The 57,542-nt window shown below is 66.4% G+C and carries 52 protein-coding genes and 1 pseudogene (2 of these 53 running past the window's edge); 25 read left to right on the top strand and 28 right to left on the bottom strand.

Annotation, left to right across the window (positions count from 1 at the left end):
* The 6 genes from IPG14_RS04655 to IPG14_RS04630 form a co-directional block, all read left to right on the top strand.
* Positions 1-325 carry the end of a hypothetical protein gene (locus IPG14_RS04655; protein WP_343385407.1) on the top strand. It extends 485 nt beyond the left edge of the window, so 325 of the gene's 810 nt are visible here — the last part of the coding sequence; its start codon lies beyond the left edge, outside the window; its stop codon occupies positions 323-325.
* A gap of 114 nt (positions 326-439) precedes the next feature.
* Entirely contained in the window at positions 440-958 is a 519-nt protein-coding gene (locus tag IPG14_RS04650) for a hypothetical protein (protein WP_343391029.1), read from the top strand.
* A gap of 712 nt (positions 959-1,670) precedes the next feature.
* Positions 1,671-2,099, top strand: a complete 429-nt coding sequence (locus tag IPG14_RS04645) for an OB-fold domain-containing protein (RefSeq protein ID WP_343385405.1) — start codon at positions 1,671-1,673, stop codon at positions 2,097-2,099.
* Positions 2,100-2,126: 27 nt separating this feature from the next.
* On the top strand, positions 2,127-3,323 hold the full coding sequence (locus IPG14_RS04640; protein ID WP_343385404.1) for a thiolase family protein: 1,197 nt from the start codon (positions 2,127-2,129) through the stop codon (positions 3,321-3,323).
* Positions 3,324-3,437: 114 nt separating this feature from the next.
* Positions 3,438-4,433, top strand: a complete 996-nt coding sequence (locus IPG14_RS04635; protein WP_343391028.1) for a phosphotransferase — start codon at positions 3,438-3,440, stop codon at positions 4,431-4,433.
* Positions 4,434-4,923: 490 nt separating this feature from the next.
* Positions 4,924-5,307, top strand: a complete 384-nt coding sequence (locus IPG14_RS04630) for a cupredoxin domain-containing protein (RefSeq protein WP_343385402.1) — start codon at positions 4,924-4,926, stop codon at positions 5,305-5,307.
* Between the two features lie 6 nt (positions 5,308-5,313).
* Here the strand turns inward: IPG14_RS04630 and IPG14_RS04625 are convergent, their stop codons facing one another.
* Entirely contained in the window at positions 5,314-6,699 is a 1,386-nt protein-coding gene (locus IPG14_RS04625; RefSeq protein ID WP_343391027.1) for an LCP family protein, read from the bottom strand.
* Positions 6,700-6,716: 17 nt separating this feature from the next.
* On the opposite strand from IPG14_RS04625, the gene nagA reads away from it, so the two are divergent.
* Complete coding sequence (nagA, locus tag IPG14_RS04620; protein ID WP_343391026.1) at positions 6,717-7,883, top strand: N-acetylglucosamine-6-phosphate deacetylase; 1,167 nt, start codon at positions 6,717-6,719, stop codon at positions 7,881-7,883.
* Between the two features lie 20 nt (positions 7,884-7,903).
* On the opposite strand, the gene IPG14_RS04615 is transcribed toward nagA, so the two are convergent.
* The 3 genes from IPG14_RS04615 to IPG14_RS04605 all read right to left on the bottom strand — a co-directional run bounded on the left by IPG14_RS04615 (position 7,904) and on the right by IPG14_RS04605 (position 10,390).
* A complete protein-coding gene (locus tag IPG14_RS04615) occupies positions 7,904-8,611 on the bottom strand; it encodes a 6-phosphogluconolactonase (RefSeq protein ID WP_343391025.1) in 708 nt (235 codons plus the stop codon).
* A gap of 1 nt (position 8,612) precedes the next feature.
* On the bottom strand, positions 8,613-9,353 hold the full coding sequence (locus IPG14_RS04610) for a helical backbone metal receptor (protein ID WP_343391024.1): 741 nt from the start codon (positions 9,351-9,353) through the stop codon (positions 8,613-8,615).
* An 86-nt stretch (positions 9,354-9,439) separates the two neighbouring features.
* Positions 9,440-10,390, bottom strand: a complete 951-nt coding sequence (locus IPG14_RS04605) for a trypsin-like peptidase domain-containing protein (RefSeq protein WP_343385397.1) — start codon at positions 10,388-10,390, stop codon at positions 9,440-9,442.
* A gap of 299 nt (positions 10,391-10,689) precedes the next feature.
* On the opposite strand from IPG14_RS04605, the gene IPG14_RS04600 reads away from it, so the two are divergent.
* Both IPG14_RS04600 and IPG14_RS04595 read left to right on the top strand, forming a co-directional pair.
* Complete coding sequence (locus IPG14_RS04600; RefSeq protein WP_343391023.1) at positions 10,690-11,355, top strand: sigma-70 family RNA polymerase sigma factor; 666 nt, start codon at positions 10,690-10,692, stop codon at positions 11,353-11,355.
* 10 nt (positions 11,356-11,365) lie between these two features.
* Complete coding sequence (locus tag IPG14_RS04595; RefSeq protein ID WP_343385395.1) at positions 11,366-12,223, top strand: anti-sigma factor; 858 nt, start codon at positions 11,366-11,368, stop codon at positions 12,221-12,223.
* A gap of 30 nt (positions 12,224-12,253) precedes the next feature.
* On the opposite strand, the gene IPG14_RS04590 is transcribed toward IPG14_RS04595, so the two are convergent.
* The gene (locus IPG14_RS04590) at positions 12,254-13,123 is read right to left on the bottom strand and encodes an FAD:protein FMN transferase (RefSeq protein ID WP_343391022.1); all 870 of its coding nucleotides are present in this window, start codon (positions 13,121-13,123) and stop codon (positions 12,254-12,256) included.
* A gap of 44 nt (positions 13,124-13,167) precedes the next feature.
* On the opposite strand from IPG14_RS04590, the gene IPG14_RS04585 reads away from it, so the two are divergent.
* Entirely contained in the window at positions 13,168-14,115 is a 948-nt protein-coding gene (locus IPG14_RS04585; RefSeq protein ID WP_343391021.1) for a YegS/Rv2252/BmrU family lipid kinase, read from the top strand.
* Here IPG14_RS04585 and IPG14_RS04580 read toward each other — a convergent pair.
* Complete coding sequence (locus IPG14_RS04580) at positions 14,112-14,657, bottom strand: MOSC domain-containing protein (RefSeq protein ID WP_343391020.1); 546 nt, start codon at positions 14,655-14,657, stop codon at positions 14,112-14,114. The two genes, IPG14_RS04585 and IPG14_RS04580, sit on opposite strands and share 4 nt — an antisense overlap.
* Before the next feature lie 151 nt (positions 14,658-14,808).
* Between IPG14_RS04580 and IPG14_RS04575 the strand changes: the two genes are divergently transcribed.
* Entirely contained in the window at positions 14,809-15,990 is a 1,182-nt protein-coding gene (locus IPG14_RS04575; protein WP_343385391.1) for a thiolase family protein, read from the top strand.
* 69 nt (positions 15,991-16,059) lie between these two features.
* Entirely contained in the window at positions 16,060-16,815 is a 756-nt protein-coding gene (locus IPG14_RS04570) for an SGNH/GDSL hydrolase family protein (RefSeq protein WP_343391019.1), read from the top strand.
* Positions 16,816-16,862: 47 nt separating this feature from the next.
* On the opposite strand, the gene IPG14_RS04565 is transcribed toward IPG14_RS04570, so the two are convergent.
* The 7 genes from IPG14_RS04565 to IPG14_RS04535 form a co-directional block, all read right to left on the bottom strand.
* Positions 16,863-17,294, bottom strand: a complete 432-nt coding sequence (locus IPG14_RS04565; protein ID WP_343391018.1) for a hypothetical protein — start codon at positions 17,292-17,294, stop codon at positions 16,863-16,865.
* A gap of 177 nt (positions 17,295-17,471) precedes the next feature.
* Positions 17,472-18,737 carry an MFS transporter gene (locus IPG14_RS04560; protein ID WP_343385388.1) on the bottom strand — a complete coding sequence of 422 codons (1,266 nt, stop codon included), beginning with the start codon at positions 18,735-18,737 and terminating at the stop codon, positions 17,472-17,474.
* A 129-nt stretch (positions 18,738-18,866) separates the two neighbouring features.
* Complete coding sequence (locus IPG14_RS04555; RefSeq protein WP_343391017.1) at positions 18,867-20,243, bottom strand: DUF6351 family protein; 1,377 nt, start codon at positions 20,241-20,243, stop codon at positions 18,867-18,869.
* Between the two features lie 25 nt (positions 20,244-20,268).
* Positions 20,269-20,838, bottom strand: coding sequence for a dTDP-4-dehydrorhamnose 3,5-epimerase (gene rfbC, locus IPG14_RS04550; RefSeq protein ID WP_343391016.1), 570 nt, complete (start codon positions 20,836-20,838; stop codon positions 20,269-20,271).
* Between the two features lie 2 nt (positions 20,839-20,840).
* Positions 20,841-21,878 (bottom strand): NAD(P)-dependent oxidoreductase, encoded by a 1,038-nt coding sequence (locus tag IPG14_RS04545; protein ID WP_343388265.1) that lies wholly within the window; start codon positions 21,876-21,878, stop codon positions 20,841-20,843.
* Between the two features lie 52 nt (positions 21,879-21,930).
* On the bottom strand, positions 21,931-22,785 hold the full coding sequence (gene rfbD, locus IPG14_RS04540) for a dTDP-4-dehydrorhamnose reductase (RefSeq protein WP_343391015.1): 855 nt from the start codon (positions 22,783-22,785) through the stop codon (positions 21,931-21,933).
* Positions 22,786-22,827: 42 nt separating this feature from the next.
* A complete protein-coding gene (locus IPG14_RS04535; RefSeq protein ID WP_343385383.1) occupies positions 22,828-23,223 on the bottom strand; it encodes a PPOX class F420-dependent oxidoreductase in 396 nt (131 codons plus the stop codon).
* A gap of 101 nt (positions 23,224-23,324) precedes the next feature.
* Here IPG14_RS04535 and IPG14_RS04530 point away from each other — a divergent pair, with 101 nt between their 5' ends.
* The 4 genes from IPG14_RS04530 to IPG14_RS04515 all read left to right on the top strand — a co-directional run bounded on the left by IPG14_RS04530 (position 23,325) and on the right by IPG14_RS04515 (position 26,234).
* Entirely contained in the window at positions 23,325-23,957 is a 633-nt protein-coding gene (locus IPG14_RS04530; RefSeq protein ID WP_343385382.1) for a thiamine diphosphokinase, read from the top strand.
* A gap of 99 nt (positions 23,958-24,056) precedes the next feature.
* Positions 24,057-24,818 (top strand): hypothetical protein, encoded by a 762-nt coding sequence (locus tag IPG14_RS04525; protein WP_343391014.1) that lies wholly within the window; start codon positions 24,057-24,059, stop codon positions 24,816-24,818.
* Between the two features lie 143 nt (positions 24,819-24,961).
* A complete protein-coding gene (dapA, locus tag IPG14_RS04520) occupies positions 24,962-25,855 on the top strand; it encodes a 4-hydroxy-tetrahydrodipicolinate synthase (protein WP_343385380.1) in 894 nt (297 codons plus the stop codon).
* Positions 25,856-25,859: 4 nt separating this feature from the next.
* Positions 25,860-26,234 (top strand): hypothetical protein, encoded by a 375-nt coding sequence (locus IPG14_RS04515; protein ID WP_343385379.1) that lies wholly within the window; start codon positions 25,860-25,862, stop codon positions 26,232-26,234.
* 7 nt (positions 26,235-26,241) lie between these two features.
* Here IPG14_RS04515 and IPG14_RS04510 read toward each other — a convergent pair whose 3' ends face one another.
* Complete coding sequence (locus IPG14_RS04510; RefSeq protein ID WP_343385378.1) at positions 26,242-26,790, bottom strand: gamma carbonic anhydrase family protein; 549 nt, start codon at positions 26,788-26,790, stop codon at positions 26,242-26,244.
* 154 nt (positions 26,791-26,944) lie between these two features.
* On the opposite strand from IPG14_RS04510, the gene IPG14_RS04505 reads away from it, so the two are divergent.
* Positions 26,945-27,700 (top strand): SDR family NAD(P)-dependent oxidoreductase, encoded by a 756-nt coding sequence (locus IPG14_RS04505; RefSeq protein WP_343391013.1) that lies wholly within the window; start codon positions 26,945-26,947, stop codon positions 27,698-27,700.
* On the opposite strand, the gene IPG14_RS04500 is transcribed toward IPG14_RS04505, so the two are convergent.
* Both IPG14_RS04500 and IPG14_RS04495 read right to left on the bottom strand, forming a co-directional pair.
* The gene (locus IPG14_RS04500) at positions 27,697-30,495 is read right to left on the bottom strand and encodes an AAA family ATPase (protein WP_343391012.1); all 2,799 of its coding nucleotides are present in this window, start codon (positions 30,493-30,495) and stop codon (positions 27,697-27,699) included. The genes IPG14_RS04505 and IPG14_RS04500 overlap by 4 nt on opposite strands.
* A complete protein-coding gene (locus tag IPG14_RS04495) occupies positions 30,492-31,619 on the bottom strand; it encodes a metallophosphoesterase (protein WP_343391011.1) in 1,128 nt (375 codons plus the stop codon). The genes IPG14_RS04500 and IPG14_RS04495 overlap by 4 nt, the downstream gene beginning before the upstream one ends.
* Before the next feature lie 99 nt (positions 31,620-31,718).
* On the opposite strand from IPG14_RS04495, the gene IPG14_RS04490 reads away from it, so the two are divergent.
* Positions 31,719-34,910: a PD-(D/E)XK nuclease family protein gene (locus IPG14_RS04490; RefSeq protein WP_343391010.1), complete on the top strand. Its 3,192-nt coding sequence runs from the start codon at positions 31,719-31,721 to the stop codon at positions 34,908-34,910.
* Positions 34,903-38,283: a UvrD-helicase domain-containing protein gene (locus tag IPG14_RS04485; RefSeq protein ID WP_343391009.1), complete on the top strand. Its 3,381-nt coding sequence runs from the start codon at positions 34,903-34,905 to the stop codon at positions 38,281-38,283. Before IPG14_RS04490 ends, IPG14_RS04485 begins: the two co-directional genes overlap by 8 nt.
* Here the strand turns inward: IPG14_RS04485 and IPG14_RS04480 are convergent.
* The 4 genes from IPG14_RS04480 to IPG14_RS04465 all read right to left on the bottom strand — a co-directional run bounded on the left by IPG14_RS04480 (position 38,264) and on the right by IPG14_RS04465 (position 41,963).
* Positions 38,264-39,628 (bottom strand): FAD-binding oxidoreductase, encoded by a 1,365-nt coding sequence (locus IPG14_RS04480; protein WP_343391008.1) that lies wholly within the window; start codon positions 39,626-39,628, stop codon positions 38,264-38,266. The genes IPG14_RS04485 and IPG14_RS04480 overlap by 20 nt on opposite strands.
* Positions 39,629-39,654: 26 nt before the next feature.
* Positions 39,655-40,701, bottom strand: coding sequence for a phosphate acyltransferase PlsX (gene plsX, locus IPG14_RS04475; protein WP_343385369.1), 1,047 nt, complete (start codon positions 40,699-40,701; stop codon positions 39,655-39,657).
* Positions 40,698-41,465, bottom strand: coding sequence for a class I SAM-dependent methyltransferase (locus IPG14_RS04470; protein ID WP_343391007.1), 768 nt, complete (start codon positions 41,463-41,465; stop codon positions 40,698-40,700). Before IPG14_RS04470 ends, plsX begins: the two co-directional genes overlap by 4 nt.
* Before the next feature lie 138 nt (positions 41,466-41,603).
* Positions 41,604-41,963 (bottom strand): DUF192 domain-containing protein, encoded by a 360-nt coding sequence (locus IPG14_RS04465; protein ID WP_343391006.1) that lies wholly within the window; start codon positions 41,961-41,963, stop codon positions 41,604-41,606.
* Positions 41,964-42,065: 102 nt separating this feature from the next.
* Between IPG14_RS04465 and IPG14_RS04460 the strand changes: the two genes are divergently transcribed.
* Positions 42,066-43,250 (top strand): acyl-CoA dehydrogenase family protein, encoded by a 1,185-nt coding sequence (locus IPG14_RS04460; protein WP_343391005.1) that lies wholly within the window; start codon positions 42,066-42,068, stop codon positions 43,248-43,250.
* Positions 43,251-43,306: 56 nt separating this feature from the next.
* On the opposite strand, the gene IPG14_RS04455 is transcribed toward IPG14_RS04460, so the two are convergent.
* Together IPG14_RS04455 and dinB are read right to left on the bottom strand one after the other, a co-directional pair.
* Positions 43,307-43,945 carry a helix-turn-helix domain-containing protein gene (locus IPG14_RS04455; RefSeq protein WP_343388254.1) on the bottom strand — a complete coding sequence of 213 codons (639 nt, stop codon included), beginning with the start codon at positions 43,943-43,945 and terminating at the stop codon, positions 43,307-43,309.
* Between the two features lie 87 nt (positions 43,946-44,032).
* Positions 44,033-45,316 (bottom strand): DNA polymerase IV, encoded by a 1,284-nt coding sequence (gene dinB, locus IPG14_RS04450; protein ID WP_343391004.1) that lies wholly within the window; start codon positions 45,314-45,316, stop codon positions 44,033-44,035.
* A gap of 92 nt (positions 45,317-45,408) precedes the next feature.
* Here dinB and IPG14_RS04445 point away from each other — a divergent pair, with 92 nt between their 5' ends.
* Positions 45,409-46,278 (top strand): PAC2 family protein, encoded by an 870-nt coding sequence (locus IPG14_RS04445; protein WP_343385363.1) that lies wholly within the window; start codon positions 45,409-45,411, stop codon positions 46,276-46,278.
* 28 nt (positions 46,279-46,306) lie between these two features.
* Here IPG14_RS04445 and IPG14_RS04440 read toward each other — a convergent pair.
* Positions 46,307-47,736, bottom strand: a pseudogene (locus tag IPG14_RS04440) (ADP-ribosylglycohydrolase family protein).
* Between the two features lie 224 nt (positions 47,737-47,960).
* On the opposite strand from IPG14_RS04440, the gene IPG14_RS04435 reads away from it, so the two are divergent.
* Together IPG14_RS04435 and IPG14_RS04430 are read left to right on the top strand one after the other, a co-directional pair.
* Positions 47,961-48,995, top strand: coding sequence for a phosphotransferase family protein (locus IPG14_RS04435; protein WP_343388251.1), 1,035 nt, complete (start codon positions 47,961-47,963; stop codon positions 48,993-48,995).
* Between the two features lie 4 nt (positions 48,996-48,999).
* Positions 49,000-50,004, top strand: coding sequence for an LLM class F420-dependent oxidoreductase (locus IPG14_RS04430; RefSeq protein ID WP_343391003.1), 1,005 nt, complete (start codon positions 49,000-49,002; stop codon positions 50,002-50,004).
* A 49-nt stretch (positions 50,005-50,053) separates the two neighbouring features.
* Here IPG14_RS04430 and IPG14_RS04425 read toward each other — a convergent pair whose 3' ends face one another.
* The 4 genes from IPG14_RS04425 to IPG14_RS04410 form a co-directional block, all read right to left on the bottom strand.
* Complete coding sequence (locus tag IPG14_RS04425; protein ID WP_343391002.1) at positions 50,054-51,829, bottom strand: hypothetical protein; 1,776 nt, start codon at positions 51,827-51,829, stop codon at positions 50,054-50,056.
* Between the two features lie 150 nt (positions 51,830-51,979).
* Entirely contained in the window at positions 51,980-53,239 is a 1,260-nt protein-coding gene (locus IPG14_RS04420; protein WP_343391001.1) for an MFS transporter, read from the bottom strand.
* Between the two features lie 49 nt (positions 53,240-53,288).
* Positions 53,289-53,864 (bottom strand): nitroreductase family protein, encoded by a 576-nt coding sequence (locus tag IPG14_RS04415; protein ID WP_343391000.1) that lies wholly within the window; start codon positions 53,862-53,864, stop codon positions 53,289-53,291.
* A 42-nt stretch (positions 53,865-53,906) separates the two neighbouring features.
* Complete coding sequence (locus tag IPG14_RS04410) at positions 53,907-54,782, bottom strand: alpha/beta hydrolase (protein WP_343385357.1); 876 nt, start codon at positions 54,780-54,782, stop codon at positions 53,907-53,909.
* Positions 54,783-54,913: 131 nt separating this feature from the next.
* Here IPG14_RS04410 and IPG14_RS04405 point away from each other — a divergent pair, with 131 nt between their 5' ends.
* Complete coding sequence (locus tag IPG14_RS04405) at positions 54,914-55,690, top strand: enoyl-CoA hydratase-related protein (RefSeq protein ID WP_343390999.1); 777 nt, start codon at positions 54,914-54,916, stop codon at positions 55,688-55,690.
* A 6-nt stretch (positions 55,691-55,696) separates the two neighbouring features.
* Entirely contained in the window at positions 55,697-56,467 is a 771-nt protein-coding gene (locus IPG14_RS04400; protein WP_343390998.1) for a VOC family protein, read from the top strand.
* A gap of 20 nt (positions 56,468-56,487) precedes the next feature.
* Here the strand turns inward: IPG14_RS04400 and IPG14_RS04395 are convergent, their stop codons facing one another.
* A protein-coding gene (locus IPG14_RS04395; protein ID WP_343390997.1) for a CoA transferase crosses the window boundary here: on the bottom strand, positions 56,488-57,542 show its end. The gene runs 1,468 nt beyond the window's last position; 1,055 of the gene's 2,523 nt are visible here — the last part of the coding sequence; its start codon lies beyond the right edge, outside the window — the gene reads right to left on this strand; the stop codon is at positions 56,488-56,490.

Genomic DNA, 57,542 nt, shown 5'->3' with positions numbered 1-57,542 from the left:
CCCAAACTACAGGGTTGGAGCTTCCGGCAGCTCGGCCCTATGGTATCATTGGAATAACGCCTATAACTCGGTGAAACTGTGGCCTACGTGGGCCGAGAATTTCAAACTCAATAACCTCTCGTTGGGAGGAATGGACGTGGCGACCGTGGCCAGCTTTCCGGCCGGTTCGCCGCCAGCGACCTGCGCCGGAGCCTCGCATCTCCATATGGAGAATTCTGTGGGTGAATACAATCCTAGTGATTATCTTGGTAAGAGCGTCACCCAGCGGTATAACGACGCTCAGTATATGCATCTGCCCGGCATTACAGGGACAGCGCCATACTGAGCCCGAGCACTAAGAAAGGCGACCATTTCCCGAAGAGGCACTTCTATGAAACTATTCATTCTCCGAACTCCACGGCACCGAGTGCTGGCATTGGCTGCGGCTGGTCTCGCTACAATGGTCATTGGTGCGGCGGCGGTTGTCAGCGCAACGGCTGACGATGACCCGAGCGTACCAAAGCTTCCGGTCTCGGACGAAGCCGAGGTCGATCCGCGCCCAATCGGAGCGTTTCAGTTCTGGAATCCCCAGGTCGGCTTCTATGTTCACCAGTGGGACGATCGTCAGATGAGTGAGGAGGATAAGGCGAAAGATCCGGTCTCCAATCCGGCCTGGCCGCCTTTCGAGGCTTGCATGGTCGCCGAAGGTGCGCCCGTTCGGGTCCGCAGCATCGGCCCCCTAACGCAAGCGGCCATCTCGGCGTTCCTCGGCGAACTCAACCAGGCCAACCCCGATCAAGAGGCGAACCTGCGGTTGCTTCAAACACCACCGGCCCAGCGCGGCGCGCTCGCTTCGTCGGGTTTCAGTGCGGTGCAGGCCGTGGCGTTCCTGAAGTGCGCGGATGAATGGCTTACGAAGTCTCCAAAGGAGGTCTACGAAACGACCGGGGTCGCGAATGAGCACTACCCCGGCGACTGAGGTTCGTGCCTTGGCTTCACTGTATGGCCGTTCCCTCTCCTCGCTCTTCCGTCTTCGGTCCTGAGGGACGACTGAGGAGCGGGCCGATCCTGGCGTTCAGCGCCCGGGTGTCATTTCGGGCAACCGGCAACCCCGCGGACGCATCTAAGAGCAGGCTGTCTCGACCGGACGGCCACGCCGGCCTCAATGGAGGCGGTACTTATCTCGGGTCGGTAGTTTACGGCCTGCACGCGTCTTCCCCCCCCCCCCCCCCCCCCCCCCCCCCCCCCGCCCCCGGCGGCCCGCCCCCCCCCCCCCCCCCCGCGCCCCCCCGCCCCCCCCCCGCGATGGCTGTTCCAGCGCCTTGTTCCACCGCGGGCGGATACGCTCCCCCCGCCCCCCCCCCCCGCCCCCGCCTCCCGCCCCCGCGGCCCCCGGGGCCCCCCCCCGGGCCCCCCCCCGCCCCCCCGCCCCCCCCCCGCCCCCCCCCCCCGCCCGCCCCCCCCCCCCCCCCCCCCCCCCCCCCGCCCCCCCCCCCCCCCCGCCCGCCCGGGGGCCCCCCCCCCCCCCCCCCGCGCCGCGCGGGCCCGCGCCCCCCCGCCCCCCCCGGCCCCCCCCCCCCCCCGTTGACATCCTCCCCCCACCATCTACCATACCCATCGCACCGCCCCGGCCCGGGGACAAGCAAGCGTGCGCGGGCCAACGGGGCTGCCATCTGAAAGGGGGAATCCGCTTGGCCGAAGCCACAGCCGCGGCGCCCGAAGTGCGCCCACTCGTCCCACATCTCACCCTTGGTGAAACCCGCGACAAGGACTACCTGAACGGGTCCGTCTGCAAGAACTGCGGTACCCGCTACGTCGGTCCGCGCCTCTTTTGCGGCAAGTGCAGCAGCGATGGACCGTTCGAAAAAGTGCAGCTCGCCTCCACCGGCGAACTGTACGTGTTCACGATCATCCACCAGGCCACCCCCTACGTTCAGGCGCCATACATCGCCGCGATCATCGACCTCGATGGCGGCGGCAGCGTGAACACGAACATCGTTGGCGTCGAACCGAAGCCCGAGAACTTGAAGTTCGGCATGAAGGTGAAGATGTTCACCGAGAAGGTTTCGGAAGACCGCGAAGGCAACAGCTACGTCGCCTACCGCTTCACCCCCGCCTGATAAAGCGACCAGGAAGGAAACAGCCACATGCGTGAAGTAGCAATCGTCGGCGTCTCGATGATCAAGTTCGGGCGCTATGCGGACCGGGATTTCTCCCAACTCGCCGCCCAGGCCGGCCTCGAAGCCCTCAAGGATGCCGGCATGAACATGAAGAGCGTCGAGGCGCTCTACAGTGGGAACCTGTACGCGACCTCCGGGTCCGGCCAGCGAATCCTCCAGCAAATGGGCCAGACCGGCATCCCGGTCGTCAACGTGGCCAATGCCTGCGCCACCGGCTCCACCGCCTTCCGCGAGGCGTACTTCGCCATCGCCAGCGGCGCCTACGATGTCGCCATGGCCGTCGGCTCCGAACAAATGGGCAAGCAGGGCCTGCTCGGCTCCCGCGGCGACCCCGCCACCAGCCTCGAAGGCCGCGTCGGCTCCTACATGATGCCCGCCGTCTTTGGCATGGCCGGCATGGAACACGCCCGCGCCCATGGCACCCAGATGGAACACTTCGCGATGGCGAGCGTGAAGAACCACTTCCACAGCACTGGCAACCCCCTCGCCCAGTACCAGAAGGAATCGCCGCTCGATGAAGTGATGAACGCGCGGATGATCGCCTACCCCAACACGCTCCTGATGTGCTGCCCCACCGGCGACGGCGCCGCCGCGGCCATCCTCTGCTCGATGGACAAGGCCCGCCAGTTCACCACCCAGCCGATCAAGATCGCAGCCAGCGTCCTCACCAGCGACCCGTGGTCCGTCCGCGATGAAACGCTCGCAGATATCAACACCCTCACCCGCAACGCCGCCAAGATCGCCTACGAGCAGGCCGGCATCGGCCCGGAGGACCTCGACCAGGTCGAGCTCCACGACTGCTTCGCCACCGCCGAACTCCTCCATTACGAGAACCTCGGCCTTTGCGACGAAGGTATGGCCGGCAAGCACATCGCAAGCGGTGCCACCTGGATCGGTAACAAGATCCCGACGAAGTACGAAGAGGACATCGCCCCCTTCGTCGACAAGACCTACAAGCCCAAGACCAAGACCGTGGTGAACGCCAGCGGCGGCCTCCTTTCCAAGGGCCACCCGCTCGGAGCCACCGGTGTCGCCAACATCGCGGAAATCGTCTTCCACCTGCGCGGCCAGGCCGGCGCGCGCCAGGTCGAAGGCTCCAAGATCGGGATGGCCCATGTCATCGGCCTCTGCTCCGCCTGCACCCTGAACATCATTCAGAAGTAACCACGGCAGCACACGAACACGCCAAAGGCGGCCCCCTGGGGCCGCCTTTCCGTTTGCGCCGGGGAGCAACCCCCTGTCTTCCACATTCGTCGCCGAAGCCCGAAGGTGGAAGTGATGGATCCCGCCGCCGCCGCCGAACCGGTCTCTCCCGAAGTGCTCGAAGCATTCGGTTTCCCCGGCGCCGGTTGTTCACGGCTCGAAGGCGGCCTCATGAACCAGCACTGGCTCGTTAGCTCCGGCGAACGCCGCTGCGTCATCCGCCGCTACCACCTTCTCCGGACCGCCGCGGCGATCGGCTGGGAACAGGACCTCGTCGAGCATGCGGGTTCACGAGGCTGGCCGGTAGCGCCGGCCCTTCCCGCCATCGATGGCACGAAGCTCGTCGCCCACGCGGGCCGGCTCTGGGCGGCAGCCGCCTACCTCGAGGGCGAAACCGGCGCCATGGAAACGCCCGCGAGCTTCCACATCGCCGGCCGGCTCCTCGGCCGGCTTCACCGGGACCTTGCGAGCTTCGAGCTCGATGGCCAACGGCCGGACTTCGGCAAGACGTGGGAACTCGACGCCGCCGTCGCCCCCGCCGGTGAAGGCTCGTTCAACGACTTGCTAGCCGCCTTCGCTCGCGAGCATCCGGACCTTGCCTCGCTCATCCGCCGCCAGCGCTACCGCAACCTTCGTGAACTCGCTCGCCTGAAGTATCCCGACCTGCCCGATCGCCCCATCCACGGTGACTTCCAGCGGTCGAACCTGCTCTGGACAGACGGCCGCTTCTCCGGCCTGCTCGATTTCGACCAGTCCCGGCGCGACGCGCTCGTTTGCGACATCGCCCCGCTCTTGGTGCCGTTCCAGCCGCTCGACCAGAAGCTCGCCGCGGCTCTGCTCTCGGGCTACCAGACAGTTCGCCCCCTGTCCGATGCGGAGTGGGAGCTGCTACCAGCCCTTGTCCGCTCGGCACTGCTGTGGTGGGTCGCATTCCTGCTCGTTCAGTGGCGGACCCGCGGAGGATCGGTGGAAGGCATCGCCCGCACCATGACCGTCCGCTTCCCTGCCTTCGAGGCTGCGGAGCCCGCCTACCGCGGGCTCCGCGCGGGGACGTCTCCCAGCGCCGGCTGAGCCACGTCATGCCACCACCCGAATCGCACCCGGGTGTTTGCCGGATGCTCCGCCACGGCCCTTAGCAGCAGTCGTCCTTGTAGCCGCAGGTCCGGCAGACGGCCAGCCGCGAGCCTTTGATGTCCGCGAGCAGGTCGCCGCAGCGGAGACACACCTGGAGCGGTATCGAGTTACCCATCTTCCGCCAATTCACCCACCTGGCCGCGCTGTTGTCAACGAAGAAAGGATAAACCGCTTGACAAGGTTAGCATTTGCGCCCTAGATTCCGTTGGGAAGTCACCGTCCACGAAGCTCCCATCTCGCCGTTAAAGAGTCGCGCACCCCGCCTCTCTTCCTTGGAAGGCCCCCGTTTCGGGGGCCTTCTACCCCTCCCGGAAAAGGCCCGGTATATGCTGTCTATCGGAGATCGTGACATTCGTCACGACTTCCCTATGCACTCGTCCGGCTACCGGAGAAACTGGGGGCATCGCCACGAACGGGGGACCTTCCCATGAACGCCCGCATTGCCTTCTCCGCTGCCGCAGCGGCCGCTCTGCTCATCAGTGCGCTCTTCCTTTCCTCATGCGGTAGCTCGGACGGCGACTCCGCCAACTCTGGCATCGCCAACAACGTGGCTGGGGTCCCGGATGGTGTGCCGTTCGTCGATCAGGACAGCCTCAAGTTCATCCCTACCAGCCTCAAAGTGAAGGTCGGAGACATCGTTTACTTCAAGAACAGCGAGACCGCGCTCCACACGGTGACGATCGAAGGGAAGAACGAGTCCGGGAACATGAAGAAGGACGCAGTCTTCACGTGGACCCCGAAGACTGCAGGCGAATACAAGATCACCTGCGACTTCCATCCCCAGATGAAAGCCACGATTACCGTCGAATAGCCATGCTCAGGGGCTCTTGAACGCTGTCCCGGCCCCGAGTCTGACGACGACATCCGCGCCCTCGGGTATGTCGTCCGCCTTTTCGATGAGTCTGAGATCGAACAGCCCCCGCAGCTTCTCCGCGGTGTACCGCTTCCCCGTCACGTCGAATATCCCCGGCTCGTCCACCCCAGTGACCTCTTCCATGCTCAGGAAGGCGGGTGGGATCCCGAACACCCCGCCGTGGACCAGCGCCGCCTTGGCCAGCGCCTCCTCGCCGGCCGCGTACTGAAACACGATTCGAGGGGCTTCGCCTCGCAGTTCAGGGTCCGCCATGAAGCGGTCGATGATGTCGTAAACCCGGTCCTGGTCCTGGAGGAGTACCAGTTGTCCGTCCTCGGCAATGCTCCCGTACATCGCGGCGCCGAGGGAGAACGTCTCGATCCGAGAGAGGTCCATCTGTTTCGCGAGCAGCGCAAATCCGGGGATCTGCGCCGTGTCGATGTCCGTCCGGATTGCGTGCCGGTAGGCGTCCCACGTCTCCGGCAGCTTCGACACAAGGCCAAGGCCCACCGACCGGTCGGCGACGGCCTGGATGACGAGTTGCTGACGTTCGATGCGCTTCAGGTCGCCGTCGACGCGCACCCGCGAGTAACCAAGCGCCTGGGCGCCACTCATGTGCTGTTGGCCGGCTTTCGCCGTCTGGTCGGGAAAGGAATCCAGCGAGTCCGTGCCGTAGTCGGAGATGTCCGCCGGGACCGTGATCTCGATCCCTCCAATCGCATCGATCAGCTCGACGAACCCCACCCAGTCGATCACCACGAACTGGTGAACGTCGATGCTGAAGTTCTTCTCGACCGCCGCGACACAGGCCGCTGCGCCGCCGCCGGGGTACTTATAGAACTGCCCGTAGCTGTACGCCGCGTTGATCTTGTTCTGGGCCCACACCCCGGTCGTGTTGCCGAAAGGGATGTCGGCCCACGTGTCGCGCGGGATGGCCAGCAACTGGAGGTTGCCCGCGTGCTTGTCGATGCTCGCCACGAACATCGTGTCGGCCCGGTAGGAGGCGCTCTCCGGCTCGCCCGGCCTTCGGTCCAGCCCAAGCACGAGGATGTTCAGGCGGTCATCGGGACTCCATGGCGCCCGCGTAGTCGTCGAAACTCCCGGCAGCGAAACATCGACGCCGATGTCGGTAGCGGGGATCGAGAGAGTCACCGCCGGCACGGCTAGTTCGTTCCCTGGAAACAGGTAGCCGTCGATTCGCTGGTAGGCGAAAACTGAGGAGTAGACGGCCCCGAGGGCGACGCCAATAATGGCGCCGACGCACCCGGTCCGCCGGGAGATGCTCAGGTTCACGTGGGGCCCGACCGTCGGATTTGCGCCACCGTAGGTTCCGCCCCACCCCTCAGTCAAGGAATGCGTAAAGCCGTATGTCCCGCCCGCTCATCATCCGAAACGGGGTCGTGGCCCTGCCCTCCGGCCCGTCACGTTCCGATATCCTCTGCCGTGATGGCCGTATCGTCGCCATCGGGAACGGCTTGAACGCCCCCGAAGCCGAGGTCGTCAATGCGGCCGCGCTCACCATCGGCCCTGGTTTCGTCGATGTCCACGTCCATGGTGGCGGAGGGCATTCATTTCTCACCCACGATCAGTTCCGCATCCGTGACTACGCAGCATGGGCGCCCCGCAACGGGGTCACCTCGTTCCTTGTGAGTACCGTCGGTCGCGATGCCGCCGATACCGTGGAGATCTTCGCAGCACTCCGCCCGGCCATCCATTCGACGTCCGGCGCCGAGGCTCTCGGCTTCCACCTGGAGGGCCCCTTCATCAACCCGCTCCGCCACGGCGCCTTCCCCCCGGCGATGCTCCGGCCACCGGTGCGCGAGGAGTTTCTTCGCTTCCAGGAAGCTGCCGGCGGCCATATCCGCCAGGTAACCCTCGCTCCCGAACTCCCCCTTGCCCTCGATCTCGCGGGGGCGATCACCGCCAGCGGCGCCATTCCGGCCATGGGCCATACCGATGCCAACAGCGAACAGTGCCGAGCCGGCTTCGAATCCGGGATCCGCCACGTCACCCACCTCTTCAATGCGATGCGGCCCATCCACCAGCGAGAAGGCGGCCCGATCATCGCCGCCCTCCTCGAAGACGCCGTCACCTGTGAGCTAATCTGCGATGGTGCGCATGTGGACCCCGCCCCGCTCCTCATGGCCTACCGCATCCTCGGGCCACACCGCACCGTCGTCGTCACCGACAACCTGCACCTCGCCGGCATGCACGCCGATTCTGGCCGTTTCGCTGGCGAGGATGTCACCGTCTCCGGCGGGAAGGCGGCAAAAGCCGATGGCACCATCGTCGGCAGTGTCGAGACCATGGACCAGCACTTCCGCAACACGATGCGTTTCCTGGGCATCAGCATTTCCACCGCATTCCGCCTGTGCTCCACAAACCCTGCCCGTGTTGCCGGTGCATCCAATCGCAAGGGCCAGGTCGAACGCGGTATGGACGCCGACCTCGTCCTGCTCGACGGCGACCTCCAGGTCCAGATGACGGTCTGCAGGGGTGAGATCGCCTTCGACCGGCGGAACCAGACGACCTGACCTTTCGTTCTGCCTTCGGTTTACCCTCGGAGGCCGGACGCCGCAGCCTCATCAAGGATCCAGGCCGTGCCATGGCGCCGTACGCTCAGGCTCGCCGGGAGGTCGACGCTCGCCGGCCCTTCGACCGCGGCCGCCACAATAGCCGCCTTGTTGGTGCCGTTCGCCATCACGATGACCCGCTCCGCGCCGAGCAGTTCCCTCAATCCGAGGGTCAGGCCCCAATGCGGGGCATCCTCGCCCCAACACGCGGCAGCGCTTCGCCGGGTCTCTTCGCGGAGTTCCATGCGCCGCACCGTGCTGTCCGCCGCACTCCCGGGTTCGTTGAACGCGAGGTGGCCGTTCATCCCGATCCCGAGGAGCGAGACGGTCAGTCCGCCGGCCCGTTCGAGCGCCGCCCCCATCCGTCGGCACTCCCCTTCGACATCCTGCGCTCCGGGGTCGAACTGCTCGACGGCGGCAGCGCCCGGGATTGTAGCCCAGTGCTTCGAGAAGAAGACGCGGTTGGAACAGCGGTGGTCCCTGGGGCCGCCGTACTCGTCGATGGCGAAGGGCCGCCACGACGAGATGTCCACCTCTCCGGCATGCGCCGCCGCTGCGAGTCGCTCGTAGAGAGCCACCGGGGTGTTGCCCGTCGGCAACCCTATCACCGGGTGATCGCGGTCGCGCACTGCGTCCAGGAGCGCCTTGAGGCACGCCTCGCCGAAACCCTCCGCCGTGGCAACGCGCACATCAACCATTCTGAGCTTCTCGAAAGATCGCTCGCAGGGCGCCGATCGCCGCCGGCATGCGCGGCCCGTACCACCAGAGCAACTTGCCATCGATCACACGCGCTGGCGCGAACTGCCCGTAGTACCTTGCGTGGCCGTCATCGAACGGGAATGGCTCGTCGGGCAAGAGGATGAAGTCCGGCGAGAGCGCCGCCAGTTCACCGTGTGCCAGCTCCGGGTAACGCTCGCGGTGGCCCAGCACGTTCACGCCGCCGCATTCGTCGATAAGCGACTGCCCGTACGTCGCGGCCCCCAGCCCGAGCATGGGGTTGTGCCAGACGCCGACGTAGACGCGGGTCGCTGCCTGCGCCAACTGTGCGGTCAGGAGCGCTGCTTCGATCTCCTCCTCCAGCTGCGCCGCAGGCTCGCGCCGCTCCAGGAGCTCCCCCATCTGCCGGATCCCGTCAATCGCCTCGCGCACACTGTCGATCTCCGTCACCAGGACCTCGATGCCCCGCGCGCGCAAGGCCTCGACGTCTTCCCGCCGGTTCTCTTCCTTGTTCGCGATGACGAGGTCCGGCTTGAGCGCTGCTATAGCTGCGATGTCCGGGTCCTTCGTCCCGCCGGCCGCCGGGACCCGCTGCGCGATAGACGCCGGCTCCGTGCAGTAGCGCGTCCGGCCCACCAGCGAGTCGCCGGCCCCGAGGTATGCGATGAGTTCCGTGAGGCTTGGCACGAGCGACACGATGCGTGTTGGTGGCACCGCCCCAGCGTACCGCCCGCAAACGAATGAGGCCTCCCGGAACACCCGGGAGGCCTCATTCGTGGAGAGGTCATGTTCAGTCCGGGTCAGGGCGTCCCCAGAGTCACCTGGATGCTCGCCTTCTTGCCGTCGCGGTAGTACTCCAGCGTCACGGTTTGCCCCGCGCTGTTCTTGATGAGCGCGACCATCAGGTCGTTCTCGCTCGCGATCTCGGTGTTCCCCAGCCGGATGATCACGTCGCCGGCCTTCAGGCCGGCAGTGCCGACTGGGCCCGAGGCGGTCACGTTGCCGACAAGCAGTCCGCCCTGCGACTCTGGGATGTTGAGTTCCCTCGCCTTGGCGGGGCGCAGCGTCTCGAAGGTGCCGATCCCGAGGAAGCCACGGTTCACTCGGGAGCTCGTCAGGATCTGCTCGTAGACGGCCCGCGCGACGTCTGAGCCGACCGCAAAGCCGATGCCGGAGGCGGTGCCACCCGTCCCGTCCGGCGCCAGCGCGGTGTTGATCCCGACCACCTCGCCATACATGTTCAGGAGCGGACCGCCGCTATTCCCGTGGTTGATCGCCGCGTCCGTCTGCACAGCCCCGTAAATTTGCGCCTGAGCTCCCTCGTTGATTACGCGGTTCTTCTGGCTGACGATCCCCCGCGTGACGCTGTAGCTCGGCCCCTCTCCTTGCTGCAGGTCGAGTGCGTAACCGATGGCGACGACGTCCTGTCCGATGAGGACGTTGTCGAGGTCAGCGAACTTCAATGCCTTCAGGCCCGTCCGTTCGATCTTGAGCACCGCGAGGTCTGTCCGGGAGTCGGTCCCGGCGACAGTCGCGGCCACAACGGAACCATCGCTCAGGGTCACCCGGATGTTGCTCGCCGTTCGGCCGGCGGTTGTGCCCTCCACCACGTGGAAGTTGGTCAGGATGTAGCCGTCCGCGCCCACCACGAATCCGGTGCCAACGCCGCTGTTCGTCTCAATGCGGACGACCGATGGCTCCGCCAGCTTCACCAGGTCCGCAGTCGAGAGCTCGTCGCTCGTTTGGCTCACCGAAGTCTGTCGTGTTCCATCGGCGGCGGGGCTTGCCGCTGCTGGAGCCTGGGTCTCAGGACTTGCCGTCGAGGCAGGTGAATCAGAGCAGGCAGCCCCTGCAAGCAGGGTAAGGCCCAGCATTCCGGCTGCCAGGGGACGCGTGAATCGGCGCATCGGCGGTCACTCCCGTCTTAGTCCCTCCAGTGTCGGACACCTGCCAGTAGCGTCGCGTAAATGGATAAGCCGCCTTTCGACAAGAACGGTAAAGTCGCTGGTTCGGGCGCGGGCCGCATGTATGATCTCGATTTGAGATACCTATGGGGACTCAGGGGAATCCGGAAACGGCTGGTATACGTAACGTTGGTAGGACGGTCGTCTTCGCCCGTCCCGCGGAGGCGGAACTCGCCTCCCGCGCCGATTGGCCGGATGAAGCCCTTATGCTCGCTATCGCCAGCCGCGATGAACTAGCCTTCGCCGTTCTCTACGACCGGTATGTCGACCTCGTCTACTCGGCTTCGTTTCGCATACTCGCCGATGCCGGGCTGGCCGAGGATACGTCGCAGGATGTCTTCGTCCGCCTTTGGCGCCGGCCCGAGGCATTCATCGCCGATCGTGGCCGGTTCCTCAGCTGGCTCATGAGCGTCACTCGCAACCGCGCCGTCGATGAGCTCAGGGCGCGCGGCCGGAGACGGCGCCGCGAAGGCGGCCCCCTCGGCGAGCCCGATGAGGCTGCCGAGCCGCTCTTCGCCACTCATCCACCCGACCCCCTATCAACGGCCGAACTGCACGAAGAGCAGCTCGCCGTCAGGACTGCCTTGCGGGACCTGCCAGGAGAACAGAAGACTGCCCTCGAGCTCGCCTATTTCGGCGGGTTCACGCAGCAGGAAATAGCCGCCCGCCTCCACGAACCGCTGGGCACCGTGAAGACTCGGATTCGCCTCGGCATGCAGAAGCTCCGCAAGTCGTTGGAAGCCAGGGGTTAGGGCGCGAGCGATGACAGGCGAACACATCACTCAGGAGCAGGCGGACGAATTCGCCATCGGTTCGCTCGAACCGGCGTCCGAACATGCCGTCACGGTTCACCTTGCCGAGTGCCCGGCCTGCCGCGAAATCGTCCGCGATTCAGAACGCCTGGCCGCCAGGTTCGCGATGAGTTCCCCGCTTAAGCGGCCACCGTCGCACCTGAAGGACCGCGTCCTTGCCGCGGCCGGTATCCGCCGCCCAGGGCCGTTGCGCCGTGTCGCCGGCTATGCCAGGACAGCGGCCGGAATCGCCGCCGTCTTCGTCGCTGTGGCCGCGTTCACCGGCATGGTCTGGATGCGGGGAGAAATGAGCGGCCTTCGCGACGACGACGAACGGCTCCAGCGGAAGATCGATGAGGCCCTCTCCCAGGAAGTCGAAATCGCCGCCCTCACGCGGAAGCTCGATGACCAGGAGAAGGAAGCTGCTCGCCTCGCCGATGCAGCGACCGGAGACCAGGACCTCATCGTCGCTCTCCTCTCAAACAACACGAGGATCGCCGATGTCGTCCCGGCCGCCGAAGATTCGACATCCATCGGCCGCCTCGTTTGGGACGGCGACCAGAAGCGAGTCTGGTTCGTCGCCAGTGACCTGCCCCAGCGTCCGGCCGGCGAAACCTACCAGCTCTGGGTCAATTCGGGCGGCAAGTATTACAGCCTCGGTACCTTTGCCGCCGATCCGGACGGCTTTGCCCGCCACCAGACAATCGTCCCCGAAGGCATCACCAGCTACGACACCGCGGTGGTCACCATCGAGCGCGCCGGCGGCAGCCCAATCCGCCAGGGCCCGACCGTCTTCCTGGTCTACGATCTCTCGCGCCTGAAGGACTGAGCGGCGCCTCCACCCGTCGGCGCTGACAGTTCACCAGCCCTCTGACACCGGCCGGGCGCCATCGCGTCCATAGGCGAGCACGGCCAGCCCCGCCCGCGCGGCGCGCTCCATCACGCTCGGCCCGCCGATCAGCACAGCCTTCGCCCACACTTCTGCCAGCCAGCAGGCTTCGGCCTTCACACTCACCTGGACGAACGGCGAATCGGAGGGCATTCCTGTCCCGGGGTCGATGAGGTGGTGGGCCTCACCTCCGCCCCTGACCGTCCATCGGCGCTTCAGCGTTGTCGAGGTAGCGATCGCGCCGGTCAGCCGGCCATTCCACCCGGTCGACCCGTCGGGTGCGGAGACATCCATCGCCCAGCCCGTCCCCGTGGCGTCATCGCCAAGGCACCTGATGTCCCCCCCGGCGTTCACGAACGCGTTTCGGTGGTCGGTCGCGAGGTGTTCGGCCCCGAGGTCAGCCGTCCATCCCTTCACGATCCCGCCGAGATCCATCTGCCCGGCCAGCAGTTCCACGGAAAGCCCCGAGACCCGGATGACCTTCGCCGGATCGGGCACGCGCTGCGGCTCGAGTGGGCCCTCCGCGTCGATCTCCTTGAACGTCCGGTCGTACCCCGCCTTCGCCAGCGCCGGGAGGACCATCGGGTTGAAGTACCCGCCGGTCAGCTGATGCGCATCGATCGCCATGGCCACGACCCGCGCGAGCCATGCGTCCTCGATGACCTCGCCCCGGTTCAGCCTCGAGAGCAGGCTCTGTTCGCGGAAGCGCGAGAAGCGCTCCTCCTGCTGTTCGAACAGCAGCCGCACGCCGATGAACGCGCCGGGCGGCGGCGCCCCTGCCGTCTCGATGAACAGGTCGATATCGGTGTCCATCGCCCGAAAGCTCTCGTGCGATTCCAATCGTGCTCCTTCACCTTCTGCCCGGTTCGCGCTAGGGTGAGTCTGTGACAGAGAGCATATCGCCTGAAGTGGCGGCAAGGCCGCTCTTCATCCTCAACCCGAACTCCGGCGGCGGCCGTACAAAGAAGCGCGTCGGCACCATCATCGACGCCATCGAGCGCGCCGGGCTCGCCGCCGACATCGTTTTCACGACTCACCGCGGCCACGGCACCGGACTCGCCGAAGAAGCCATCGACGCCGGCCGCGAGTTCCTCGTTGCCTGTGGTGGCGATGGGACCGTCTTCGAGGTTGCCAACGGCATCCTTGCCAGGGGCGCAGGCGACCGCGTCCGGCTCGGCACCATCGGCCTCGGCACCGGCAAAGACATCGCGAAGGCCCTGGGTATTACCCGTGGCAGCCTCGCCATCAAGGCGATTACCGCCGGCCTCGAACGTCGCATCGATGCCGGAAAAGTCACCGCCCGCGACGAAAATGGCCAGGAACAGGTCCGCTACTTCCTCCTCGCCGCTTCGGCAGGCTGGGTTCCCGAGATTTCGCAGTCAACACCGCGCTGGCTCAAGCGCCTCGGCGATACCGCCCCGTACATGGTCATGACCGGTGTGAGGATGCTCGGACCAATGGGCCGCCAGTTCACGCTCGCCATCGATGGGATGGCGTACGACGGCCGCTACAACTCCGTCAGCGTCCACAACATGGAACTCTGGGGCGGAGACCTCGTAGCCGCCCCTGGCGCCGCGCCGGATGACGGCATCCTCGATGTCATCCGCTGGGGCGACCTTGGCCGCCGAGCCGTCCTCCAGGCGGTCGACGGTCAGCGGAAAGGCGGCACCCACGTCGACATGGAAGGCGTCGACCGCCACCCCGCGAAGATCGTCGAACTCTCTTCGCCGAAACGCTCACGGCTCGACCTCGATGGCGAGCTTGGTGGCTTCCTCCCGGCGAAGATCGAGATCGTCCCCGGCGCCCTCCGTTTCGTCGCGCCGCTTGCCTAAACCGGTCTCAGTGGCTCCGCGCTTCCGTCAGGAAGCTCGACCACGATCGCGTCGCCGGGACGGACTTCTCCGCCTGAAACGACCACGGCCATCACGCCGGCTCGCCGCTCGGTCACGTTCCCGGCGCCATCCTGCGTGATGCAAGCCTTCATCAGGCCAGCCTGCAGGCCGTTGAGTTGTCCACAGGGGTTCCGCAGGCCCGTCACCCGGATCGCGGCCGTTGCTCCCAGGTGCAACACAGCGCCCGTTGGCAATCCGAGGATGTCGATCCCCCGTGTCGTGATGTTCTCGCCCATCTGCCCGGGTCCAACCGCGAAGCCTTGCTCCCCGAGTTGTTCGTGCAGCTCCGAGTGAATCAGGTGCACCTGCCGCAGGTTCGGCTGGGTCGGGTCGATAGCGACCCGTGAGCGGTGTCTCACGGTTGTCCCCGAATGCACATCGCCTTCCACGCCAAGGCCCTCGATCAGGCGGATCGAGTCTGTTTCTGCCTTCGAAAACGTGTATTCCGCGCTTCGGTGTACTGCTTCCACAATCCCGGCCATAGGTCTGGTGCCCCTCCGTAGTGTCTCCAGCATAGGCCGAACGACGGTCGGACACCGTGCTCGCTTTCCAGGCGACGCCCGGCCCGCCACGTACCCCGGATGCCGTACACTTCCTTCGCACCACGCAAACAAACCTCACAAGGAAGTCCACATGCGCGAAGTCGTCATTGTCGACGCGATCCGCACGCCCCTCGGGCGGCGCGGAGGCGTCTTCTCCCAGAACCACCCCATCGAAACCTCGTCACTCCTCCTCAAGGAACTCGCGAAGCGCAACAGCTTCGACCCCGAGATCGTCGACGACGTGATCTATGGCTGCGTCAGTGAAGTCGGCGCGCAATCGACCAACCTCGCTCGCAATGTCGTGCTCACCGCCGGCTGGCCGTACACCATTCCCGGCGTCACCCTCGACCGCCAGTGCTCCTCCAGCCAGCAGGCTGTCCACTTCGCCGCCAACCAGATTGGCTCCGGCGTCCACGAGGTTGTCGTGGCGGGCGGCACCGAGTTCATGTCGCAGATCCCGCTCGGCGCGAACGTCGGCCAGAACATGGGCTACCCCTTCACCCAGGCGATGCAGGACCAGTACGACCTCACCTCGCAGGGCCTTTCTGCCGAGCGCATCGCCGACAAGTGGGGCATCACCCGTGGCGAGGCCGATGAGTTCGCTGTCGAAAGCCAGATGAAGGCGGCCCGTGCCCAGAAGGAAGGGCGCTTCAAGGGCGAGATGGTCCCGGTGCCCGGCAAGAAGAAGAACAAGAACGCCGATGGCACCGAGGAACTCGTCGATGCCGTTATCGACTTTGATGAAGGCATCCGCCCGAACACCACCCTCGAAGTCCTCACCGCGCTGAAGCCCAGCTTCCGCGAGAACGGCGTCCATCACGCCGGCAACTCCAGCCAGATCACCGATGGTTCGTCCGCTGTCCTCCTTACTCACCTCGATAAGGCGAAGGAGATGGGCTGGAAGCCTCGCGCCCGCATCGTTTCCCAGGCCGTCGTTGGCTCGGATCCGGCGCTGATGCTCACCGGCCCGATCACCGCGACTCCACTCGCCCTCCAGCGTGCGGGACTCACGATGCGGGATATCGACCTCGTGGAGATCAACGAGGCGTTCGCCAGCGTCGTCCTTTCGTGGAAGCGCGAAATGAACGCCGACATGAGCAAGGTCAACGTCAACGGCGGCGCAATCGCCCTCGGGCACCCCACCGGCTGCACCGGTGCTCGCCTCTTCGGCACCATCATTAACGAACTCGAGCGCACCGGCGGCCGTTACGGTCTCATCACCATGTGCGTCGGCGGCGGCATCGGCACCGCCACCGTCGTCGAACGCATCTGACCTGGTCCGGCTGAGGGTCAATTCGCGAGGCGGGCACGAGAGTGCCCGCCTCGGTCTATGATCCCGGGAATGACTCGGCTCTTCGTGGCAGGTCACAGCGACTCCGGGACGGCGTTTCTTCCCGAAGGTGTCCTTCCGTGGCCCGAACGCACCCGCGCCTGGGTCGCGGCCGGGACCGGCGAGCCTTGCGAACTCAGCGAGGTTCGCTTCGCTGCCATGGGCTCCCGTGCAGTCGACTACCTTGTCGGCGCGGTCGAGAAAGCGGAGCCAGACATCGTCATCCTCCCGCTGACGGGGTTCGTGATCGCCGTCGGGACCGTTGCGGAGAGCGTCCGAGCCCGGTTCGGCCCTCGCGCAGCGCGACTCTTCCTCGCCTCCGAAGCTCGCTTCCAGGGGCACACGCGTGAAGGCCGGCTTCGCCGCTCGGCAAACCGCGCCGCCCGGAAGGCGGCCCGCCGGGTGCTCGGCACTCGCCCGCTTTCGACCGTTGAACAGACCACCGCGATCTTCGAGGAGATCATGGACCGTCTCGCCCGAAGGGAGTCGACCCAGGTTGTCGTGGTTCGCGATGTGCGTTTCTCCAAAGAGGTCCAGGAGCGCGAGCCGCGCGTCCACGAGCGTTTCGATCGCATGGAGGCTCGCCTGCTCGCCGTGGCAGCGCGGCACCACTTCGTCGTGGCCGATCTCGAAGGAGCGATCAGCCGGGCTCCCGATCGAGACGTCTTCTACCAGGATGACGGCGTCCATACGACTGCAGCGTTCCACGACGTCTACCTCCAGTTGATGCAGGAGGCGGTCGGCCAGGCACTTGCCACGCGCGCATAGGAAGGGGGTCCATGCGCTGGATCCCCCTCCGACGCCTGCTTGGCCGCTCAGGTTCGAGTGATTTCCCTCACCCGGTCGAAGTACCGCCGGCACACCGATTCTGAGTCCTCCGGTGCGTCGTCGTGGACGGCGGCGACTACCTCCCAGTCATCGAGGTGTCCGTAGTACACCTCGCCGCCGACGGCAACAGCGATGCCATGTGGGTTCGCCACAGTCCGGCACGACCCCGGTGGAAGGTCCAGCCTGCGAATCGCCACCCCGGCGTCATCGATCGACTCGACGACGCCGCGAAACCAGCGCCAGGCGATTTCCGGCAGCGAACTGCCCTCATCGATGGCTACCAGTTGCTGACGGCGGATACGGACCTTATCCCGGACCAATTGCGAGAACACCGCGCGGGTGGTCTCTCCCGATTCGACAAGGCGCACGGTGCACCCCGTCTGGTCGCATTCCACGACCGTACCAAGTACGAAACTCAAGTGGTTCTGACTCCTGAAGTGCGCGGGCGTCGCCCGCGGGCCACTTCGCCCGCCGCGCTACGCCGCGAGGCGCGCCCGGGTGGCGAAGGTCATCGTGGAAGTTGTTGCAGTTTGCATAGACACCTCCTCTTCGCTCGCAGGAATGGTAGGCATACCACTCGCGGATGGCAAGCCTGCCTACGCCCGCGCCACCACAGGCTGTCGCCACCCATGCGCCCGCTGCGTCGCAATCACGAAGAACAACGCCCCCAACCCGGCCATCGTGGCCGAGACCGAGAACGCGGCCCGGAAGCCCGCATGTTCGACCACCACGCCGAGCAGGAGCGCGCCCATGCTCAGGCCAAGGTCATTTCCGAGCGTGAACGTGCTCAGCGCCCGGCCGCGTTCGGTTGGCGCACAACGGTCGACCAGGAGGGCCATCATCGCGGGCTGGAACGAACCTGCGCCGGCCCCGAAGAACGCAGCCGCCACGAACATCTGCGCGGGATGTGATGCGGTCGCCATGACGATCATGCTGAGCGACAGGGAAGCGATGCCCGGCACGATGAACCACGATCGCGGATACCGGTCCATGTACCGCCCCAGGCTGAGCCGCATCATGATGACCATCCCTGCGTACACCATGAACACCGAGCCCGCGTTCTCGAGCCCGTGATCGCGGGCGAACAAGGGCATGAACGTCACCATCGACGCCATCACGAATGAACTCGCGAAGTTGATCGATGCGGGGAAGACTCCCGCCCGTGAAAACAGGTTGCCGAGGTCGAGTTTGCGTCCCGCTCCCACTCCCGTCGGCCGCGTTTCGCCGCCGAGCGCGGCAATCCCGAGGGCAAGCACGCCGACTGCCGCGGAGAACAGGAAGAGCGAGGTGAAGTGGAGTTCGCCGGTCTCGGCGCCGCTTAGCCAGCCCATCCGGCTGGTGAGGGCGTCGTCGAATCCCGTTAGCCACCCGGCGTGGATGATGAATCCGCCCAGCGCCGGGCCGATCGCGAAGGCAAGACTGTTGGCAAGTCCGTAGTAGCTCATCACCTCGCCGCGCCGGCTTGGCGCAGCGACATCCGCGATCGAAGCGCTGGCCGATGTGACGAAAATCGCCATCGAAGCGCCCGTCAGCAGCCGCAGGACCGCCACTGAGGCAACCGACTGCACCACGTTGTAGAGCAGTGCATTGAGGACGAACACCGCCAGTCCCGTCAGCATCACTGGTCTCCGCCCGTAGGCGTCGACTGCGTATCCGACGAATGGCCGTGCCACCAGCGATGCCAGGCTCGACATGCCGATCAGCAGGCCGATTTCGCTCTTCGCGCCACCCAGGCGTTCGATGAAGAACGGCAGCGTCGGGAAATAGAGCAGGTAGACGCTGAAGAACAGGAAGTTCAGGCACGTCAGGCGAACGACTGCCGCGCTCAGCAGGGGCTCAGGGGTCGATTCAGGCGCTGTCAACTAATTCACGCGACCCGAATGAGTTGGACGCATCCTGTTCCCGCCGCCACGGCCTGTCAAGACGCTGGGTGCACCAGCCCGGTGGAGCGCTGGACGGGTTCGCCCCAGGACACCCCCGCCCCCGTTGCCTCAGTTCACCCCGCCCGGGTCCCCCGCCCGCAACGGGTTCGTGAACTCCATGCCGGCGTTCGCCAGGTCCCCGGAAAGGTCTTCGCCCTTCGGCTTCTTCCCATCGCGCACCCACGCCGCAAGGTCCTGGAAGGCCGTGGTCAGCTCTGGTTCACTGAACTTGCAGTGTCCCCCTGCACGTATCGCCCGCTGTACCAGGAGGTCGCTCTTTCCCGCTTCCGTCACCGCCTTCTTGTAGTCGCGCTCCATCGTGATAGGCACGAACAGGTCGCCCGTGTTGTGCAGCGTCAGCAGTGGGACGCTGATCTTCCCGGTCGTCAGCGCCGCGTCGGGATACTGCTCGGCGTTGCGCGCTGCCGGGTCGCTCGCGAACCGCCGCACGCCCGCGTTCACTTCGGCATCGGTCAGGCCGAGCCCCGGGTCAATGTGGTAGACCACGCCGGTGTTCGTCGCCGCTCGGTTGACCAGCCCCTTCCGCTCCGGGTCCAGCAGGGCAAGCCCGAAGTTCACTGCGTACTGCTCCCGGAATCCTTCCTGGAAGAACGGCCGCGTCCCGCCGGTGAGGTTCTTGATGATCGACGCGAAGCGGAGGCCCCGTTGAGTCGGCGTCGCCGAACTCCCGAGCACCTTCGGCATCTCCTGGAGGATCAGCGTCCCGAGGTCCGCACCTGGTTGGCCGATGGGAAACGCCAGCCCGGAAGCGTATTCGGCGACCGCCACCCACGAGATCAGGTAGTCGATCTGCCCGATGCCCATCAGTGCCCCACAGAGCGCCAGGCCGCCGTCGTACTCGCCCGGCTGGTTTTCCAGCGCCAGCGCCACGACGTTCCCTCCCATCGATGCGCCCGTGATGTAGGTCCGCTTCGGTTCGCCGTACTTCGTGATGAACAGCTTTTTGAGCGCCAGCGTGTCATCGGCGCCGATGCCCGGTACGTAGCCATTTTCGCTGTACGAACTCGCAGCCCAGGCGTAGCCGCTTGCGATAAGGTATCGCCGCAACGCCGCCGGAGGCGCCTGCACCGCAACTTCCGTGCCGAACCCTGCGAACCCGTGCGCGAACATCACCAGCTCGCCGTTCCAGGAGTCCGGCATCTCGATCTGGTACGCCGCCCGGTCGATCTGCCCGAAAGCGGCCTTTGCACCGGCCAGCGGCGCGAAGCTCGGGTCCTTCGCCGTCGTCGCCACGCCCGAAGAGGTCCCCAGCTTCCGGATCGCCTGCGCCGGCGGAGTCGATGTCGCGGCGGCTCCCGTCGCCCTCGCCGTCGTCTGGTCGGCGTTCGTTTCCGGCGCGTCGGCAACACGTTCGTCCGTGGAACTGCAGGCGGCCAGCAGCAATCCCAGAGCCGCTCCAAGCCCGAGACACGTTCGTCGAATCATCGCCGAAGTGTACCCGCCGCGGCCGTCAAGCTCCGGTGTAGCGGAATGCCGGGTTCGCGCTGTACTGCTTCAGGCTCATCCCATTCTGGTCGCGCCCCGAAAGCACCGGATCATCGAAGGGCCACTCAATGGCGATGTCAGGGTCGTTCCAGGCCACCGTGCCCTCCGATAGCGGTGTGTAGAGTCCGGTGCACTTGTACTGCACCTCGGCGAACTCGCTCAGCGTCGCGAATGCGTGGCCGAACCCGTCCGGTACCCAGATCTGCCGCATATTCTCGCTCGTCAGTTCGGCCCCGACCCACTCGCCAAACGTCGGCGAATCGGCACGCAGGTCGACTGCCACATCGAGGATCGCCCCGGCCGTGCAGCGGACCAGCTTGCCCATCGGCGCCGTCGTGTCCTGGTAGTGCAGCCCGCGAAGCACCTTCCGCGCCGACCGTGAGTGGTTATCCTGCACGAACGCGTCCGGCAGCCCATGCTCCCGGTATCGCTCGGCGTGCCACACCTCTATGAAGAACCCGCGCTCGTCGCGGAAGAACTCCGTATCGATGAGTACGACGCCATCGAGCTTCGTCTTCGTAACGCTGATGTCCACACTTACTCCTCGATCGGTTCGAAGATGTTCTGCATCGCCTGGTAAGCGGGCCGCACCTGCTCCAGCAGTTCCATCCACGCGATGTTGTAATACCGCGGGTGCCCGAGCTGTTCGATCGGTGTCTTGCCGTACTGGGCGACCAGCTCGTTCACCGCGATGGCCGGAGTCGTCTCCAGTTTTAAATCCAGGCGCTTCCTCAGCTTCTCCCCCGAACAACGGTAGTTCCGCACGATCTTCGGCAGCGGTCCGTCTTCGAGTGCAACCGGTTTGCCCAGCTTGATCAGCGCGTTCGCGACCACCTCGGCCAGTTCTCGCACCTGGTAGTTCGAGCCGACCGCATTGAATGTCTCTCCGGCGACCAGTTCGCTGGGGGCCTCGAGGCAGGCCGCGTGGGCCGCCGCCAGGTCGTTCACCGCGATGAGTGGGCGCCACATGCGCCCGCCCCCGTGGAGGATGAGCCGCTGGCGCACGAGCGCATCCTTCACGAAAGCGTTGACCACGAGGTCCAGCCGCATTCGAGCGCTCAGCCCGAAAACCGTCGCCTGCCGCAGGATCACAGGCTCGAAGTCGCTACTGGAACGCCTCAGGAGTGCTTCCTCAGAGTAGTGCTTCGAAGTGGCGTATGCGCCCAGCGGCGCGATCGCGGCGGCTTCGTCGAGCAGCTCCTCCGAGCCCGCGGCGCCGTCGTAGAGCGAACACGAACTCCCGAAGACCAGCCTCTTCACTCCCGCCGCCCGACAGAGCTCGGCGATCGAATCGGTCGCAACGGCGTTCATTTGCCAGTTGGCTTCGGGGCTGAATTCGGCCGTCGGGTCGTTGGAAAAGCCCGCGAGGTGGTCGACGGCATCGATTCCTTCGAACACGCCCTCCGGGAGCCTTCGGACGTCGGCGTTGACCAGCTCCACCCCGGGGAGATGGGCGTAGTGGGGCAGGCCCCAGAACATCCGGTCGACAACGCGAACCTCGTGCCCGCGTTCCAGGAGCTTCGGCACGAGGACACTGCCGATGTAACCGGCTCCGCCGGTGACCAGGATTCGCATGGTGTGCTTCCCCTCCTGACCGAGCGTGGGCCGGATGGTACGGAACCGGGGCCTAGCGCGAAATCCCGTGCTTCTCGCGCATGTACCGGGCCAGCCCGTCCCGCCAGTGGCCGAGTTCGGCCCCGCGTGTGCTCTTCAGGACGGAATACATCGGGCGTTTCACCGGTCCCCCAAATTCCTCCGTCGTCACTGCCTCCAGCGGCGGTGCGACATCCGCCAGCCGGAAAATCTCGGCGGCGAAGTCGTGCCAGCTGCAGCCTTCCGAGGCGGCCAGGTGGACCACTCCGCGGACACCCTCGCGGATGAGCGGGAGGAGCGCCTCGGCGATCTCGGCCGTGTTTGTCGGCGCGGTCACCTGGTCACCGACAACCCGGATCGGGTTCCCTTCCCGCGCCAGGCGAAGCATCGTCTCCACGAAGTTCCCGCCCTTGCCCGCCGATCCGGCCAGCCCGTACAACCCGGAGACTCGTACCACCAGCGCGGCCGGGTTCGCGATGCGAACCACGTCCTCAGTTGCGATCTTGGCGGCGCCGTAAACGTTGACGGCACTCCGCGCGTCGTCCTCAACGTAGGCCGAGCCTTTTGTGCCATCGAATACGTAGTCGGTGCTCAGCTGCACAATCGCCGCCCCTGCATCGGCCGCCGCCCTCGCGACGTTCCAGCCGCCGAGGACGTTCACGCGGAAGCACGTCTCCGGGTCCTGTTCGCAGACCGGGAGGTTGTGGAACGCGGTCGTGTTGATGACGACGTCCGGACGGACCTCGCGCACAAGCCGCGCCACAGCGGCGACGTCGGTCACGTCCGCGTCAGCGCGCGTGGCCCCGGCGAGCGCGACATCCGGGTCGTCCCAGAGCCGCACAATGTCGGAGCCAAGCTGCCCGTTGGCCCCCAGGAGCAGGACGTTCATCGGACGCGATGCTACGTCGCCGCCCTGGTCAGTGCGAGCGACCTACCCCATCACCTGCACGTGCTCGGGCCGTATCCGGTAGATCACCCGCCGTTCCGTTTCCGAACGGTAAGGGTATGAATCCAGCCCCATGTACTTCTTCGCCAGCCGGTCGATGTGGGCATCCGCGCCGGCGTGCGTCTTTTCCTCGACCACTCCGCGGATCTGGATGTAGCGGTACGGGTTCGCCTGGTCATGGACAGAAATCGCCACACGACCGTCCCGGTCCAGGTTCCGCTGCTTCGCCCGGCCCTCCGCCGTGTTGAAGACAACGGTATCGCCGTCCAGGTCGATCCAGACAGGCGTGACCTGCGGTCCACCAGACCGCGTCAGGGTCGCCACGTGCGCGAAGTTGTTCCCCGTGAGGATGTCGCGATGGGAGTCGGGGATCGTAGGCATTGGTAACTTACCTCCAGTAATCTGCATCCAACACGTTAGCCTTACGGTCACGAATGTGCCAGTCGCTCGCGCCATGCTCATTTCGGGGCTTTACTACCCGCATGCGCGCCCTTCTCTTTGCGAATGGCGAAGCGCCGTCGGTATCTCTCGTGGCTGGCTGCCATCGGTCCGGCGACCTCATCGTTGCCGCCGATGGCGGCGCTCGCCACGCGCTCGCCAACGGCCTCATCCCAGATGCCGTCGTGGGAGACTTCGACTCCGTCGACGAGGCGACACGCGCCGCGATTCCCGGCGACCGGTTCCACCGCGCCGCCCGGCTCGATACCACGGATCTCGAAAAATCCGTTTCGTATGCGCTCTCACTCGGCTGCGACGAGATAGAAATCCTGGGGGCCGGCGGCGGCCGTTCCGACCACGCACTGGCGAACCTTTCCGTCCTCACCGCCTACCGCGGGCGGGCGCGAATTCGCATGCACGATGAACTGTTCACGATCAGCTCCGTCCACGGCACCGCCTCCATCGAAGGACCTGTCGGGACCGTGATCTCCCTCGTCGCCCTGGGCGAGTGCACCGGGGTTACCACCGAGGGCCTCCGCTGGCCGCTTCGCGATTTCACCCTCCCCTTCGGTCCTCGCGGCATCCACAACGAGATCGCCTCTTCACCCGCCGCCGTCTCCGTTCGCACGGGGGACCTGCTCCTCTTCCAGGGGCGCTGGATCGAAAAGCACGCGTAAAGGACCGCTGCGCCCCGCGGCACCTTTCGCCGTGGCTCCGCCATTGCATCACTGACCGGGGGCACTCACCCCGGCGAATCACGGAGGTTTCCGAAACACATGGGCTTCTCACTTCGAAGCAGCCGCATCGCATCCGTTGGCCTGGCCAGCGTCATCGCGGTCGGCATCATCGGCGCCAGCAGCGTCGCACTCGCCGACGAGCCGGGCTCCGGCACGCCCTCGGGCCAGGCGGAACGCCGCGCCCACCCCATCAAGCTCGGCATTGCCAGTGTCCTGAAGGACTCCGGGGTTACCCGCGAGGAACTCAAGGAAGGCGCCGGCGCCGGCCTCACCCTCGGCCAGATCATCGACCAGTACGGCGATGTCTCCGCCGCCCAGGCGAAGGCCAACGCGCTCACGGCCATCGCCGCCAGGCTCGATGAGGCCGTAACGAACGGCAACCTTACCCAGGAAAAGGCCGACGCCATCGAAGCGAAAGCTCCCGAACTGATCGACCGTCTCCTCAACGCTGTCCCGGGCAAGCATCGAGACGGTGGCGAGGATCGCGGTGGCAAGGTCCGCTCTGCCGCCAAGCACTCGCTCGAAACCGTCGCCGAAGTCCTTGGCACTGACGTCGCCACCCTGCGCGACCAGCTCAAGGGCGGCCAGACCATCGCCGACATCGCCGGCCCCCAGACCCAGGCCGTCATCGACGCCCTCGTCGCCGACGCCAACACAGCCATCGACAAGGCCGTCGCCGATGGCAAACTGCCAGCCGAAAAGGCCGACACCGCGAAGGAGCGTGCCGCCGCCGCTATCGCACGCTTCGTCAACGAAGGCCGAGCGGGCCGCGGTCAGCACGGACCTGCCAGCTCCCAGTAGTTCTCTCCCTCTGGAGCTACTGAGTCCCTCCCTGCGGCCCCGGCAGTCCCTGCCGGGGCCGTCCCGTGTCCGTCGCGAGGAATCGACAACCGCCATCCAACAATCGACAATAACGATTCACCTCACCGAGGAGCCCGCTCCCAATGCCTGAACTCGGCCGTCTTCTGACCGCGATGGTCACCCCGTACACGCCTGGAGGGGAGGTTGATTACGCCCATGCGCGCCGGCTTGCTGCGCATCTCGTCCGCTCCGGCAACGATGGCCTCGTCCTCGCTGGCACAACCGGTGAGGCGCCACTTCTTTCGGACGAGGAGAAGTTCAGGCTCTGGTCAGAGGTGAAGCAAGAGCTCGGTGATTCTGCCACCGTCGTCGCAGGCGCGGGCACGAACGACACGCGCCATTCCATCCACCTCTCGCACGAGGCCGAGCGAGCTGGCGTAGACGGCATCCTCGCCGTCGTCCCCTACTACCTGAAGCCCCCGCAGGAAGGCATCTTCCAGCACTTCCGCGCCATCGCCGAGAGCACGCGTCTGCCGGTCATCGTCTACAACGTCCCAGGCCGCACCGGCATCAACATGACTGTCGAAACCGTGCTCCGCTGCTCCGAGATCCCGAATATCGTCGGTGACAAGGAAGCGAACGGCGACCTTGCCCACTCCGCCGCCATCATGGACGCAGCGCCCGACTTCAAGATCTGGAGCGGAAACGACAACGACAACTTCCACCTGTGGTGCATGGGCGCCTGGGGAGCGATCAGCGTCACGTCGCACATCGTCGCCTCCCAGCAACAACAGATGCTTCGCTTCATCCACGAGGGCCGTCTTTCAGAAGCTGCCGCCATCCACCGGCCGCTCTGCAGAGTCACCGATGCCTGCTTCCTCAACGGCAGCCCGAGCACCATTCGCTACGTGCTTCGGCAGCTTGGCTTCGAAATCGGCGCCCCCCGGCTCCCGGTGGTCGAGCCCGATGCGGCCACCGGCGCGAAGGTGATGGCTGAACTCCGCCGCCACCGCCTCGACACGATGGTTCCGGCCTAGCTCCATGGGGCCGATCGCGCGCATCGAGCGGAAGTCGCGACCCTGGGAACAGGTCTGGCAGGGTGATTCCGAAGCCGTCGCCAGTATCGTCGCCGGACGCCTCGAAGCTGAGGGTATCCGCACCCGCATCCAGGGCCACACTGCACCCTACCGGGCGGCAGCGTTCGCCCTTGGCGGCGCCTGGGCGATCCTCGTGCCGGTCGGCAAAGCCCACCACGCCCGCGAGGTACTCCGCGAGAACGAGGAAGGCCAAAACATCATCGAAGATGAATCGGCCGCAGGCCTCACCGCCAACCAGCGAAGGACCCTGCAGGCCCTCATCGGCGCGGCTTTCGTTGTCGCGCTGTTGGTGGCTGGCCTGCTCGCCGCGCAGCGTTGACTCCGAGTCAGGGGACTGTCACCTCGTCCCGTGACATCTCCCGGATTCCCTCGCCGTGCAGTACCGCCAGCCGCGCGTAACGGCCCGGGTTACCCGTCACCCACTCCTCCGAGGCCGTCCCCGCGATCTGGCGCTTCACCACCGCTGGCGTCCCCGCGGCGAGCACCCCCGGTGGGATCTCGGTGTCACCGAGGACAACCGAACCCGCCGCGATGAGCGACCCCGCGCCAACCTTCGCGCCGTCCAGCACCAGGGCGCCGTTCCCGATGAGCGCCCGCTTCCCGATGACTGCCCCGTGCACCACGCAATTGTGGGCGATCGAAGCCTCTTCCTCGATGATCGCCGGCAGTTCAGCCCGGCCGTGGACAACCGCCCCGTCCTGTACGTTCGCGCCGCGGTGGATCACCGCGTAACTCGTATCACCTCGGACGACCGCGCCGTACCACACCGACGCGTCTTCGTGGATGGTGACATCGCCCACGATGCTGGCGGTCGGGGCGATGAAGGCGGAAGGATGGATGCGAGGGACTTTGTCCCCAACGGCGAAAATTGGCATCCGCGAATTGTCGAGTCGCTGCCTGCCGGTTGTCGATGCGACGGCACGGACGACACACTCCGGGCCTACAATGGCGCACCACGCTTCGAACGACCGATAGCGTTTCGATCCCGAACTTCCAGCCGGCCACGGCGCCCGCAACAAGGAGCACCTGATGGAAATCGAAGGCAGAGCAATCGTCGTCAGCGGGGGCGGTTCAGGCATCGGCCGCGCCGCCGTCCTTGCCCTTGCGGGACGAGGCGCGAAGGTGATCGTCGCCGATCTCGACGAGACCGGTGGCCGCCAAACGGTGGATCTGGCCGGCGCGAAGGGCGGTGTTGCCGTTTTCCGCCATTGCGACGTGACCAGGACAGAGGATCTCGCCGGGGCCTTCGCCTGTGCCTTCGAGCACTTTGGCCGTCTCGACGTCGCGTTCAACAATGCCGGCATCGGCGGGGAAGACCTCTTCGCCGACGACCCCGGAGACTGGGCGAAGGTCATCGATATCGACCTGACAGCCGTCATCGATGCCACCCGGATCGCTGTGCGCGAGATGCGGCGCTCTGGCCGGGGCGGGGTCATCATCAATACGGCTTCAATGGGTGGACTGCTGCCCATGGCCGGATCGCCGGTCTATGCCGCGGCGAAGGCGGGCGTCGTCAACTTCACTCGTTCCCTCGCCTACCTGGCCGAGGAAGCGAACATTCGCGTCAACGCCATCTGCCCGTCGTTCACCGATACCCCCCTCGTCCGCCGCAGCGGCGATGAACATGTCGAAGAGATGGGCCGCATGGTCGGCGGGATCCTCCTGCCCGAAGATATCGCGGCCGGTGTGGTGGATCTGATTGAAGACGACTCCCGTTTCGGCGCCGTCATGCGCGTCACCGTCCGCGGCGGCCGCGACTTCGCCCGCGAAGTCCGCCCCTACTAACGGGTTCCCGCAGCCTCGGGCTCGCCGAACAGGTCGAACGCCGCTTGTGGCGTGCCTGTTCGCGCGGTCACTGTCGAGCGGCCGGCAGCGCCCGCAGCACGTGGCGCGACCTCCGGCGCAGGCGCCATGTCTCCCTCGCGGCGCTCTTCCACTCGGCCGGTTGGCAGGCTGATCACCCTCGCCGGTGCGACCGAGTCGAACCGGCGGGGATGGCAGGTGAACAGCAGTACCTGCGTCTCCCGCGCCGCGTCCGCGAGGATCGGCCCCAGCTTCTGCAGTCGAATGGGGTCCGCCCAGCCAAAGACATCGTCCAGCACCACCGGCGCGCCATCGCTGGCGCTCACCAGCGAAGCGCAAGCCAGCCGCGTCAGCACCGAAAGCTGCTCCCTCATGCCCACGCTGAGCTGGCCCACGTCGAGCCACTCTCCGCTCCGCGTTACCCGCATGATCTGCAGCGCTTCTGAAAGCTCAATCCCGAAAGATGGGCCGAACACCCGCTTGCCGAGTCCTTCGATCGCGCGCCGCATCGGGTCCGCGTAATTCTCTCGAGCTTCCTCGCGGCGGCGGGTCATGGTGTCGAACAGCCGTTTCGCCGCGGTCGCTCGGCGCTCGTACGCGCCAAGCTCTTGCGCCGCTTCCATCTGCTGCTGCTCGGCCCCCGATAGAAGGCCGTGCAGCCCCTCGGCGCCCGCGTCGTCGAGGACGCCCACATCTCGAGCACGTTCGTCCCGAGCCTCCTGGAGTCTTCGTTCCACGCCGGCGAGTTCCGTTGCGACCGTTGTCCTGGTGGCCGAGACATCCGGAAGTGCCGCGAGTGCCAGCCTGCCTTCGGCGAGTTTCGCCGTCGCCGCGTCGACGGCCGCTCGCGCCGATGCGAGCTCATCCGCGAGCGGCCGGTCGCCGCGTTCCTGGTCCAGTCGCAGGAGTTCCGCCTCGTGTCGCGCCACCTCGGCGGCGACCGACTTCAAGCTGGTACTCAGCTCGAACTGCTGGCGCTCCAGCTGCTCTCCGCGGGACCGGGCATCCTGGAGGTCCTGGCTCACCAGCTTCCCGGCCTCCACGGCATCCCGCGCTGCCTGGAGCGCTCGGTCGCGTAAGGTCTTTGCCGTATCGAGAGACTCGGGCACTCCCGCCTGCGCCGCGTCGCGAATCGCGCCGATCGCCGCGCGTTCGCGTTCCAGCTTCTCCCGGAGCGCGTCCGCCGAGAGGTCGCGCAGGTCGGCGCGGATCTGTTCCATCAGGAACTTCCGCCGCTCCTCACTCTTGATCCGCGCGTCCCACGTTTCCCGCGCTTCCTGTGCCGATTCAACTCCGGCCTGGGCGAGGCACTCTTCGAGCGCGGCAGTCGCCGCCGCCAGTGCGCCTTCGAGTTCGCGCGCTGCCGCGCCCGCGGAGATCCGGACGACGATTCCCCCCGGCAGTCTCAGCGTCGACACCCCATGAACCTTGCCGCTGTAGATGCGGTCCGGCCCGATCTCGGCCTCTTGCCCGTCGACCTCCAGCGCGGTCGCTTCCAGTGCGCTGACTTCGATCGAGGCGCCTTCCGACTCGCGAAGCCCGCGAATTCTTTCGACTTCCCGCTCCGCCCCGGCGATCTCCTGCAGCGCGCGCCGGTCGACCTTGCACCCGTTGAGCCAGCCGATCACCCCGCGCAACTCCGGTTCGTTGCTCTCGATGCGAGCCAGCCGCTCGGACATCTGGGTTACTTGCAGTTCGCGCTCTGAGAGCCGGACGAACTCTTCTGCGGTCGCTGCGGAGCGATTTGCGGCTCCAATCGCCTGCTCGGCCTCGGCCGCAGCCGCCTCCAATCGCACCAGCCGTGCGCTCGCCTCGGTGAGCGGCGCGGCGATTTCGTCCAGCTCCACTCTTGCCCGGTCACATGCGCTCTTCCGAAGCACCAGCGATGCCTCCACGCTGTCGCGGGCTGCTAGCTGGTTTGCGATCCGGTTCGCTTCACCTTCAAGCTGGGCCGTCCGCGCTGCCGTCGTCTCGACGCTCCCGGCCAACCGTTGGCGCGCTTCATCCTGCCGGGAAAGCTCCCCCTGCTGTTCCTTCAGGCGTTCCAAATCAGCAACCAGCGTGGCAATCTGGTCCGAAAGCTCCGTGCTCCGGTTTGCGCGTTCTTCCAGCGAAGCGATCCGGGCAGCGATCCGTTCTGCTTCCGCCTGCGCCTCGTCGCGCGCCCTGCGAAGGCGCGGCGCGTTCGGGCCATCTCCCGAGGCCTTCTCGCGCCCTGTCGAAGTCCAATAGCGCAGGAACTCCTGCTCGATTCGCTCGAACAGCGTCTGCTCGCGGTCACCGCCGAGAAGCTCCCCCGCGGCTACATCGAGAGCCCTCAGGAGTGACTGGTGGTCTCCCGCGTTGAGCGGTTCCAGGCTTGCCCCCTGCTGGAGTCTCAATGCTTCCCAGAGCGCGCGGTCCATCGTCTCGTCCAGGATCTGCCGCGCGCGGTTGTGAGCCTCCCGGCCGGTCAGCGTCTCCTGCCGCGGCGCGGCGATGCGCAACTCGGTCCGTGAGCCTCGGTGGAACCGTTTGAAGTAAGTGAACCGGTACTGCCCCGTCGAGACATCGACTTCCACCTCGGTCGAGGCGTCGCGCCCGGCAGGCTTGAGGTTGCGCACCGCGGCGCTCGATGAGTCGTCGGTCTGGTCGAACACCAGCCACAACGCCTCGGCGATGCTCGATTTCCCGACCTCGTTCTCGCCCTCGATGATCGTCACGCCTGTTTCGCGCGGTTCGATCACGAAGCTTCGGATCGCCTTGTAGTCGCGGAGTGAAACACGATGGAACTTCATGCGGCGCCCCTTGCCAGGCGGTGCAGCAGGAGCAGCGCATCACCCGCCTCCCGGCCCTCGATCCCCCCGCCCTCTGATAGCCCTGCCAGGTCCCCTGCCGCCAGCGCCGCGAACCCGGAAAGGGCAAGGTCCGAGAAGTCGGTCTCGGAAGGCACGACCAGCAGGTCGGTGTCACTCACGCGCCGCTCGATCGCGGCGAACATCGGCTCGAAGTGGTCGAGGATCTCCTCCAGTGCTGCCGCGACCGAGAGGCTGATCGTCCCTTTCAGCCCCAGGTTCAGGATCGTCCGCTCTTTCGTGGGCAGCCCGTCGAGCCAGTTCCGGAGCCGTGAGATGTCTGCCGCCTCGTTCACGTCCCACGGCTGTTCGGTGAATCGCCAGGTTGCCACCTTGAGCGCCTCCACCTGGACTCTGTCGCCTTCCAGGGTGACCGCAAGCGCAAGGCCCGGATCGGTCTCCCGGTATTCCGTCGGCTCGGGGGCGCCGGAATACCAGATTCGCCCGCTCGACCCGACCGCCGTCCGCGAGTGGCGGTCGCCGAGCGCGATGTACTGCACCCCTCCCGATGCCACCGCCGCCTCCGCGGGGCCCAGCCGGATCAGTTCCTGGGACTCCGTGTCCGGTGAGAAGATCTCGCACCGCCCGTGCCCAACCAGTACCTTCATGCCATCGATGCCCGCCGCGGCCTCGCAGGCCTCGGCAATCGGGTCCGCAGTCACCTTCTTCGAACGCCATGGTGCGCTCACCAGGGTCACGCCGGGTGCGGCCTCGATCGGTGTTCCGTCGAGCACCACCACGTTCGGTGGGCACTCCGCGGTGAACTCGCGCGAGAGGAACACCGATCCCGCGGCGAGCGGGTCGTGGTTCCCCGGCAACAGGTAGAACGGGACCGCGGCCTCTTTCATCGCGTGGAGCGCCCGCTGGACCAGCTGACGTTCCACCATGTTCGATTCGAACACATCGCCCGCGACGACCACGAACGCCGCATCGTGCTCCCGGGCCTTCTCGCCAATTGTCCGGATCGCCTGCAATCGGGCATCGGTGAAGCGCGATTGCGCTTCCGGCGAAAGGAATCGCCGCGTCATGCCCAGCTGCCAGTCCGAAGTGTGAATGAACCGGACCATGTGATTGAGCAGGTTAGCAGAACATGCGTGCGGTGACACCACGAAACCAGTATCGTCCCCGAACTCGTCGTTATCTGTCGCGGCGGCGACACACACTGGGTGACACTTGCGGATACGATTTCGCAAGGAAGGGTGGCGGGCGCGCGCGTGATAGACCTGGTCCCATACGGGCGGCTTGCCCGAGAAGCTCTTGCCGCGCGAATCGCGGCCGAAAAGGCGCGGGATCCCCTCGTTCCCGTCACTGTCATTGTGCCCTCCAACTACGCTGGCCTCTCCGTGCGCCGGGCGCTCGCCGCCACGCTCCCGGTCGTAAACGTTCACTTCATGGTTGCCGCCCGCCTCGCCGAGATCCTGGGAGCTCCGACGCTCGCCGCCGAGGCCCGGAGCCCCCTCACGCCATGGGTCCGCTTCCAGGCAGTGCGGGCCGTACTTTCCGAAGAGCCTGGTGTCTTCAGCGCGGTCGCCGGACACCCCGCGACTGCCCGCGAGTTGCAGCGCGTGTTCGCCGAACTCCGTGAAGTCACCCCTGCCGCAAAACAGCGCCTCGCCCGGACGAGCCCCCGAGCTGCGGATGTCATCCGCCTCTACGAACGCTACCGGGTCCTCACCAGCGGCTTCTTCGACGAGATCGACCTGATGGATGCCGCCGCCCGGGCGGTCGCAAACCCGGCCGCCGCGGAGACCATCGGCGCCGGCATCCTCTACCTCCCCCGCAAGCTCGCTCCCGCCCTTCAGCGGTTCCTGGCGGCCGCCTCCGCCCAGGGTATCGGCGTCCACGCCGTCCTCGGGCTCACCGGCGATGCGGCCGTCGATGCCGTCACCACTGCGCTCGCCGAACGACTGCCGGACGCCCGAGATGCCACCCGCGTCGAGCCCGGCCCGCCCGCCGCCCACCGCATCGTCTCCGCGACGGACGCCGAGGAGGAAGTACGCGAGGCGATTCGCCAGGCGATGGCCCTCCTCGCTGCCGGCACGCCGCTCCATCGCATCGCCATCACCTTCGGCTCGCAGGAGAACTACGCGGCTCTCCTTGATGATGCGCTCACCTCCGCTGGCCTCCCCCACAACGGCCCACCGAATCGCACGCTCGCGCGGACCGTCGCCGGACAGACGCTCCTCGGGCTCCCGCGAATCGCCTCCGCGAAAGGCCCGGGCGACCCGGGGTACGCCCGTGAAGTCGTCATGGACTGGCTCACCGCCGCACCCATACACCGCGACGGCCGCGAAGTGCCGTCTCACCGCTGGGACGAAATCAGCCGCGAAGCGGGTGTCGTAAAGGGTGCGGGCCAGTGGGAGAGCAGGCTCGAACTCCACGCTGCCGGCCAGGAAGAGCGGGCCACCGCACTTGGTATCCAGGGCGAGAGTAGCTACTCGCGAAACGCGCGCTGGGCTCGCAGCCTCAAGGCGTTCATCGCCGCCCTGCATGACGAACTCGGGGCCGACGCAAAGATGCCCGCGGCCGCGCATGCCAGCCAGGGCCTCTTTTGGCTCGACGCTTACCTCCCCGAGAACGCACTCGAAGATGAAGTCCAACTTGATGCCCGGGAACGGGTGAAGCGCCAGCTCGAAGAAGTCGCGGCCCTCGGCGCTACCCTTCCATCCGCGGTCGATCTGCCGATGACTCGGACAGCCTTCGCCGTCGCCCTCGAGGAAGCGTTGTCGGCTCCGTTCGGTCGGATCGGGAAGCTGGGAGAAGGCATCTTCATCGGTCCGCTCTCGCTCGTCGGGGAGATGGAGTTCGAGGCGGTCATCGTCCTCGGGCTCGTCGAGCGCATCCTGCCATCCGGTTCGCGTGATGATCCGATTCTCACGACAGAGGAGCGGGATGCCGCGGGCGGCGAACTCCCACCAGGGGGGCTCCTCCCCACGGACCAGCGGCGAGCCTATATGGCGGCCCTCCTGGCTGCGCCCATCCGCATCCTCAGCATGCCTCGGGGCGACCTGAGAGCCCAGCGCGCCACTCAGCCGTCCCGCTGGCTGCTCCAGGCTGCCTCGAACCTCGCCGGGAGCCCCGTCTACGCCGCCGGCCTCGAGAAGCTGCTCGCCGCACCTCCCCCGTGGTTCCGAGTGGTCAACTCGTTCGAATCAGCCCTCCGCGGTCCGGGCGAGCGCGCTTCGCTCCAGGAGTGGGACCTCGCCAGTCTCTTCGGATACCGGGGCCGCCTTCCCGGCCACTTCCTCCTCCAGGGCGCCGAGGCCAACCCCCTTGCGCGAGGGGTTGCCGCCCGTCAGTCGCGCCACCGCCGGGGCGGTGGCCGCCTCGATGGTTGGAGCGGCCGGGTCCCCCAGGGAGCCGCCCCGGTCCCCGGGCCAGAACGCGCAATATCGCCCACCGCTCTCGAAACGTTCGCGAAGTGCCCGTTCAAGTACTTCCTCGGCCACATCCTCCGCGTCGGCGAAGTCGAACGGCCGGAAGAAGTCGTCACGATCGAACCCGCCGCCATCGGCAACATCATGCACGCCACCCTGGAGCGGTTCTTCAACCACACGAAAGACCGGCCCGAACCTGAAGCGGATTGGTCGCCCGCTGAGCGCGCCGCCCTCCGCGACTTCGCCTTCGCGGAGTTTGCCGACGCCGAACGGCGTGGCGTCACCGGAAAGGCCCTGACCTGGCAGGCGGAACAGGCCCGTCTCCTGCGCGACCTGGACCTCCTACTCGCTGAGGAACTGAAGGAGCGCCGGCAAGGCCACCTCCGCTTCCGCGAAGCCGAAGCGGCCTTTGGCATGGGCTCCGGCCATCCGCCGGCCGAGCTCCAGCTCGCCAATGGCGGCACCCTCTTGTTCCGTGGCAAGGCCGACCGGATAGATGCCGGCGTTGATGGAAGACTCGTCATAACTGATTACAAGACGGGCCGCTCCTCCACCTACAAGGATCTCAAGCCCGAAAACCCGCTGGCGGGTGGCCAGTTCCTCCAGTTGCCGGTTTACGCCTTGGCTTTCCGCAAGGACTCGGCGCCGCCCGTGACCGCCAGCTACTGGTTCATCAGCGAATCCGCCGCCTTCGAACGCAAGCCCGTGGTTCTCGATGACCGGACCTACGCGAACCTCAGTGGAGTCGTCACCACCCTCGTCGAGACCATGTCGAACGGCTACTTCCCCGCTGTTCCCGGCAGCGAGACCCGTCCCTATGGCGTCCCTTGGGAGAACTGCAGGTACTGCCCCTACGATGCCGTTTGCCCCTCGGCGAACCGGACCGAGATCTGGGCGGAAGTCAAGGGCGACCCCGGCCTCGCGGCCTTCGCTGGCCTGGCCGATGGCGAGTCTCCGGCGGTGGAGGAGACTGATGCCTGAACTCTCTGACGCCGAAGCACGTGCACTTATCATCAGCGCAACCGCAGAGACCCTCTTCGTCGAAGCGGGTGCCGGGACCGGCAAGACCACCGCGCTCGTTTCGCGCATTCTCGCCCTCGTCGAGGATGGGATCCCCGTCTCCCAGGTTGCGGCCATCACCTTCACAGAAAAGACAGCGGCCGAGCTCGCCGACCGCGTCCGCGAACAGCTTGAAGCGGCCAGCAAGGATCCCGCCCGCTCCGCGAGCCGCGAACACTATTCGCAAGCTCTCGACGAACTCGACGGCGCCGCTCTCCAGACACTGCACAGTTTCGCGATGCGGATTCTCTCGCTCTATCCCCTCGAAGCAGGGTTGCCGCCGCGGATCTCCCTCCGCGACGACGTCCAGGCCACCGTCGCCTTCCGCGACCGCTGGTCCAGGTTCCGCGATGAGCTGCTCGAATCGCCTGGCCTCCAACGCCCACTCCTCATCGGTCTCACGATCGGGCTCCGCCTGAGAGACCTGCAGGAAGTTGCCGGAATCTTCAATGAAAACTGGGAGCGTATCGCGAAAATCGACCTCCCCGCAGTCGCTGAGCCCCGGCTTGAGCCGTCCCGCATCCTGGACCCGCTCGACGAGGTCGCCGCTGCCCGCCGACCGGGCAAGACCGACGCGCTAACCGGCAAGCTGGACTCCCTCGAGAGCTATCTCGACTTCCTGCGCGAGATAGCTGCCGCAAAGGCCGCCGCCGGCACCCCTGAAGCCCGCGAAAGGGCAGAGCTGGACTTGCTGCGCTTGCTCTCCCGGATGCCTGCGATAGCCTCCTCTTCGGCCGAGAACGGGGTCACTTCCCGGCTTGGCCAGGCTGCGAACTGGGACGATGTCATACACATGCGGGAGCTCGTCGTCGAGGCCGAGGAAGCCCGGCTTGCGATGCTCGAGGGAGCCCGGAGCTGGGTCCTCGGCTGCGTCCTCCCCCACGTCCGCGAGTTCGTCATCGCGTCCGCCGGGGAGCGCCGCAACGCCGGCGAGCTCGAGTTCCATGACCTGCTCGTCCTTGCTCGTGACTTGCTTCGCGATGACCCTGCCGTGCGCGCCGCCCTCCATCGGCGCTACACCCGCATCCTCATCGATGAGTTCCAGGACACGGACCCGATCCAGGTCGAGCTGGCCGCCTTCCTCGCCAGCGACGATCCCTCGGCCGCGAGCTGGGATGCCATCACGGCACACCCCGGCCGTCTCTTCTTCGTCGGGGATCCGAAGCAGTCCATCTACCGGTTTCGCCGGGCCGATATCGCCCTCTTCAAGCGCGCACGGGGGGCCTTCTCGGCTCGCCACGTGGCCCTCCGAAAGAACTTCCGCTGCCGTCCCGCGATCATCCGGTGGGTAAACGAGGCCTGTGGTGAGCTCTTCCGCGGTTCCGCCCCGGGCCACGACGCTCTCCAGGCTGACTGGATTGCTCTCGAACCGGGCCGTGCCGAAGGTAAGCTCCCGGCCGTCGATCTGCTCGGTGAAGCCGTGCCGACGGGCGGCCAGACGAAGACAAGCGCTGCGGACGTCCGCAAGAAGGAAGCGGAGGCCATCGTCGCCACCGTCATCGACGCGGTCCAGGAGAATTGGCTCGCCCGCGACTGCGGGACGGGCACGATCACCCGCTACTCCGATATCGCCATCCTCCTCCCGACCCGCACGAACTCCCCCGCGATCGAACGCGCGCTGGCCGATGCCGGGATCCCCACGCGCATCGAAAGCCGTTCGCTCCTGTTCGCGGCCCAGGAAATCCGCGATCTCACCAACATCCTCGCCGCCATCGATGACCCCACCGATGATGTCGCGATTGTCGCCTCGCTGCGGTCCCCGGCTTTCGGCGTCCAGGATGGCGAACTGCTCGCCCACGTGAACGCCGGCGGCCGGTGGGACTACCTGGGTCGCGTGCCAGAAGGATCGCCGGCGCCGCTCCGCGAAGCGATGGAGGCACTCGCCGCGTTCCACGCTGCGCGCTGGTCGGTCAGCATCGGAGCCCTCGTCGAAAGCGTCATCGCTGGCCGCAAACTGCTCGAACTCTCCGTCGCCAGCCCCCGTCCCCGCGAAGCGTGGCGCCGCCTCCGCTTTGTCGCCGAACAGGCCCGTTCGTTGGGCCAATCCGGGACCGTCGCATCGCTCCGCCAGTTCGTCCAGTGGCTTCGCACCCAGGCCGAAGAGCGCACCCTCATCGCCGAGGCCGTTGCGAACGAACCGGACGACGACGCAGTCAAGTTGCTCACCGTCCACGCCGCCAAGGGACTCGAGTTCCCTATCGTCATCCTCGCCGGTCTCGGCGTGGAGCGGACATTCATCCAGCCTCGGGTCGCCTGGCGGACCGCGGACTCCGGTAACGAGTCTGTCGCCGTCCGCATCGGTGTCCAGGGGTCCTACTTCCAGACGCCCGGCTACGATGACTACTCCGAGGCGGAGAAAACGCAGAGCTGGCTGGAACGGGATCGGCTCTTCTACGTCGCCGCCACCCGAGCGAAGGAACGCCTGGTAGTCAGCCTCTACCACGCCGCGAAAACGGATCATCCCAGGCGCCACGCCGGCCGCAGCTGCGCCGTCGCCGAGTGCCTGTACGCCCTTCGGGAACAGTTCCCGGACTGGTCATCCTACAGCCGCGGGCTGGGGATCGGCCCCGGCGAGGCGGCGGCGGCCGGGCCCGAACAGACTCGGGAGGACCGCGACGCATGGATCGCGGAACGCGCCGGGCGCATCGAGCGGCTCGGGCTGGCACGCGTCCTTGCCGCTACCACCATCGCTCACGGCGAGCCCCCTTCGTCCACCGAAGTCGAGCCCGAACCGCACGTCGAAGACCAGCCATGGAAGAAGGGCCGCGCCGGGACCTCCGTCGGCCGCGCCGTCCACGCCGTCCTCCAAACGCTCGACCTCGCAACCGGAGCCGGGTTGGCAGAAATCGCGCGCACCCAGGCGGTTGCCGAGGGCGTGGCAGACGAGGCCGATCGGATCGCCCGGCTCGTCGAGAGCTGCCGCACCTCTCCAGCGGTCCGCCAGGCCCTCACCGGTCGCCACTGGCGGGAGCTTTACGTCGGGGCACCGATCGAGGAGACGTTGGTCGAAGGGTTCATCGACCTCCTCTACGAGACCCCGGCCGGGCTCGTAGTGGTCGATTACAAGACGGATTCGGTGCGCAGCGAGGCACAGGTCACGGAGGCCATGGCTCGTTACCGCCTTCAGGGAGCGGCATATGCCGTTGTCCTCGAAGCTGCCCTCGGACGTCCCGTCACTCGTTGCGTCTTCGTCTTCGCCGAACCCCACATGGAGAGGGATGTGGATAACCTGCAGACGGCCATGGTTGCGGTGCGCGCCGAAATCCAGCGACGGCTCACTCCAGCGGGAAGATGACTCCGGGGTTCAGCATCCCCCTGGGATCGAGCGCCTTCTTGATCGCGCGCATCGCCGCGAGATCCTCCGCTGACCGCGTCAGCCCGATCCATGGCAGCTTCGCGATGCCCACTCCGTGCTCAGCGCTGATACTGCCGCCAAGTTCGGCAACGAGCCGGAACACGGCGTCGTCGGCGCGGTCGTCGTCGGGATCGAGCCCAAGGATGTTGACGTGGAGGTTCCCATCGCCCGCGTGCCCGAAGAGGATCGGCCGTGCCCCGGCTACCGCAGCTGCGATGGTTCCGCGCACGCGCGCCTCGAACTCCGCCAGACGCGCCAGCGGCAGCGTGACATCCAGCTTGTGGGGGATGCCCTCGGCGTTGATCGCCTCGGTGTGCCGTTCGCGGTATGCCCACAGTCGGGCCCGCCCGGCCGCATCGCTCGCCATCGCCGAATTCTCGACGGCCGCGCATCCGCCGAGCACTTCGGCGAGTTCCGCCGATTCGTCCGTCCTCCCGGCGCACTCCACCAGGACGTAACAGCCCGGGTGCGTCGCGAACGGCAGCCCCATCCCGGCGTGCCGGCACACCAGCTCTACGCCCTCCGGGAAGAACGCTTCGGCGGCCTCCAGCGAAGGCAACTCGCCCCGGACTGCCGCGACCACCTCGAGCGCCCCGGCGAGCTCCCGTACACCGAGCAGCGCCACGGTTCGCCGCTCGAGTTGCGGCACGAGCCTGACCCGCACCGCCGTTACGATAGCGAGCGTCCCTTCGCTCCCGGCCAACAGCTGCCCGAGGTCGTATCCGGTGTTGTCTTTCACAAGCCCCGGCATCCGTCGCACGATGCCGCCATCGGCAAGCACCGCCTCGAAGCCGAGCACCTGCCGCCGCATCGCCCCGTAGCGAATCACCCGGATGCCGCCCGCGTTGGTCGCCACCATCCCGCCGATTGTGGCGCTGTCGCGTGATGCCAGGTCCACCCCGAATGCCCAGCCCCCTTCGCGGATGTGCTGCTGAAGCGACGAGAGCGTCACACCTGCCCCGGCCGTCACTTCGCCGGAGACCGTGTCGAAGTCACCGATGGTTGCCAGCCGCCGCAGAGAGAGGACGACTTCGCCGCCGCGGGGCACGCTGCCCCCGACAAGCCCGGTGTTCCCGCCCTGCGGGACGACTGCCGCCCCGGCCGCCGCGCAGGCACGGACCACGCGGCTGACTTCCTCCGTCGAACCGGGCCGCACCACGCACAGCGCCCGGCCCTGGTAGCGCCGGGTCCAGTCGGTCTCATAACTGGCGCGCAGGTCCGGGTCGGTGAGCACATGGGCGTCACCGGCGATGGCGCGCAGTTCGTTCAACAGGGCCGCAGTCACGCTCCCGAGTCTACCGTCCGTGCCGGTCAGTCGTCGCCATCGTCCGTGGCGTCTCCGCTGCCGACCTTCGTGGTCTTCGCCGGGATCTCCTTCGCGATCCCCCGGAGCGTGTCGACGACCTTGTTGTCGACCGCGTCCCGGGCGGCCCTGATCGCGCTGAACACGGCCCGCGCGTTGGAGCGCCCATGCCCGATGACGACGATCCCCTCGACACCGACCAGCTGGGCGCCGCCGTACTCCGCGTAGTCCAGCCGGCGCTTCACCTTTCGCAGTTCTGACATCAAGATCAGGCCGGCCGCGCGGTTCCACGGCGTCAACTCCACCGCCTTCCGGATTTCGCCGAGCAGCAACTCTGCCATCCCTTCGGCCGTCTTCAGGACCACGTTCCCCGTGAATCCGTCCATTACCGCCACGTCGCAGACACCCCTCGTCAGGTCCTTGCCCTCGACGTTGCCCATGAAGTTCAGGCGGCTGGCGCGCAGCGCCTGGTTCACCTCGACCGTCAGCTGGTTGCCTTTCGAGTCCTCTTCGCCGATCGAGAGCAGCCCAACCTTGGGGTTCTGCACTTTGAACATCCGCTCCATGTACGCCGCACCCATGTAGGCGAACTGCAGCAGGTGGATCGGCCGGCAGTCGGCGTTCGCGCCCACGTCGAGCAACATCGTGAGCCGGCCCTCTCCGGTCGGGAAGATGGTTGCTAGCGCCGGTCGCCCGATTCCCTTGATCCTCCCCAGGGTGAGCATCGCCGCCGCCATGCTCGCGCCCGTGTTCCCCGCCGTGACGAAAGCGTCTGCCTGGCCGCTCTTGACCATCCGCATGCCAACGTTGATCGAGCTCTCGGGCTTGTTCTTGACGGCCTCCGTCGGGTGTTCATCCATCTCGATGACGTCCGCCGCATCGATGATCTTGAGGTTCTTCGCCTGGGCGCCTTCGAGTTCCGCCTCGATCGCCGCTTTCCGGCCGACAAGGATCAGGTCCACGCCGAGTCCGCCTGCCGCCATCAGCGCGCCCGCCACGATCTCGCCGGGAGCGTTATCGCCGCCCATGGCATCAACCACAATTCGAGCGGTCATCCGTCACTCCTGCGTGCAATCACGATCATCCGTTCGCTGTTGTTCGTTAACGGCCCCAGGTCATAGTCACCGTAGACATCAGCCAGCACCAGCCCGGACCGCGCCAGCAGGTACTCCAGCTCGAAGCGGTGCACGTATCGGAGTTCGTGCTCGCCGATCTGCCGCCGGACCAGCCCGTCCGAGCCAATCGTTTCGTAGGTGACGCGCAGGTGGCGGGTTTGCAGAGCCAGGTCGTCTTCGTGCAGGTGGTAGCAATCGAACGCTCGGCCGTCTTCCGTCTCGCCCGAAAACACCAGCATCTGCTGTCCGTTCGTGTCCGGGTCGAGCCCGGCGGCCGGACCGGGAAGGTCGATCGCCAGGGCGCCGTTGAAGACAAGCGTCTCGCCCAGTGTCCGCAACAACGACACCTGTTCTTCGCCGTCCTGGCAGTACAGGAACACGTCAAGCGGGATGAGGACGAGGCCGTACCCCTCGCGTTCCAATGCCAGCTCGGTCGCCCGCCCTTCGATGAAGGACACCTCCAGCGCGTCCGCCTCGGCCTTCGCCCTCGCGATGGCCAGCATCGCCGCCGATGGGTCGATCCCCGTGACTTCGTGCCCATTCCGGGCCAGCTCCAGCGCGATTCGCCCCGTGCCGCAACCAACTTCGAGCACAGGCTGGTCGGTCCTCCCTGCGAACGAAAGCCAGAGGCCGGTGTCTTCTCGGAAGTCGCCGTGAATTGCGTCGTAGAAAGCCGCGTCGGCGGCATACGGATCGTCGGACATTGAAGGATTGTGCGGACACCCTGTGGAACGCGCCACCGCCCGCCGATACCTCGGAGTAATGAAGCAGATGTTGTTCGGCATCGCGCTCGTGATTGCCTACTTCACCCTGCCCGGCTGCGCCGGGGTCTAGCAGGGCCCTTACCTGCTTCCCGAGGCGCTCCGGATCAGCACGTCGCCCGGCGCCACGTCCCCGGTGCTGCCCGCCGGCAGCTCCAGCACACCTTTTGCTCCCTTCCCCCCGAAGGCAAGCCCTACCCACGGCTTCACCCGCCGCGCTACCTTCGTTACCTTGCCGTCGCGGTCGTAGAAAACCGCGTCGATCGCGAACCGCATGAACATCATGTGGATCGAGCCGCACGGGTTGATGTCGAGGCCTTCGCCTGGCGCAAGCCGTGCCGCGAGCATCAGCCCACGGAACCGCGCCCAGGGCGAGCTGGCCTTGCGCAGATTGGTCGCGAGCGCCGCCCCGGTCCGTTCACAGGTGATCTGTTCGGTCATCGTCTGGATAGTCGGCTGAAAGGCTCCGCTCCGACAACCCGCCTATCGCAGCGGAGCATCCGCAATCGGAGTAGGCTCCCTGCATACACTGGAGGTTCCTGCATGGAATTTCGCGATTCGCCCGAAGAGGCCGCTTTCAGGTCCCAGGTCCGCAGCTTCATTAGCTCCAAGTTCCCCTCTGCCCTGAAGGGCGTATCTGCTTTCGAACAGCCCGACGACCCCGAAATCGTCGAAGCCATGAAAGGCTGGCGCACGGCCGTCGGCAAGCAAGGCTGGACTGCGCCCCACTGGCCCAAGGAGTACGGCGGCGCCGGCATGTCCGTCATCGAGCAGTTCGTCTACAGCGAAGAGATGGCCATGGCCCGCGCTCCCCAGACTGGCGGCTCGGGCGTCCAAATGCTCGGCCCCGTCCTCATCCGCTACGGCACCGAAGAACAGCAGCGCGAACATCTCCCCCGCATCACTTCCGGCGAGGTCCAGTGGTGCCAGGGCTACAGCGAGCCCGGCTCCGGCTCCGACCTCGCCTCGCTCCAGACCCGCGCCATCCGCGACGGCGATGACTACGTGGTCAATGGCCAGAAGATCTGGACCTCCGGCGCCCACCGCGCCGATTGGATGTTCCTCCTCGCCCGTACCGACCCGAATGCCCCGAAGCACCGAGGGATCTCCATGCTCCTCATGGACATGAAGAGCCCCGGCATCTCTGTCCAGCCCCTCATCACGCTGGCCGGCGACCATGTCTTCAACCAGGAATTCTTCGACAACGTCCGTGTGCCCGCCAAGAACATCGTCGGCGAAGAAAACCGCGGTTGGTACGTCGGTGCTGCTCTCCTGGACTTTGAGCGCAGCAATATCGCCGGCGCCATCGGCCATGGCCACTTCGTGGACGACATCGTCACCATGGTGAAGTCGGCCCCCGCCGGCGCCGGGCTCGCTCACCGCCTCAAGCGCGTCCGTAACGAACTCGCCGACCGCGCCGTCGAAGCCCAGATCGCTCGCCTCATCTCCTACCGCCTCATCAGCATCCAGAAGCGCGGCGGCGTCCCGAACTATGAAGCCTCCATGAGCAAGAACTACGGCGCCGAACTGGGTCAGCGCATCGCGTCGACTGGCATGCACCTGCTCGGCATGATCGGCGCCGTCCACCACGACTCGCCGATGGCCATCATGAAGGGGCGCATCACCCACGCCTACATGAGCTCGGTCGCCAGCACCATCGCGGCAGGCACCAGCGAGGTGAACCGGAACGTCATCGCGACGCGCGGCCTCGGCCTTCCGCGCAGTTAGTTGCCCAGGACTTTCCCCGGCCCTTCTCCTCTTGAGAGAAGGGCCGGGGATGAGAGTCACCCCGAGGCCGACTCGTAGACCGATGCCATGCCTTCCAGGATCTGGTCGGCGAGTTCGAGCGTGCTTTCGACTGCCTCGACAGCTTCGTCCGTCGAGAGCCCCGCTTCGATGGCGATTTGCGATGCCGTCTCTTCCAGTGAACGCCGCATGGAGTTAAACGTCGCCACCGCGGCCGTCAGCCCGACCTTCTCGCTCACCAGCGAACGTCCGTACTCGCGGCCAATCGTCCGCGCGTCCTCGGTGAACCGTTCCTTCTTCGAATCGCTCGCGATGTAGCGCGCGAACAGGTCCACCACCTGCCGCCCGAGCAGTCGCAGGCGGTCGATCGCCTCCGGGCTCATCGTCGTGAAGTGGTCGAGGCTGTGGCCCTGGCGGCCGCGCGTGATGCGCCTCTTCACACGCGCCAGCGCAAGGTCGCTGATCCGATCGGTATCGCGCGCCGCTGCAGCCACGCCCGCATTCGCCACGATCGCCAGCAGGTCCTCCTCCAGGATGCGGCGGTGGCCGCCGTGCGTGCGGTACGAGCGGATCTCGCCAACATCCGCCCACCGGCGGATCGTCGACTCTGAGACTCCGAGTTGCGCGCTCGCCGCCCCAAGGGTCAGCCAGTTCTGGCGGACAGGTTCACCAGGCACTTATCAAACCCCCCTAAAGTTGGTCAGGATTATAGGGCCATCGGCCCGTCAAGGTGTCACCGGCTAGCGCCATGGTCTTGCTGTGTGCTACTCCCAATCCTCCCCGTCCCCGTGCCCAATCTCCGGGGCGGCGCCTTCGGGTAACTCAGCATCGAACTTGGGCGCCGTGAACGGTGGGATGTAGTCCGGCCCGTGGTGCCGGTAGGGGCTGCGAAGCTCGTTCGCCCGCCGCACGGTCAGGTCCCCGAACCGGTCGCGTAGCGATTCGACGGTGTCCTGCAGCCGGTCGGCCTCGAGTGTCTCCCCGAGCCGCAACTGGCGAGCTCGCTCGACGATGTTGTGGACTCCGATCCCAATCAGCCGGACCGGCCGTCGCTCGTTTTCGTCCCATGCCTTCTCGAAGAGCGCACACCCGTGTGAGTAGATCTCATCCGCCAGGTCGACCGTCACCTGCGGTGTGACCGACCTCGAGAGCGTTTCAAACGGAGGGAACCGCAGCCGCAGGCTGACCGTCCGCGCGGCCTTACCGCTCTTGACCAGTTCATGCGATATCCGTTCCGCCTGCGAACGGAGGACGGCACGCAGCCGGTCGCCGTCCGGTTCGTCCTCATCGAACGTGATGTCCCTGGAGATCGACTTGGCGTCACCCCGGCTCGAAACAACTGGGGCGTCGTAGATCCCGAAGGCTCGCGTTCGCAGGTCTGCGCCGTGTCTTCCAAACTTCGCCACCAGCGCCGACTCCGGTGTCCTCGCGATGTCGCCGATCGTGTGAATGCCGAGCCCGCCCAGTATCTCCGCGGTCTTCCGTCCCACCATCGGGAGCTCCCGGATGGGGCGCGGCGCGAAGAACGCAGCTTCCGTCCCTTCCGCCACCACAACCAGTCCGTCCGGCTTCCCGGCGTCGCTCGCCACCTTCGAGACCAGCTTGTTCACGGACACCCCGATCGATGCCGAGATGCCGATCTCCTCGCGCACCCGCCGCTTGATCGTCGCAGCGACCGCCTCCGGCGCACCGAAGAGGTGCTCCGTGCCGCGCACATCGAGATAGGCCTCGTCAGAACCGGCCGGCTCCACCAGCGGCGTAAAGTCCCGCAGGATCGCGTGAAACTGCTTCGACGCCTTGCTGTAGTAGGCATAGTCCGAAGCAAGGAAGACCGCCTGCGGACAGAGCCGGCGTGCCTGGCTCACGGCCATCGCAGACCGCACACCGAACTTTCGTGCCTCGTAGCTCGCCGTGTTCACCACGCCCCGGTTCCCGAGTCCGCCCGCCACAACCACCGGCGCACCCCGCAACTCCGGGTGGCGCAGCAACTCCATCGATACGTAGAACGCGTCGAGGTCGACGTGGAGCACCGTAGCGCGATCGCTCATATGTTCTGATTGTAGCGGAGGCGGCGCCCGGGCGCCCGGTATCGTTCCCATCCCTCTCTGACACCGCTCCGCTCCCTTGGTATCCTCTCCGGGTGGATTTCCTGAAAGTCGATGCCCAGCCCGGTCTCAAAGCGCCCGTCGTGGTCTGTGCCTTTTCCGGTTGGAACGACGCTGCCTCAGCAGCCACCAACGCTGCCCGCTTCATCGTCCGCCGCCTCGGCGCCCGCAAGTTCGCCACCATCGATGCGGAACCGTTCTACGACTTCAAAGAACAGCGCCCGTCCGTCCGTATCACCGCCCGCGGCGACCGCGAAGTGAACTGGCCCTCCAACGACTTCTTCTACGCCCGCAACCCGACCGGACCGCACGATGTCGTCATCTTCATCGGCACCGAACCGGCGCTCAGGTGGCGCAGCTTCGCCGCAGCCCACACCGAGTTGTTCAAAGAGGTTGGCGCCGACCTTGTCGTCTCGCTCGGTGCGCTCCTCGCCGATGTACCCCACAGCCGCCCTCCGCGCGTCACCGGAAGCGCGATGGACCCGAAAGTCTCAAGCCGGCTCGACTTGCAGCCGTCCCGCTACGAAGGACCGACCGGCATCGTCGGCGTCCTCCACGATGCCATCCGTGGAGCGGGCCTCGCCGGCGCCAGCCTCTGGGCCAACGTTCCCCACTACATCACCACCTCGCAGAATCCCCCGGCCACGGCGGCGCTGCTCCGGCGCCTCCAGGCAATCATCGGGATGGAGTGGGACCTCTCGGAACTCGATTCCGCAAGTGACCGTTTCGTCGAAGAGGTGAACACCGCCCTCAGTGGAAACCCGGAAGTCCAGGATTACGTCCAGCAACTCGAACGGGCGATGGACTCCGGTGCCGATGCCGAGCCCCACTCCGAACTCCCCCGCGGCGAAGATCTGGTCCTCGATATCGAGGAATTCCTGCGCGGACAGCGCGACGACTCCTAGCCGCCCCCGATGCCCGGTCGGGCTCGACCTACCGGCCCTCGATCACATCGAACGCTTCTGCCGCGAGCGTTCGAAGCTCGCTGGAACGCTCCACGTCCCGCAGCCACTCCGCTGGCAACGCTTCGATGCCGAGCCGGGCCCCCAGTAGAGCCCCGGCAAGCGTCGCGATGCTGTCGCTGTCGCCTGCTGCGTTCGCCCCTTCGAGGAGCGCGCCGGGGAGGTCGCGCTCGTGCCGCGCTACTACGAACATCGCAGCTGCGATCGCCTCGTGGGCTGCCCAGCCCTGAAGCCGCTCCAGTACCGCGACCGGATCGGTCCCGTTCGCCGCGTCCGCCAGGGCTTCCTCCGCCATCCTCGCCGTCCCGGCGTCGTATCTGCCGGCGGCCTCCACCATCTCCGTGAGCACTTCCCCCGGGGCGTCCCCGCGGACTTCGCCGGCGACCCCTACCGCCATGGCGGCGCACGCTGCCAGCGCGATCGGGGCCTGGTGTGTCATTCGCGAGTGCTCCACCGCCCACTGTTCAGCGCGGGCGACGTCGTGGCGGAGCAGGAGCCCGAAAGGGTACGCCCGCATTACCGAACCGCACCCGCCCGCGTTGGCCCGCCCGCCTGCCGCCATGGGACTCCCGCGCGCAGCCTTTCCGCTCCGGCCATGCACGAATTCCCGGGAGCGCGGTGGCCGCCCTGCGGTTGCACGCTCCACCTCGCCACATTCGCGGCAATCGCCTCCATTACCGCGTCCAGCGAACCTGGGCTATCGGCGTGCTGCACGAGCGCTCGCAGGACAATCTCCGCCAGCTGCGTGTCATCGGTGTACGGCGCGAATCGATGAGTGCCCCGTGTCCACCATAGCTCGAAGCCGCTGACGCCCGACGGGCCAAACGTCCGCGTGATCCCGTCGTGACTCAGGAACTCGGTAGGGTGTCCCAGCGCGTCTCCTACCGCCGCGCCGAGCACCGCACCAAATACTCGTGAACGTTGGTCTGGCGCAGCGGGCACGAACGCCTGGATGAAGTCCCTCTGCCCCTTGGTTTCCGGGCAGTTCGGCCCGCGGGCGGCTGCCAGCGCCGCGAACGTTGCTGGTACGTCCATTCCTGATTGCCGGAGGACGCACCCTCCGATCGTACCCGCCCGGCCAAGCCCCCCCTTGCAGTGGATCACCACGTCCTCTCCCGATCCCGCCCATCCCGCGATCTGCGCGACCAGCACCGACGTCGCGCCCACGTCCCTCGGCGTAAACCCATCGGGGATCGGCAGCCGATGGAACGCCATGCCCGCCGCGTGCGCCGCGCTGCCGAGGCCTTCGATCTGCAGCTCCTTGAGTTCGGAATCTTCCACCAGGCAGACCAGGTGATCGGCCGAAAACTCGTCGCGCAGACGACGGATGTCCGTGGCCAGGTCGCGCTGCCACGCTCCCGTGGCCGCCTCGAGGTGCTTCTTCCCCGGCGCGAACGTCAAACCGACCTTGCCAAGCCAGGGCGTGGGCAGCCAACCGACTCGCAAAGGGTGCGTCGCCGAGGTCCTGGTTATGCTCAATCCTCACCTCTTCCCCGAGTCTAGCGCCCCCAGGCGACAGCTACCGTCGGGGATCCGTCCCGGTTGACGGGCGGAACCTCTCGGGCAAGACTCAGCAGGTTGTTCCGGAGCGGGACCACCACACGTCTTGATTCGGGGTTCCCAGAATGGCCGATGACACCATCAACCAGCTGATCGATGTTGCCGCCCTCCAGGCGTTCGTCCGCGCGAACGTGCCCGGCGCCACCGAGCCGCTCGATGTCCAGAAACACGTCGCGGGCTTCTCCAACGAAACCTTCTATGTGACTTGCGGCGCCCGGCGGTGGGTCCTGCGCCGCCCGCCGCGCGGACCGCTCCTTCCCACGGCCCACGACGTTATCCGCGAGTACCGCTACCTCTCCGCCCTCCATGGCCGCGCCCGCGTCCCCCGTCCCGTCGCCGTCTGCGAAGACACCTCCGTCATCGGTGCCCCCTTCTACCTGATGGAGCGCGCCGACGGCGTCGTCATCCGCCAGGAAATGCCCGCCGCCTACGACAATCCGCCCGGACGCGCCGCCGTCGCCGAACAGATCGTCCAGGCGCTCGTCGAGCTCCATTCGGTCGACTACCAGGCCGCCGGCCTCACCGGCAAAGGCGATTCCTACCTCCCCCGCCAGGTCGAACGCTGGAGCAAGCAGTGGGAGCTGACCCAGCCTCGCACCCGCCCTCTGCCGGGCCTCGATTCCGCCACAACCTGGCTGAAGACGCGCATCCCGGCCGCCGGCGGCGTCTCCGTTGTCCACGGCGACTACAAGCTGGACAACGTCATGTACCGGGCGGACCGGCCCGAACTCATCGCGATCTTTGACTGGGAAATGGCGACGATTGGCGACCCACTCGCTGACCTCGGCTGGCTGCTTTCGACCTGGGGCGACCCGGGGGATCCCCCCGGCACGCGCAGTCGCGCCGAGGGCCCTGCCCTCACCACTCGCGAAGGGTTCCCCACCGTCGATCAGATGGCCGAGATGTACGCCGAAAAGAGCGGTACCTCGATGAAGAACTTCGCCTTCTACCATGTGCTCGCGGTCTACAAGCTTGCCATCATCCTCGAAGGCCTCTACATGCACTTCCTCGAAGCGACCGCCTCCAATCCCGCCAGTGCCGACTTCGAGTGGTACGTCCCCGTCCTCGTCGATCGCATGCACCGGCTGATGGGGGAATAGCCTCGTGCAGAAGCGAATCGCGCTCTCCGTCCCCATCCTCGGGTACACCCTCCCGGAACACGTGGCCTTCGCGAAGGAAGCCGAGCAGCTCGGCTACACCGATGCCTGGTCGTTCGAAGTCGATGGCCAGGACTGCTTCACTCCGCTGGCCGTCATGGCACTCTCCACCAACATGCGGCTCGGGACCGCCATCGCGAATGTCTACTCTCGTGGCCCCGCCACCCTTGCCCAGAGCGCCGCGAGCATCGGCGAACTCGCCCCGGGCCGCTTCGAATTCGGCATCGGTTCCGGCTCGCAGCCCATCATCGAGATGTGGAACAACGGAAGGTTCATCAAGCCTGCGACCCGCGTGAAAGAGATGGTCCAGTTCCTGCGGCCAGCACTGGCCGGCGAACGCGTCGTCTTCAAAGGAGAGACCTTCCAGGTAGATGGTTTCCGCCTCTCCCAGCCTCCCCCGTCCGTGCCGAGGATCCACGTGGCCGCACTCCGGGAAGGCATGCTCACGGTCGCCGGCGAAGTCGGCGATGGTGCGATCATCAACTGGCTCTCCGCCGAGGACGTCAAGAAGTCGGTCGCCGTCGTCCGCGAGGCAGCGGCCAAAGCCGGGCGCGATCCCGCGGAGATTGAGATTACCGCTCGCCTCATGGTCAACATCGATCCCCCGGGCCCCGAAGCCGAACTCATGCGGAAGCGTCACATCAACGCTTACCTTCAGGTGCCGGTCTACAAGTCTTTCCACCAGTGGCTCGGGCGGAGCGAGACGCTGCGGGGCATGTGGGAGAGCTGGGACGCCGGCGACCGCCGCGGCGCTATCGCGAACACGCCGGACGAGGTGGTCGATGACCTCATCGTCCACGGCACCGCCGAACAGCGGAACGAACACGTCCAGCGCTATCTCGATGCCGGCGTCGACACCGCGTTTCTTAGCTGGTTCACCTGCGAGACAGACCCGCTGAAGCGCCGCGAATTGATCCACAAGGCGATGGTGGAGATGGCGCCGCGGAAGTAGTCGCTGCTCTCCCCGCCCTCCGCGGCGAAGCTATCCCGGTTTGCAGTAGCTACCGCACCGTGAACGTGCGCGCGCCGTTGTTCCAGTGGTGCATCACTCCCCATCCGGGGCTGAAGACGCCGATCTTCACCGTGTAAACCCCCGGCGCAAGGTTGGCCGGCACCTGCCATGTCGTCCTGAAAGTACGGGTCCGATTCTTCTTGAACGACTGGCCGTCCCAGTACCGCTGGTAGATCTTCTCGCCGTCCGTGTTGTAGACCTCGACATCCACCAGGGCCAGGGCTGCCTGGCTTGCCCGCACGTTCGCGGCAATCGTTATTGAGGTGCCCCGGTCCACCGTGGCGGCCGAGGTCGTTGCCGATGTCGTCCAGGCGAGTCCCGCGGCCGGGGTCGCGGTAGCAGTAGCAGTCGGCGTCGTGGTCGTGGCAGTTGGCGTGGCAACCCTTGCGGTCGCTGTCGGCGTTGCGGGCGTAGGCGTGTTCGTCGGCGTCATCGTGGCGGTCGTCGAAGGTGCAGGTGTGCTCGTGCTCGGCGGACTGCCCCCGGAAAGTGGCATCGCCCCCTGGGCGTAGTACGCGGCCGCTTTCTGCTTGAAGAACCCGCCGTCGTCGTCCGCGTTGAGCGAGGGGCTGGTGTTGCCGTTAATCGGGGCAGGGTTCGTCACGCCGTCATAGGCTGCGTCACACGCGCACGTCGCCCCGTCGGCGCCCCGGCCGAACAAGAACGCCACGACTCCGGCGTCGATGTACGTCGAAAGGTGGCTCCGAGAAGGGTCATCGAAGAGCCACTCAACCCGGTTGTCCTGGAAGTGATTCCAGGTGTTGTTCATGGCCAGCATCTTCGTGTTGCCAAGTGGGATCTGCCACAGCACCACGCGCTTCTGGACGGTGTTCGAGAACGTCTTCAGGAATCGTGCGTGCCGTGCGAAATCCTCGGCGTCGAACCAGAGTGTGGTCCCCAGCCCGTTGATCACCTGCTTGAAGCCCGAGTCCCGGTCGCTGAACTCCGCGAAGGTGATATCGAAGTTCGCGCCCAGCGAGTTGTAAAAGTTCCCCGCCCGCGTCGCCAGGGCGTCCGTCGTCGGGTTGTCAGTCTGGCTCCACTGGATGTCGACTCCTGTGCCCCAGATGCTCATGTGGTAGCCCAGCACGACATTCGGCGCATAAGTGTCGCGAAGTCGTACCACTGCCTTCGCGAACCCGCCCATGTTGTCCGGGAGCCCGGCCAGTTCCGCGATCCCGGTGCCGCCAACGCGCGCCCCCACTGTTGTCGCGTTGTCCCCGGTTGCACGCTGATGCACGTATCCCCACATGTCGGGCTCGACATGAAGCACAACCTTGTTGTCGGGGAAGGCGCCTGCGCGCTGGAAGAACAGCTTGAGGTCGTTCCAGTAAGCCACCATCGTCGAGTCGTTCTGGAGGTTGGCGAGTACCGCATCCATCTCTCCGCCGCTGGAGCCCGGCAGGCTCATGAAGATCTGGTAATACGTGAAGACCGGGGTGATAGAGGCCGCAACCGAGTCCTCGATGTAATAGGTCACGAACTGCCCGTTCGGGTTCCAGTTCGCCCAGCCGTTGCCGGTGTTCACACCTGCCGCCAGGTACTGGTAGCGGAACCCGTAAGGCGCCGTCGCGCGCATCGCGGCGGCCCCGCCCGGGCTGTCCATCATTCCCACCTGCAGGGTGGTCGGCCAGCCTTGCGGGAGCGTCCCCGCGGCATCCGCTTCCGAGACCGTTTCGCCGGGTCGGAAGGCGCCTATCGTCACCGCGACAGCGGCCAGCCCCAGGAGGGCTGCTCGCCAGAAAAACTTCGGAGTTCGCGTCAAAGAGTCCTCGTCTGGACCGGAAAGGGGTTGAGGGCGCCCCGGTCACGATCAGAGAATCGCCAGCGCGGCCGCGAAGAAACCCAAGGGGAAGTAACCGCTCTGTAAAGAGTTGGGCGGTGCTTCCGTGGACGCCGGACAGCTTGGTAGCGATCAGGCCAACCTGGTGACTGGACGGAGGAAGAGCAGCGCAACGATCCCGAGCATCACCGCGATGCCGGCGCTCACCGCGATGGTGGTTTGCGGCCCCCAGAGCGAGACCTGCCACGCAGCCTGCGCATACCCGATTGGCGCGGCCGCGCTGAAACCCAACCCGTAAATGCTCATCACGCGGCCCATCATCGCCCGTTCCGAGTTCTCCTGGAGTAGCGCGACCGCGAAGTTGATGAAGATCGCCGGTCCAAGCATCCCCGCGATGAACACGAGCCCCATCGCCAACCAGATGTTGGGTGCGAATCCGTAGAGAATCCAGAACGTCCCACCGCTCAGGAGCGAGAAGCAGAGCAGGAATCCGCGCCGCCTGAGCTTGAGCACACTCAGCAAGAATGACCCGATGAGGATTCCCCCTCCCATCGAGCCCACGAGGAACCCGACGAACTTGTCCGAAGCCCCGTACACGTCCTGCACGATCAGGACCATCGTCACCATGAAAGGCCCCATCAGGAGCATCCCCGGTATCGTCACAAGTGCCAGGATCCCAAGTAGCGAGCTGTTTCGACGCACGTACCGCAGCCCCTCGATCAGGTCGCGAAAGACGCTCTTTCCGGTCGGGATGGGTGGGTCCGTTGCTATCCGCGAAAACAGCAACGCTGCCGCCCCGAGTGCGGCGACTTCCGTGGCGAACGCCCAGGTGAGCCCGTAACCGTCGGCCAGCACGCCCCCGATCGATGGCCCTCCGAACTGCAGAGTCGCCATGAACGCCATAGTCCCGAAGATCGCCGCGTTCTGGAGTTGGGACTGGCTAACAATCTGCGGGACCATGGCCTGGCGCGCCGGGTTCGTGAAGGCCCCGGCACTGCCCACCACCGCCGCCAGCAGGAACACGGGCCAGATGACGTCCGCCTCCATACCCGCCAGGCCGACGTATGCCAGCGACGCAGCGGCAGCCACGAGGTAGGTCCGCACCAGGATCCGCCGCCGCTCGACTCGGTCGGCGACGACGCCCCCAACCAGCGCCAGTGCCGCTCCCGGCAGCGTCTGGCATATCAGCGCGGCCGCAATCGCCACGGCGCGGTGGTCCTCCGCGACCCGGTCGCGGATGTAGAGCGGTACAGTCACCGCCTGGATGCCTACGCCGGTGCCGGCAACGATCGATGCCAGCCACCACAGCCGGAAGCCCGCGACCGTGAACGGGTTACGCGAACCGCCGGCGGTCTCGGTCGGCAGGGGAGTTGGGGCGTCGGCTTCCGTCATGGGGGCGGAGTCTACGCGGAAGCAAACTTCGTTGCATCGTGAAACCAGCTCAGTTCCAGGGTGCGCCGAATCTCTCCCGGTAGGTGACTTCGGATGCCGCGCGGCGACGGTTCTTTCCCATCCGCTCCGCCGGATAGCCCAGTGGGATGATCGCGTGGACCGCCATGGTCTCTGGAAGCCCGAGCAGTGGCCGAACCTCCGCCTCGCGCGCCTTCCACCGCGTCGTGAGCACGCTCCCCAGCCCGAGCGAGTGCGCCGCGAGAAGCAAGTTCTGGACGGCCGGGTAGATCGATGCGCCCAGTGCCGCGAGCCCCGACTCGGTGCTTCCGAAGGCATACTCAGAGGTCACCGCGATCAGGACCGGGACGTCCCCCCAGGGCGTGCGTTCCGGTGCTCCCGCCCCGTACATCTGGCTCCCGAGCTCATCGAACACCTCGCCAAGGCGCTCCTTCGTCGCGCGTTCGCGGATGACGACGAACCGCCACGGCTGGGAGTTGCGGGCACTTGGTGCCCGCGTGGCTGCGGCGATGATGGTCTCGATGACCGCGTCATCGACGGGACGAGACGCGAAGAGGCGCACAGCCCGTTGGGTGGCGAAGAGTCGTTCGAGGTCGGCGTATTCCATGGAGACAGAGCCTACGCCCGCACCTCCGCCCTGTTCCAGCATTCACTCTGCGGCGTCGCCGCACCCCGCCAGGAAAGGTCGCAGCTCGTCGAGCAGCGCGTCCGGCTGGTCGTGGTGGATCCAGTGACCAGCGCCTGGGATTTCGACGGTGCGGGAGTTGCGCAGGTGCCGCTCGGGGTTCGGGTGTTGCCGCCGCCGGGAGTGCGATTCGCCCCCCACGAAGAGCAACACCGGACAGGTGATCGCCTCCCAGAACGCGGGCAGTTCGCTCCGCCGGATCTCCATCGAGGTCCGTCCGTTCACCCAGAGGTCGTACTTCCAGATGAAACCCCCGTCGACCGGTCTCGAAGCGTAACCCGCAAGGCCCGGGAGGATGCTCTCCGGCAGCCGGGGGTTCGCCTCCTTCATCCGCGCCTGGGCGTCCTCGAGGCTCGGGTAGACGCGCGGCTGCTGGTCCTCGAACGAGCGGATGCGGTCCCCCCAGCGCCGTACCCACGCCGGTCCCACCCGTTCTTCGTCGGGCGGGTTGAGCGAATGTGTGCCTTCGATGACCGCAAGCGAGCTGAAGTACTCCGGGTACGTGCCCGCGGCAACCAGGCAGACCGACCCGCCGTACGAGTGGGCGACCACTCTCGCCGGTGCCCCAACCGTCTCGATGACGCGGACGATGTCGAGTGCGTTGTCCGGCAGGCCGTAGCTGCCGCCCGGCGTCCAACCCGAATCGCCGTGGCCGCGAAGGTCGGGAGCGACGACGTGGTAGTCGGCGCGCAGCTCTTCGGCGAGGCGGCCCCACGATCGTGCGTGGTCGCGGCCGCCGTGGACGAGGACAAGCGGCGGCGCGCCCTCGTTGCCCCAGTCCCAATATGAGATTTGGACACGTTGCGACTTCACGAAACGCTGCTGGGGTTCGACCGTCATCTTTGCCTCCGGAGAGAGTGAGCATCCCCGCTTGGCGGCACACGATCCACTGCCGCCGGCTCACCGTGAAGGGCGAACTACGGTTGCCCCCGTTGGGCTAGAATCCGGCAATTCCGAAGCCGGAGGGGCACATGGCCGCCTACGAAACGATTACCTATGAGTCGGCCGATGGCGTCGGGACGATCGCGTTGAACCGGCCGGATCGGCTCAACGGGATTACCAACCAGATGATGCGCGAGCTCTACGACGTCCTCCAGCAGTTGCCGGCCGACCACCGCACTCGTGTCGTCGTCCTCACCGGGACGGGTAAGGGTTTCTGCCCCGGAGCCGACCTCCAGCATTACAGCTCCGGCGCAGGCGAAGAACCCCTCAGTCCGGAACACTTCCAGCTGACGGCGATGCTCCACGAGTTGCCCCAGGTAACCGTGGCCGCCGTGAATGGTGCCTGTGCGGGCGCCGGGCTCGGCTGGGCTGCCGCCTGCGATCTCCGCTACGCCGCCGAGAGCGTGAACTTCAACTCGGCTTTCCTCGGTGTCGGCATCTCCGGCGATATGGCCGCACCGTGGTTTCTTCCCCGGATCGTCGGTGCGACGAAGGCCCGCGAACTGATGTTCCTCCACGGGAAGTTCGGCGCCGCCGAAGCTGAGCGCATCGGGTTCGTTTCGAGGTGCTTCCCGGATGCGGATTTCCGCGGTGAAGTCGCCGCGATCGTCACCCGCCTTGCCCGGTCGGCGCCACTTGCCCTGCGCGCGATGAAGCTCAACTTCCTCGCCGCCGAAAACGTGAGCCTGCGAGAGTACATCCGCATCGAGTCGGAAAGGCACCAGCGGACAGGCGCTTCGGAGGACTCCCGCGCGGCCTTCCGCGCATTCGTCGAAAAGCGCGAACCGGAATTCAAGGGAAGGTAGCCAACCATGTGGCTTCGATTGCGCCAGATCGCCCTCATCGTTGCCGATGCAGACACGGTGGCTGCCGACCTCAATGCCGTCTTCGGCATCGAGGTCGCGTACATCGATGAACACTTGCCTCCGGCCTACGGGCTCCAGAACCGTCTCCTCCCCGTCGGCACGCAGTTCATCGAGGTGTGTTCGCCGGTGCGCGAGAACACGGCCGGTGGACGCTACCTCGAACGCCGTGGCGGCGATGGCGGCTATATGGTCATCTGCCAGGCGGATGACCACGCCCCCCGCAAAGCCCGCGTGGAAGAACTCGGTATCCGTGTCGTCGCCGCCCGTGATACAGAAACCGCCTGCCTCATGCAGCTCCACCCGCAGGACACCGGTGGCTCCTTCCTCGAAATCGACTGGCACGTCGGCGCCGACGACCTCATCCCCGGTTGGAGCCACGCCATACGTGGCCCCTGGCAGGACTTCATCCGCACCGGCCGCGTCAGGTCCATCGTCGCTGCCGAAATCCAATCGCCGGAGCCGGAGAAGCTCGCCGCCCGTTGGAGCGAGATCATCCAGGACCCGGTGACGTCCGACGCTGCGGGAAACCCGACGATCAAACTCCAGAACGCCAGCCTCCGATTCGTCGCCGCAACCGACGGTCGCCCCGAAGGCCTCGGCGGGATCGATCTGGCTGCCACCGACGCCGAGTCCGCCCGCACTGCGGCCCGCGCACGCGGCCTGCTGAGAGAAGACGGAGTCATCGTCATCGGCGGAATGCGGATCCGCCTCGTCTGACCACCTCTCGGGCAGGATCGTTACGGGATGGTGGCGTCGAATTCCTGCGCGATGTGCCCCGCTTCGACCAGCCGCTGGTATTCGGCATCACTGATCCCCAGCAGTTCGCGGTAGACGTAGTCGTTGTGTTCGCCGAATGCGACCGGCGGCTGCCTCACGCTCGTTGGCGTCTCCGAGAAGCGTAGGAACGGCGTGTTAAAGCGGAACGTACCCACCTGGTCGTAGAGCGTCTGGGGCTGGTACAGCCCGCGCGCCAGGACATGCGCGTCATCGAAGGCTCGCGACGCCTCGAGTACCGGCGCCGACGGCACGCCGGATTCCTGCAACGCGTGAAACAGCTCGTAGTCGTCCTTGTCGGCGGTCCACGCCGCCAGCTGTGCGTCGATTGCATCGTGTGCGGCAAGCCGCCCGGCATTCGTTTCCAGGGCCGGGTCTTTGCTCCAGGCCGGGTCACCCATCGCGCCGCGCAACGCCCGCCACTGTTCGTCCGTCTCGATTGAGATCGCAATCCAGCGGTCTCCGCACTCCTCCGCCGTCCCGCTGGGCCGGCACGCATACACCCCAGTGGGGGCGAAATCGTACAGTGACCGGTTCCCTCGGCGCTCCGGGAGCGTCCCGTTCATGGCGTACTCCATGAAGGCCTGTGCGAGCATCGGCGAGGCGTTCTCCGCCTGGCCGATTTCGATTAGTTGCCCTTCGCCCGTCTTCTCCCGGTGCCACACTCCCAGCATTACCGCCAGTGCCGCCTGCGCTCCCGCCAGGTAGTCGCCCGAGTAGATCGCCGAGTTTTCGGAGGGATCGGCGTCGCGGTAGCCTCGAAGGAGCGTGTGCCCCATCACGCTTTCCAGGTGGACGCCGAGGGCCCGTGCCTGGTTGTACGGGCCAGTGGAACCGTATGCCGGGATGCGGACCATGATGATCTGGGGGTTGTACTTCCGCAGCCAGTCATACGTGATCCCCAGGCCCTCCAGCGTCTCTGTCGCGTTGTTCTCCACCACTGCATCGGACTGCGCCACCACGCGGCCGAAGATCTCTTTCCCCTCCTCGGTCCGCAGGTCGACGGTGAAGCTCTTCT

It is taken from the genome of Candidatus Amarobacter glycogenicus (assembly GCF_016704105.1).
Lineage (GTDB): Bacteria > Chloroflexota > Dehalococcoidia > Tepidiformales > Tepidiformaceae > Amarobacter > Amarobacter glycogenicus.
Note: the sequence above shows the minus strand (reverse complement) of the source record. Positions and strands in the feature narration are given on the sequence as shown.

Bases quoted from the DNA above. Each gene is read 5' to 3' on its own strand.
- rfbD (WP_343391015.1), bottom strand. From the start codon at position 22,785: ATGAACGTCCTGCTCCTGGGGGCCAACGGGCAGCTTGGCTCCGACATT.
- IPG14_RS04505 (WP_343391013.1), top strand. From the start codon at position 26,945: ATGGAAATCGAAGGCAGAGCAATCGTCGTCAGCGGGGGCGGTTCAGGC.
- nagA (WP_343391026.1), top strand. From the start codon at position 6,717: ATGTCCCGCCCGCTCATCATCCGAAACGGGGTCGTGGCCCTGCCCTCC.
- IPG14_RS04630 (WP_343385402.1), top strand. From the start codon at position 4,924: ATGAACGCCCGCATTGCCTTCTCCGCTGCCGCAGCGGCCGCTCTGCTC.
- IPG14_RS04405 (WP_343390999.1), top strand. From the start codon at position 54,914: ATGGCCGCCTACGAAACGATTACCTATGAGTCGGCCGATGGCGTCGGG.
- IPG14_RS04530 (WP_343385382.1), top strand. From the start codon at position 23,325: ATGCGCGCCCTTCTCTTTGCGAATGGCGAAGCGCCGTCGGTATCTCTC.
- IPG14_RS04595 (WP_343385395.1), top strand. From the start codon at position 11,366: ATGACAGGCGAACACATCACTCAGGAGCAGGCGGACGAATTCGCCATC.
- IPG14_RS04640 (WP_343385404.1), top strand. From the start codon at position 2,127: ATGCGTGAAGTAGCAATCGTCGGCGTCTCGATGATCAAGTTCGGGCGC.
- IPG14_RS04470 (WP_343391007.1), bottom strand. From the start codon at position 41,465: ATGTCCGACGATCCGTATGCCGCCGACGCGGCTTTCTACGACGCAATT.
- IPG14_RS04495 (WP_343391011.1), bottom strand. From the start codon at position 31,619: ATGGTCCGGTTCATTCACACTTCGGACTGGCAGCTGGGCATGACGCGG.
- IPG14_RS04510 (WP_343385378.1), bottom strand. From the start codon at position 26,790: ATGCCAATTTTCGCCGTTGGGGACAAAGTCCCTCGCATCCATCCTTCC.
- IPG14_RS04635 (WP_343391028.1), top strand. From the start codon at position 3,438: ATGGATCCCGCCGCCGCCGCCGAACCGGTCTCTCCCGAAGTGCTCGAA.
- IPG14_RS04460 (WP_343391005.1), top strand. From the start codon at position 42,066: ATGGAATTTCGCGATTCGCCCGAAGAGGCCGCTTTCAGGTCCCAGGTC.
- dinB (WP_343391004.1), bottom strand. From the start codon at position 45,316: ATGAGCGATCGCGCTACGGTGCTCCACGTCGACCTCGACGCGTTCTAC.
- IPG14_RS04485 (WP_343391009.1), top strand. From the start codon at position 34,903: ATGCCTGAACTCTCTGACGCCGAAGCACGTGCACTTATCATCAGCGCA.
- IPG14_RS04650 (WP_343391029.1), top strand. From the start codon at position 440: ATGGTCATTGGTGCGGCGGCGGTTGTCAGCGCAACGGCTGACGATGAC.
- IPG14_RS04525 (WP_343391014.1), top strand. From the start codon at position 24,057: ATGGGCTTCTCACTTCGAAGCAGCCGCATCGCATCCGTTGGCCTGGCC.
- IPG14_RS04570 (WP_343391019.1), top strand. From the start codon at position 16,060: ATGACTCGGCTCTTCGTGGCAGGTCACAGCGACTCCGGGACGGCGTTT.
- IPG14_RS04465 (WP_343391006.1), bottom strand. From the start codon at position 41,963: ATGACCGAACAGATCACCTGTGAACGGACCGGGGCGGCGCTCGCGACC.
- IPG14_RS04420 (WP_343391001.1), bottom strand. From the start codon at position 53,239: ATGACGGAAGCCGACGCCCCAACTCCCCTGCCGACCGAGACCGCCGGC.
- IPG14_RS04515 (WP_343385379.1), top strand. From the start codon at position 25,860: ATGGGGCCGATCGCGCGCATCGAGCGGAAGTCGCGACCCTGGGAACAG.
- IPG14_RS04555 (WP_343391017.1), bottom strand. From the start codon at position 20,243: ATGATTCGACGAACGTGTCTCGGGCTTGGAGCGGCTCTGGGATTGCTG.
- IPG14_RS04580 (WP_343391020.1), bottom strand. From the start codon at position 14,657: ATGGCCGGGATTGTGGAAGCAGTACACCGAAGCGCGGAATACACGTTT.
- IPG14_RS04435 (WP_343388251.1), top strand. From the start codon at position 47,961: ATGGCCGATGACACCATCAACCAGCTGATCGATGTTGCCGCCCTCCAG.
- IPG14_RS04415 (WP_343391000.1), bottom strand. From the start codon at position 53,864: ATGGAATACGCCGACCTCGAACGACTCTTCGCCACCCAACGGGCTGTG.
- IPG14_RS04535 (WP_343385383.1), bottom strand. From the start codon at position 23,223: ATGCCTACGATCCCCGACTCCCATCGCGACATCCTCACGGGGAACAAC.
- IPG14_RS04400 (WP_343390998.1), top strand. From the start codon at position 55,697: ATGTGGCTTCGATTGCGCCAGATCGCCCTCATCGTTGCCGATGCAGAC.
- IPG14_RS04600 (WP_343391023.1), top strand. From the start codon at position 10,690: ATGGGGACTCAGGGGAATCCGGAAACGGCTGGTATACGTAACGTTGGT.
- plsX (WP_343385369.1), bottom strand. From the start codon at position 40,701: ATGACCGCTCGAATTGTGGTTGATGCCATGGGCGGCGATAACGCTCCC.
- IPG14_RS04410 (WP_343385357.1), bottom strand. From the start codon at position 54,782: ATGACGGTCGAACCCCAGCAGCGTTTCGTGAAGTCGCAACGTGTCCAA.
- IPG14_RS04545 (WP_343388265.1), bottom strand. From the start codon at position 21,878: ATGCGAATCCTGGTCACCGGCGGAGCCGGTTACATCGGCAGTGTCCTC.
- dapA (WP_343385380.1), top strand. From the start codon at position 24,962: ATGCCTGAACTCGGCCGTCTTCTGACCGCGATGGTCACCCCGTACACG.
- IPG14_RS04575 (WP_343385391.1), top strand. From the start codon at position 14,809: ATGCGCGAAGTCGTCATTGTCGACGCGATCCGCACGCCCCTCGGGCGG.
- IPG14_RS04500 (WP_343391012.1), bottom strand. From the start codon at position 30,495: ATGAAGTTCCATCGTGTTTCACTCCGCGACTACAAGGCGATCCGAAGC.